The sequence below is a fragment of the Arthrobacter celericrescens genome, assembly GCF_003614925.1.
Lineage (GTDB): Bacteria > Actinomycetota > Actinomycetes > Actinomycetales > Micrococcaceae > Arthrobacter > Arthrobacter celericrescens.
Window position 1 is genome coordinate 57,672 of the sequence record NZ_QYLP01000023.1, and the last position, 54,208, is coordinate 111,879.

A 54,208-nucleotide genomic window follows, 5' to 3' on the forward strand; every position below is an offset into this window, starting at 1 on the left:
GCACTGGGCGTCCAGCCCGCCGGGCAGCTCGACATCGGGCGGATGCTCAAGAACCCCCGCAAGGCCCGCCTGAACGAGAACGTGGCGGCAAGCGGCTGGGTCGGCCAGATCCCGGCCGGAACCGGCTCCCCCGCCCTCGCCAACGGCCACGCCGTCCTGGATGTCGCCGTCGGCTCCGCGTACACGGGCATCTACGACCGGCCCGACCTCGGGCGCCGCGACCTCCGCCGCCTTTCGGCAGTACTGGCCGGCGCCGGTTCCTACCAGCTCGTCCTGGTGGACTGCCCGCCGTCGCTGAACGGACTCACCCGCATGGCCTGGAACGCGAGCAACCGCGTGGTCCTGGTGGCCGAACCAGGACTCTTCTCCGTCGCCGGCACGGAACGCACCATGCGTGCCATCCAGCTCTTCCGCCAGGAGTTCGCCCCGCAGCTGTCCCCGGCGGGCATCGTGGCGAACCGGGTGCGCAGCGGATCCTCCGAGCACGGCTTCCGCCTCGCCGAGATGGAATCGATGTTCGGCGAACTCCTGCTGACCCCGCACATCCCCGAGCAGGCAAACTGGCAGCAGATCCAGGGCGCCGCGCACGCCGTGCACCACTGGCCGGGCGATTCCGCCAAGGGCACCGCGAAGCTGTTCGACACGCTCCTGGAGAACCTGCTCGCCTCGAACGGCCATGCCCCTTCGAACGGCCAGCGCGAACGCCGCCGCTGACGCCGCGCCATTACGGCACGGACGACGCCGCCACTTTCCAAACGAAGAAAGCCGCCTTCCGGTGGAAGGCGGCTTTCTTGTTGTCAGTGGGGCTCCGGCTAGCCGGTGCGACGGGCCGAGCGGCGCTTGCTGAGTTCGTCGTCGGGGAAGGTCTGTTCGGCGGCGTGTTCGCTGGGGAGTTGGGCGAGGCTGCCTTCCACTTCGCGCCAGACGCGTCCGACGGCGATGCCGAAGACGCCCTGCCCGCCCTGGACGAGGTCGATCACCTCGTCGGCGGAGGTACATTCGTAGACGCTCGCGCCGTCGCTCATCAGGGTGATCTGCGCGAGGTCCTCGACGCCGCGCTCACGCAGGTGCTCGACGGCGGTGCGGATCTGCTGGAGGGAGACGCCGGTGTCCAGGAGGCGCTTGACCACCTTCAGGACCAGGATGTCGCGGAAACCGTAGAGTCGCTGCGATCCGGAACCGGCGGCGCCGCGCACGGCGGGCTCGACCAGGCCGGTGCGCGCCCAGTAGTCGAGCTGGCGGTAGGTGATGCCCGCAGCCTTGCACGCGGTGGGGCCACGATAGCCTGCGTCTTCGTCGAGGACCGGCAGGTCCTCGGTGAAAAGAAGACCCTGGGCACCGCTAGCGGGCGCAGCAACACCAATCGAGGCCTGCTTCAGCTCGCCTGCTTCGCCTTTGGGACTCACGTGACCCTCCTTGTCCGAAGTTCCCCTGGGGATGGCGCATGCACAACAGACACGCATGGAACGTCAAACGTGTAATTTCAGACGTGTCCGCACTCTCCAGTGTGAGCCACGCCCGCTGTGCATGCAACGGGAACTTGATACCTCCGACGTTAGGCGCGCAGAGGCCCAAGGTCAAAGACGCTTGGGGCAATTTCACGTCGTGTCGAAACTTTCACCTTCGGCTTTAACGTTAGGAAGCCGTCAGCCTTCGAAGTCTTCGGGTTCCACGTCGTCGAGGAACTCCCGGAAGCGGCGCATTTCGCGTTCCTCGTCCACACTCGGGCCCGGCTCGGCCTCTTCCCCTTCGTCGTGCTCGGTGATCCGGACGCCGGCTTCTTCCATCACGGCGTCGGCGCACCAGATGCGGCACTTCGCGCGCAATGCCAGGGCCAGCGCATCCGAAGCCCGCGAGCTGACCGTGGTGCCGTCGTCGAACTGGAGCTGGCCGTAGAAGATGTTGTCCTCGACGGCGACGATGTTCACGCTGACGATCGCGTGGCCGAGGGCCTCGACCACGTCCACGAGGAGGTCGTGGGTCATTGGCCGCGGCGGAACGACGCCCTGCTGGGCCAGGGCGATGGCGCTGGCCTCCGGTGTGCCGATCCAGATGGGCACGTGCCGTTCCCCCTGGATCTCCTTGAGGAGGACCAGCGGCTGGTTGGACGGGAGCTCGATCCTCACCCCGACAATCTCGACTTCGATCATGACGATTCCATGCGCGAGATCCGGTCCTGCACCAGGGCCCGGTGCAGGGTGAGGCAAAGTTCGCTGATTTCCCGGGCCGCTTCCGCGGCACGCGACTGCGAGGCCGCGTCCTTGCGGGACATCAGCGGCGCCACCGCGCGTTCCACCAGCCCGAACTCGCGGTCCGCGGCCGCCTGGAAGGGGCGCAGGTGCCGCGGCTCCAGGCCGTGGCTTTCAAGCTGCACGCAGGCGCGCGCCACCTGCAGGGAGTGCTCGTCGAACTTGCCGTTGACGTGGCTGATCAGACCGAAGTCCAGCAGGGACTGCAGGAGCGGAACGCTGGCGCCGGACTCGGTGCGGAGCTGTTCCTCGCTGAGGGCCCGTGCCCTGCCGTGAATTTCGGCCGCGAGTTCATCGGAGACGATCCGCGGGGAAACGGTCACGCCCGGCGGTAGGTTCTCCGGGCGTTCGCCGCGGTCGATCGCGTCGAGGTAGTCCTTGATGACCTTCAGCGGCAGGTACTGGTCGCGCTGCAGCGCCAGGACGAAGCGCAGGCGTTCCACGTCGCTTTCCGCGTACTGGCGGTACCCGGCGGGGGTCCGCTTGGGGTTGATCAGTCCCTTTTCTTCAAGGAAGCGGATCTTCGACGCCGTCATCGCGGGAAAGTCGTCGCTCAGCTGGGCGAGGACCTCGCCGATATTCAGGACCTGGGGTCCACGCCGTTCCGGCTGGGCAATTGCCACAGGCAGGTACTCCGGATTCAGGCCTGCCCTGCAGCGCGCGCAGGGCTCAGGTAGAAGGTGAGTCGGAACTTACCGATCTGGACTTCGCTGCCGTTCTTCAGCTGCACGCTGTCCACGCGGTCGTGGTTGACGTAGGTGCCGTTGAGGCTGCCGGTGTCCACCACTTCGAAGCCGCCGGCGGTGCGGTGGAATTCGACGTGCTTGCGCGAGACGGTGACGTCGTCGAGGAAGATGTCGGCATCCGGGTGGCGGCCCGCCGTCGTGCTGTCCGAGTCCAGCAGGAAACGGGCGCCGGCGTTCGGACCGCTGTGGGCGATCAGGAGCGCTGATCCCGGGGGCAGGGCGTCCACGGCCGCGCGCTCTTCGGCGAGCAGCCGCGGGGTGACACCGGGTTCGCTGCTGATGGGGGTGAGCTGGATCGAGGTGGTCTCCGACGTCGGCTGATCCAGTCCTTCGGACCGGCCCGGGACCGGGTTCTGTTCGCCGCCAACCATGGAAATCCTCCTCATCCGCCGGCGCCTCCCACAGACGCCGGTTCGCTTCTGCCCGGTTCCGCCGGGCCAAACGGGTTGCTGGTCCGGCCGGTTCTCCGTTGCGGGAGAACCGGCGTGTCGGACCAGATGTTTTTAGCCTACCTGCTGTTCGTACTCGGATGCACTGAGCAGCGACTCGACGGCGTCAGCTTCCGCGAGCTTGATCTCCAGGAGCCAGCCGTCACCGTAGGGATCGGAGTTGATCAGGGCCGGATCGCTGTCCAGCGCGTCGTTACGGGCGATGACTTCGCCGCTCACCGGGGCGTAAATGTCGCTGACGCTCTTGGTGGACTCAACCTCGCCCACCACCTCGTTGCCAGTGATGGTGGTGCCGGGTTCGGGCATCTGGACGTAGACAACGTCACCCAGGGCGTCCTGCGCGAAGTCGGTGATGCCGATGCGGACGACGCCATCGGAGTTGGGGGCAGCCACCCATTCGTGCTCGGCGGTGTAGGAGAGATCGGCAGGAATGTTGCTCATCGGTCGCCTTTCATCTGGACGTTGAGGACCACGACGGCGAAGCAGGCTTCCGCGCCGCCGCTGAAAGTATAGGCACATTCCTCCCGCCTCCCCAGAGGTCTCTGGAATGATGGGCGCAAGAGGGTCCGCCCTGCCAGAAGGTTCCCTTGGAGGAGCATCGCCATGCCTGAACTTCCAGAACTCACGGCCCTGGCCGCCTACCTCGATGCGCGCCTGGCGGGCGCCACGGTGGTGAGCCTGCAGTTCCCCACCCGCTTTGCGCTGAAGAGCAAGGGCTTCGATCCGGAAAGCCTTGCCGGCAGGACTGTCAGACGTGTGCATCGGCGTGGCAAGTTCCTGGTGTTCCAGACGTCAGCGGCCACCGATTCGGCCGAATACGCGGACGAAGGCGGCGCGTTGAGCATCGTGGTCAGTTTCGCCAAGGCCGGTTGGCTGCTTTTGTCCGGGAAGCTTTCCGGGCTCAAGGATGCTCCGGAGCCGGAGTCCGGGAGCATGGCCGCCGCGGGATACGTCTCCGCCCGTTTCCGCTTCAGCAACCACGGCACGGACTTCGGGGTGGACCTCACGGACGAGGGCAGGTGGAAGGGCCTGGCCGTCTTCATCGTGCATGACCCGGAAGAGGTTTCGGGTATCGCCGAGCTCGGACCCGAAGCCCTCGACCCGGAGTTCACGCTCGAGGAGTTCACGCACCTGTTCACGTCCCGTCAGCGGACCAAGGACATCATCAGGGACCAGAAGCGGATTGCCGGCATCGGCAACGGCTACAGCGACGAGATCCTGCACGCGGCCAAGTTGTCTCCGCTCGCCCCGGGCGCGTCCCTGGACGCCGAGGCCGTTGGCCGGCTCTACGCGACCATGCGCGGGCTCCTGGGAGATGCCACCGAAGCGCTGGACGGTCTGGCGCCGGATAAACTCAAGGCCGCCAAGAAGGAGTCCATGGCGGTCCACGGCCGCACCGGTGAAAGCTGCCCCGTCTGCGGCACCACCATCCAGGAACTGGCGTACGTGGGAACATCCTTCCAATACTGCCCCGGCTGCCAGAGCGGCGGGGAGATCCTCAAACGGCCCGCGGGACGCGGCACGGGAGAGGAGCCGGCAGACTGAGTGCCTCTGCCATGATGGGTGCCATGACAGAACAAGCGCCAGTACCCCCTAAGAAAAAAGGCAACTGGGGCGCCAAGATCATCCTGATCCTTGTCGCGTTGGTCTTCGCCGTCATCTCCTACTTCGCCCTCGCCGCCTTCCTCCCCCGCTGGTGGTCGCAGACCATTGGGCAGCAGGTCAACGGCAGCATTTCCGCCGGGATCCTGGCCGGCATGTTCTACGGCTTCGTCTTCACCTTCGCCGCGGCCCTCGTGGCGCTGATCGGGCTGAACAGGAAGGTGGGCTGGCCCTTCAAGATCGCGCTCGTGGTGCTCGGCGTCGCGATCTCGACCCCGAACCTGCTGACCCTCTCCATCGCGCTCGGCACCAGCAACGCTGCGCACGCCGGCGAGCGGGTCCTCGACGTCGACGCGCCCGGATTCCGCACGGCCTCACTCGTGGCGGCAATTGCCGGGTTCGTGGCGGCAGTGGTGTTGGTGGTCCTGGTCCAGATGTGGCGCAGCCGCGGAAAGAAGATGAAGACGCTACAGCAGGCCGAGAGGGACCGGCTCAAGGCGGAAAAGGAAGCGGGACAGGCGGGAGCCGGCCAAACCGACGTCGACGACGCGGAGCAGCAGTAAGGCGGCAGAACCTGCCCGGGCTGGATGTACGGCGCGCGTCGCCGTAGAATATTAGTTGCATGCGCTGCATATATGGTTGCGCGCACTATCGGCAGGAGTTACGGGAACATGGGCATCAAGGACGACGCCGTCGAAGTCCGGGCGCAGGGCTGGCGGACGCTTGCCGCACTGCACGGGACCATCGAGGCGGCGCTGGAGAAGGCACTGCAGTCGGCCGCCGGCCTCTCGGTGGTGGAGTACACCGTGCTCGACGCGCTCAGCCGCCAGGACGGTTGGCACATGCGCATGCAGCAGCTGGCCCGCGCCACCGCCCTGTCCAGCAGCGCCACCACGCGCCTGGTCAACCGCCTCGAAGACCGCGCGCTGCTCACCCGGATCCTCTGCGCGGACGACCGCCGCGGGATCTACACCGAACTGACCGACGCCGGGCAGAAGCTGCTGCTGGCCGCCCGGCCGGTGCATGACGAGGCGTTGGAGATGGCATTGGAAGAGGCCGGGGCGGTACCGGAACTGGAGCCGCTGGTGCGGGCGCTGGGCGCCCTGCAGGCGGTCTAGGCCTTACTAGGCCTTTTTCACGACGCTTGACTTGAGCTGCATCGGGCCGAAGCCGTCCACCTTGCAGTCGATGTCGTGGTCGCCGAAGCCGTCCACGAGGCGGATGTTGCGGACCTTGGTACCCACCTTGATGGGCGTCGAGCTGCCCTTGACCTTCAGGTCCTTGATGATGGTGACGGTGTCGCCGTCGGCGAGCACATTGCCCACGGCGTCCTTGATGAGCTTCTCCCCCGCGTCGTCGCCCTCGGCGACGGGCTCCCACTCGTGGCCGCATTCGGGGCAGACGAGCAGCGCGCCCATCTCGTAGGCGAATTCACTGGAACATTCGGGGCACGGCGGCAGGGATTCACTCACCATCCAAGGATACTAGGCCGCCCAGGGCATCCTTGCCGCCCTTGCCTCCCCGTCCGGGCGCGGCCGCAGCAGCCCCGTCCCTGAGCCCGAGCATAGTGTGCAGCGGGCCGGCGAGCGCACCGCCGTCCACCGGCAGCGTGGCACCCGTAATCCAGGCGGCGTCGTCCGACGCCAGGAAGGCGATGGCCGCGGCCACATCCTCCGGCTCGCCCACGCGCCCGAGGGGGTACATTGGGGCCAGCCTGTCGGGGCCGCCCTGGCCGTCCCACACCCTGGTGCGGATGGTTCCGGGCGCCACGAGGTTCAGGCGCATGCCGTCCGGACCGAGGGTGACGGCGAGGTTCTTCACCAGCAGGCCGAGCCCGGCCTTGGCGGCGGAGTAGGCCTCGCCGCCGAACGCCTGGACACCGTTGACCGAACCGACCAGGACCACCGCCCCGCCGCTGCTCCGCAGATGGGGCACCGCCGCCCGGATCAGGCGCATGGGTCCGCTGAGGTTGAGGTCGAGGTCCGCGTTCCAGTCGTCGTCGCTCATCCCCTCCGCCAGGCGCGGGTGCGGCAGCGCGCCGCCGGCGACGTTCACCAGGACGTCCAGCCTGCCGAAACGTCCGGCGACGGCGGCAACCGCCGCGTCCACGGACGTGCGGTCCGTGAGGTCGCAGGCGAGCACGAGGCTCCTGCCGCCGTCGGGGTCCAGTTCCGCCGCGAGATGCCGGGCGGCGTCGACGTCCAGTTCGGCGAGCGCGACGACGGCACCCTCGGCATGCAGGCGCCGCACCGCGGCGGCGCCGATCCCATGCCCGGCGCCGGTCACCAGGCAGACCTTGCGTTCGAAGCGGTTCATGATCCTCCTTGAGCCCGCAGGGCAGCGGTCCGGGACGCACCTCACAAAGTAGTTGCTTGCGCTTGTTATTTGCGTGTGCAACTATAGATTCATCGGGCGAAATAACCAGCGCCTGCAACTACTTTCCCAGTGTAACAGGAGACCCCTCATGCCTCTCGGCCTACTCGCGCTCGCCATCGGCGCGTTCGGCATCGGCCTTACCGAATTCGTCATCATGGGCCTGCTGCCCGAGGTGGCCGCGGACTTCGCGGTGACCGAGGCCGCAGCCGGATGGCTCATTTCCGGATACGCCCTGGGCGTCGTTGTCGGCGCCCTGCTGCTGACCGCTGCAACCACCCGGCTCCCCCGCAAGGCCGTGCTGCTGAGCCTGATCGTGCTCTTCATTGTGGGCAACGCGCTCACCGCCCTGGCCGGCGACTACGGCCTTGCCATGATCGGCCGCATCATCGCAGCCCTCTGCCACGGCGCCTTCTTCGGCATCGGTTCCGTGGTTGCCGCGAGCCTCGTCGCCCCGGCCAAGAAGGCCGGCGCCATCGCCATCATGTTCACCGGCCTCACCGCCGCGAACGTGCTCGGCGTCCCCTTCGGCACCTTCATCGGCCAGCAGTTCGGCTGGCGCGCCACCTTCTGGGCCATCTCCGGGATCGGCGTCCTGGCGTTCATCGGCATCGCGGTCCTCGTTCCCGTGCTGCGCCACTCCGGTGAACACATCAGCCTGCGCAGCGAACTGCGCGCTTTCCGCTCCGGACAGGTGTGGCTCTCCTTGCTCGTGACGGTCCTTGCCTACGGCGGCATGTTCGGCGCCTTCACCTACATCGCCTACACGCTCACCGAGGTCAGCGGCTTCGCATCCGGTTCCGTGCCGTGGCTGCTGGTGCTCTTCGGCGCCGGCCTGGTGGTGGGGAACTGGCTGGGCGGACGCCTCGCGGACCGCTCCATCGACGGGACCCTCATCTTCTTCATCGCCGCCCTGATCGTGATCCTCGGTCTGTTCGGCCTCTTCGCGGATTCGCAGCCGGCCACCATCGTTGCCCTTTTCCTCATGGGTGGCTTCGGCTTCGGCACGGTTCCGGGCCTCCAGAGCCGCATCATGATCTACGCGGGCCAGGCCCCCACCCTTGCCTCCGGTGCCAACATCGGCGCCTTCAACGTGGGCAACGCGCTCGGCGCCTGGACCGGCGGCCTCGGCATCGCGGCCGGCCTCGGCTACACGTCACCCATCTGGATCGGCACCGCCATCACCGCCGCCGCCCTCGTCGTCATGCTGATCGCGAAGGCGACCGCCAGGAACCTGCGACCCGCGGACGCCGAGGCGCCCGCCGTCAACGAGTCCGCCGTCGCCGTCCACTAACCACCACACCTATCCACAAGGAGAAAAACCATGGCTACACCCCACCTGACCGCAACGGACGCCGAACTGCTTCTCGGCACGGCCCGCGACGCTGCCGCGGCCGAGGGCGTCAACGTCAGCATCAGTGTGCTCGACGCCGGCGGCCACCTCCTGGCGTTCCGCCGGGACGACCAGGCGCTGCTGATCTCCGGCGAGACGAGCACCCGCAAGGCCTACACCGCGGTGCAGCTCAACGCGGCAACGGCCGACGTCGTTGATGCGGTCAAGCCCGACGGCCCGTTCCACACCCTCGCCACCGCCTTGGATCGCCCGCTGCTGTTCATCGCCGGCGGTATCCCGGTGCACCGGGACGGACGGCTGGTGGGCGCGATCGGCGTCGGCGGCGGCGCCCCGGAACAGGATCACTCCTTCGCGGCTGCTGCCGTGGCAAAGCTGGGCTAGCTGCTTCGACGACGGAACCCCCGGCGATTGCCGGGGGTTCCGTTTGTTCAGGGCTTGGTCAGGACCCGGTTACCGCCCCGGCGGGCCTTGGCGATTCTAGCCAGCCCGCTGGACACGGCAGCTCCCACGAGCGCGAGCGCGGCGAGGACGATGAACACGATGTGGTACCCGCCTGCTCCCGGGTTGGCATCGAGGATGGCCCCGTAGCCGATGAACGCGAACATGCCGGGCGCGTAGCCTACCAGGCACGCGATGCCGAAGGCCGTGCCGCTCATCTGTTCGGGGATTCCCACCTCGTCCATCGGAGCCCAGAACACACCGCGCATGGTGAACACGATCAGGGAGAACAGCAGGGTGACGATCATCGCCGGAACCTGGCTGCCGGGATCAGCCGGGAGGAGCAGCAGCACCGCGACTACCGGGATCAGGCACAGGAAGGCCAGGCGGATGTACCGGCTTGCGCTCTTGAACACCTTGTCCGAGAGGACGCCGCCGATGGGGCCGCCCAGGATTTTCAGGCCATACTGGTTGATGATGCCGTAGGCGCCTACCAGCGCGACGGGCAGTCCGTAGACATAGGTCAGGTACGGGATGAAGTAGGTCAGGCCGCAGTAGACGACATAGACCATGAAAACGGTGAAGCTCACCCACCACAGCTGCGGCAGCTTCGCCGCGTGCCAGATCTCCCCAAGGCCGGCCTTCTGCTTCTTCGGAGCGGACTGGCCGCTGTCCTGTGCGGCCGTGCGGGACCGGAGCAGGAGGAGGAGCAGCACGCCGACGGCGATGTCCACGATGGCGTAGAAGGCGATCGCCGCGCGGAAACCTCCGGTGCCTGAACCGAGCAGGACGAAGATGCCCAGCGCGGAGAACGCGACGGCAGTGTCCACGATGCCGCGGCCGCCTTCAAGGAGTCCGAAGAGCCGGCCTTGTTCCTTCGGGCCGCCGAGCTGGCGGATGCTCTTGAGCAAGGCGGGCCAGACCAGGCAGTCCGAGCACACTGCAAGAAGCGCGAACACGATCAGGAGGGGACTGAAGCCGGGGAAGGTGCTGAGGTACAGGCCGAGCGCGCCGGTGCCGATGAGGCCGAGCGGGATGAGGATCCTCGTGGAGAAGCGGTCGGCGAGGAAGCCGCCCACCACGAAGAGCGCCGTCGCGACGATCGAGTTCACGCTCAGCAGTGTCCCGATCTCGGTGTGGTTGAGGCCGAGGGCTTCCTGCATGGGGACGTAGAAGGCGTCCTTGAGGTTGGCCAGCTTGTAGATCGTCCCGCCAGCCATGACGAGCAGGGCGAAGCGGATCCATTTGCTCCAGTCGACGGGTTTGGCGGACGTTGCAGGGGTTTGGGTTGTTGCGGTCATCGTGCACCTGCCAGGGAGTTCGTCGGGTCGAGTTGGGCGACGGCGATGCCGCGCAGGGTGGCGAGCAGTTCCTTCACATGGGCCACCTGGTGGTCGGCCCAGCCAGGTTCTGCGGCGAGGAGGTCCTCCCGGGTCCAGCCGTCGGGGATGCCAGTGGTGCTCACCTCGCGGTACGGGATGAACGGGTCTTCGCCCTCGCCGGCATGGCGGAAGGCGGGGGCGTAGTAGAGGTTTTCCTGCTCCAGGGCCAAGGCGATCACCTGGGGCTTGTCCTCCCCGAGCATCAGCAGCTCGAACAGCATCCGGGCGCCAGGCAGGTCGTCCTCGGGGCTGCCCTGCAGCACACCGCGGTGGCCGAAGCCGTCCCCCTCAGGGAGGATGTGGACGCCTTTCAGGTGGGCCTGCAGGATGTACGGCGCGAGGGCGGTGAGGGCTTCCATCGGGCGCTCGCAGGCATTGATCATGTTCCCGAAGTCGAACATCGCATGGAGCCGCGGGTGGTTGACCCGGCACAGCAGTTCGGCGATCTCGGTGGAGCGGAGTTCCTCGTGCTGTTCGAAGGAGAAGGTCAGATCATGCTGATCGGCGAGGGTGGCGAGCCGGTGGAGGTCCTGCCCAATCCGCTCCTTGACCTCCGAAAGCTGCCCTTCGAAGCGGGAGTAGACGCGGATGTGCCGGACGCCGAGGATGCCCGCGATGCGGACCACCTGGTCCACGTCCGCACGCAGGGTGGTGCTGATTTCCAGGTGGATGGCCAGGCCCAGGTTACGTGCGCGTTCGGAGAATGCGCGCAGCTGCTCGTCGCTCATCCGGCCGAGGCTGCGCTCCTCGCCGTCGAGGAGGTGGATGCAGGCGCCGGCCAGGCCGTGCCGGTGCGCGAAGTCGAGGACATCGACCGGGCCGTACCCGCCGTAGGTCAGGTTGCCCAGGAGTGCATAGGCGTGGGCGAACAGCGGGGCGTTGTCGATCCGGTCAATGAGTTTCCGGGCAAGTTCATCGTTGAGGCGGGGCAGGGACGCGATTTCCTGCTCGTTGAGGCGGGGACTCAGGAGCGCCCGGAATCGCTCGTCGGATGGGGGCATCGGTGGCTCCTCGGGAGGCGTGTCAGGGATGGTGGCGAATGTCACGCATCATTTGTACGACGCCAATGGATGCCAATGAAGATCCATTATGGCCGCACCAGTTAAGTCCATTCAGGATCCTGCCTTGGCACGTTCCCAGCGGTCCCATGCCGCGGCCATCCTTCCGACCGCGTAGGGCATGTGTTCCTCCGCCGTTCCGGCGAAGCCAATCAGCAGCGCCGGGGGCAGCTGCCGCGTGACCCGGTACTCCCCCAGCGGATAGGTGTACACCCCGCCGGCGGCCAGCCCGCGGGCCACCGCGATGTCGTTGGCATCTTCGCGGAGCCAGCCGATGACGTGCAGGCCGGAGTCGACCGGGGCGGCGTCGATCCTGTGGCCCAGTTGTTCGTCGATCGCCTGGAGCAGGGCATCCTGCCGTGCCGAGTACAGGCGCCGGGTCCGGCGAAGGTGGGCGTGCAGGTGACCTTCTGTGAGGAAATCGGCGAGCGCCGCCTGGAGGACCATCGCGGGCGGGCGCCCGATGACCGAGGAGGCGGAGGCGAACGGTTCCACCAGGTCCTCGGGCAGCACGCAGTATCCGAGCCGGATCGACGGCGCGAGCACCTTGCTGAATGAGCCCACGGTGATCACGTGCCGGCTCAGGTCGAGTCCGAACAACGTCGGAAGGAGTTTCCCGCGGTACCTCAGCTCGCTGTCGCAGTCGTCCTCAACGATCCAGGCCCCGTTTCGCTGCGCCCAGGCGATCCATTCGGCGCGCCGCGCCGGGCTCATCGCGATCCCGAGCGGGTGCTGCCGTGCGGGCGTCAGGCAGGCCAGCCGGGCCGGGGACCCGCCGTCGTCGTACCCGGGCCCGGGTTCGCCAAGCATCTCCGGAGGAACCGCTCCCTCCTCGTCGACAGGTACGCCGCGGACCGGGCAGCCCAGCGACTGGAACGCGAGCCGGCCGGAAATGTGGCCGGGGTCCTCGACGATGACGGAATCCCCGACGTCGAGCAGGAGGACCGCCAGGACGTTGAAGGCCTGCTGTGCGCCGGAGGTGACGATCACTTGGTCCGCCGTGCAGCCCAGGCCCCGCACATCGTTGACGTAGTCCGCGATTGCCTCCCGCAGCGCACGGTGGCCGTGCGGGTCGCTGTATCCGATCAGGGTCGGATCGGTGCGCCCGGCATGGCGCGCCAGCAGGCGCTTCCAGGTGGCCGCCGGGAAGGCCGACGACGCCACCTGGCTGGCGACAAAGGACTCCGTTTCCGACGGCGCCCATGAGTGCGGTGCCTCGCTGAAGAGATCGGTGCCGCGCGAGGAGGTGGCTGCTCCGCGTTCGGACAGCGGTGGCCGCGGCATCGGCTGCTGTGGGATCGCCTCACTCCACAGCGTGTCCACGTACGTGCCGTCTCCTGCCCGCGAGCGCAGGAAACCTTCCGCAGTGAGCTGCTCGAAGGCCGACACGACGGTGATACGCGAAATCCCCAGCTCGGAGACCAATGTCCGGGTTGAGGGCAGCCGGGTTCCGCTCGGCAACGCACCCGTCAGGATCTGTGTGCGCAACTGCGCGTACAGCTGCCGGTGCAGGGGCTGGGGAGCCTTACGGTCGAGCTCGAGTCCGGCCAGCAAACGGCCGCCGGCACTCTTCATCGGGCTGCTCCAACCATGGCCACCATTTTACGGACCGTCACACATCGCCACGGCATCGGATCAGGGCAGGCAAGTCCTACCCTGACAGGTGACATCGTGTGCGCCGTTGGCGGTGAGGATGGGCAGGCCGGCGTTGGGCATGCAGGCGATCGGCACCGTGGACTGTTTGGAGAGGTGGCGCAGGTGCTCGCTCATCTCGTCCGGGCCGGTGGCGCAGTTCAGTCCGATGGCGTCGACGCCGAGCGGTTCCAGGGCGGTGAGCGCGGCGCCGATTTCGGAGCCCATGAGCATGGTTCCGGTGGTCTCGACCGTTACCTCGACGAAGATCGGGAGGCGGACGCCGCGGGACACAATGGCCTGCTTGCAGCCGTTGACGGCGGCCTTGGTCTGCAGGAGGTCCTGGCTGGTTTCGATGAGGAAGGCGTCCGCTCCGCCGTCGATCAGGCCCTCGGCCTGCAGGGCGAACGTCTGTTTGAGGTAGTCGTAGCTGGTGTGGCCGAGGCTGGGGAGCTTGGTGCCCGGGCCCATGGAACCCAGGACCCAGCGGGTGCGGCCGTCTTGTTCCGCCGCTGCCTCCGCGCGTTCCCGGGCGATTTTGGCACCCTTGAGGGCCAGTTCCGTGATGCGGTCATCGATGCCGTAGTCGGAGAGGTTGGACCAGTTGCCGCCGAAGGTGTTGGTTTCGACCGCGTCGACGCCGGTGGCGAAGTACGCGTCGTGGATGTCCGCGATGACGTCCGGGCGCATGGGACTAAGTTTCGGCCGGGTGTGCGGTAGGGGCGGGTTGGTTTCGGCTGGTGACGGGGTGGATGCCGGCGGAGCCATCAGAAGAGGGAACGACTGAATGACAATGTTCCTATGACACACAGCGCTGAGATGTATCGAGAGATGCCGTGGCCCTTTCCCAACAACCAGTTCCCCGACGGCCTTGGGGCTGTGGTGATGAGGACGGTCCTCTCCGGGGAACGTCCGGCGCTCCAAGTCCTGCATGACCCGGACAACGGTTGGGCGATTGCGGACGGAGTGGACGACCCCAACGTTCCTGGAGGATGCGTTGCCACGCATATCAGTCACGTGGTCAAGCTCGACCCAACGCTGGCAGCTCTGGCGGCCATGCCACCGGGAACACTTGCCGACCGCCTTGAAACTGGCGCCGAGTGGCAGTTCAGTGACTTCAAGTGGGAAGACGAATAGGCGACGTCGCCTTCACGACCGACTTCCATCAGAAACGACAAAGCCCTGGTGGAATCTCTTCCACCAGGGTTAGACGTCGGGCTGACAGGATTTGAACCTGCGACCCCCTGACCCCCAGACTAAGGCACCGTGTTCACGACTGTCCGCCACTGGGTCAAAAACCGCGGAATCTAGCGGAATTTGACGGTGGCGGACAGTCGTGAACATCCACGTTTGTTGATGCGTTGCTACACTCGTTGCTACATTTTTGCGCAGCGCGTGCGACTGAAAGGATGCCCGTAATCATCCGATGAATCCGCGCAACGACCTGGGGTCTTCCCCGATCCCGTTGCTACATTTTCTTCGCCCGCGTCCGAATCAATTCCCGGACAAGAACAGCATCGACAGGACCCCGGACGCCGTCGAGCAGGCCAGTCCGAAGGCCGCCCAGAGCGCGGGCCACTTCAGTGCCGCGCGGCGAGAACGGAACATTTCCGGAATGTCGTGCTTCATCCACCGGTCCACATCGTCATACGTGGTAACCGCACCCGGCGAAGGATCCGGCATGTGTGGGTAATACCGCCGGTAGGCCACCACCGCAGCAGAGATGGGCGTGACGAAGCCGATAACTTCCAAGGTGATGCACAAGACCAGCATGAGGCCAAAGTACACGGGGGCTCATACTGGATGGCCGGAACCCGCCCCAGCAGTATGTTCACGCCGCCCGCCGCATGGGGCTGCCTACCTGGAAGGTGCCCCTTGATAATTCTTCGTTCCCCGTCAGAATTGGACAGACCTGCATCGATGATGCCGCAGGGTACAGGAAGACATGGGGGGAACATGATGGATTCCAAGATTGTCAGGCTGCACAAGCTCTGGACCAACTTCGCGGCCGACCGCCGGACAGCGCAAGGCGCTCTCCAGGAACGTCTGGATAAGTACGACGCCGCGATAGGCCTGCTGCGCGAGGAGATTATCCGGGCGCAAACACAATTTGATGACCATTGGAAGAACCGCAAGCCGGACATCCAGAAACAACGTGATGACGCAGTGATGGAAGAGCTGGCTACGGGCCGGTCCGCACAGTCCATCCTGCGTGAACTGGGCTCCAACAACACGAAGTGGATTTATGACCTGCGCGCGAGAGTCGCTGACCGCATTCCGGAACAAACTAACGTCAATTCAAGACCTCAACCCCAGGATGACTAGGGCTAAAAGGCTCCGGAAGGGCCACAAAACAATCTTGGTGGACGAAGGCGGCATCCCACGGGACGCAACGGGCCATCGCACAGACAGGCCCCCTAGCTACTCCAGACGCGGGGAACAGCTCTGGCGGGCCGATGAACTCAGGTACGCCCTCGGGGAGAGAGTGCGGGCGACCAAAGCGTGGCATCGCATGGCTCTCGGCGAAACCGGGACCATCGTGATCGTGGAGGAATTCGTCAAGCGAGACTACCTAGTGCTGCCGGACAGACTGATGGAGAAGTTCCAGGAAACCAACAGCGGGCTTTACCTGTCCCGCATGCCCGAGCACTACCTTGAACCGGAGTGATCCAATGCCGGAGCGCGGCCAGCTCCGCGGCCGGTAACCGTCTATTTTGGGATTGCAAGCTCGATTAAGGCCCACGCGGCCGAGGCCGGTATGCCCGTTACGACGGCCCACAGAAAAGCGGTAAGGCCGTATTGCGTCGCCTTGCCGGCAGCGCTCTTTTCAGGGAACCCTGCCAGTTCACGGACTCGCCGGGGCCACCCTATGAACGCCGCGACGCGACCGGCGAGCGATCGTTCATCCCGTTTCGTCCGGACGGCCATGGAGCGAAGCCGGCCCTCTGCTAGCTGGCACGCCCCCAGCACGTCCTCCGGGAGGAGCATGGGTTTTGGCTGAGTGATCACGAGCCAAGAAGCAACAGGATTCAGAACTTGCTCCCGACCCCGTTCGTCCTCCGTTCTCACGAATGAGTTGGTGACAGCTATCCCTTCCTGCGCACTCCCTGCAAGGACCGAGACTTCACCGCGAAGCCGTTTGAATTCCGCCTCGCTGCCCTCTTTCGGAACCTGCCAGGACCCAGCGGGCCCCGCCCCGAATGCAGTTGTGTGGTCCAGCAGCTCCGCCAGCCTTTCGCGGAACTCGTGAAGTTCCCCGGCCATAAACTCAAGATCAGCAGAAGAATGTTTGGGCATGGGTTCATCATGCCAGTCGTCCATGAAATATAGACGCGCGGCAACTCATCCAGCGCCACGCGCGCGCGACCCCCGGTCGCTTCTCGGGGGGAGATGGATCACTGCCGGCAAACGCGGTCCCCGGGGGAAGCTGTCGCGATTGAGACGCCCCTCCCTCCTCAGTCCGAGGACCAGGGCGGGCCCGGTGCTTCCGGGTAGGCGGGAGCGCCGGGCCCGCCGTCGTCGGCGCTGGCAGTTCTGGAAGGGCCCGGCCCGAGGGATGGGGCCGGCCTGCCATCGGTCCCGGCGTGCGCGGCATGACACCGCACGCCGGGTGGCGTTGACGCCGACGCCGGACCGCTTACGCGGCCAGGTCCACCACGGCGAAGGACCCCGGCCGCTTGACCGCGAAACCGAACCGGCCCTCCACGCGCATCGTGACAAGGTTCTTCGTGAAGTTCTCCCCGGACCGGTCAAGGGCCAGGGTGGCGTCCTCCCGGATCACAATCTCCGCCTGCGTCCAGTCCGCCAGCAACGCCGTACCCGCGGCCACCGCGTTGGACGGCACCCTCGGCACCGACCAAATGTTCGCCGCAGAGTCCCCGGCCGGGTCCCCGAGCAGGAACATCCCGGTCGCCCCGTCGGCCCGGAGCAAGTCCAGCGCCTCAAGGTCCGTAGGGTTGAGCACCAGCGCCGTCGGCGTGACCCCGGTGGCCTGCAGCTGGGTCAGCGCCTTACGGATGGACGTGAGCCGGTCCGTTGCGAACGCCTGCCCGACCACGCCGGACGTGGACAGGATCCCGGTCAGGTTCTCCCCGGTGCCGTCACCGTTCACAATCTGGTTCTGCAAGGCGTCCTGGATACCGGCCTCCATCTCGGAACCGAGGAACTGTTCAAGCGCGGCATAGTCCGCAAGCCACCTCTCAGGGACCGGTTCCGAGAGGTGCGCAATGACCCGGACTTTATCCTCAACCTCTTCGACCGAGAACACAGACGTAGGCTTGAGTGCCCCGTCCGCGACGGGGGCCGCGTTGTTGGTGCGTACCGTCTGCCGGAGGAACGTGAAGCTGTTGCCGGTGGAAAAGCCGTCGCTGGTCAGCGGCCGCACCGGGAGCAGTTCGAGCAGGGACCGCGGCGCGGCGGACATGGTCACGACTTCCGTGGCGATGGGGACCGGCACCCCGATGGTGCCGGTCACCAGCGACTTCTGCCCGTCCACGTTCATGACCAGGGCCCGGGAAACCCGCGCGGCCGCGTCCTTGGCCCAGCCCGAGCTCCGGCCGCCGCGCCGGTAACCGGCCCCGGACTCCGCAGGTTCGCCTACTTCCGCCGCCAGGGTCCGGGCTTGCGCCAGAATGTCCTGGTCGGCCTTGGCGCTCTTGGCCTGCTCCAGGTAGTCCCGCGCCTTGGTCATGCGCGCGTCAAAGTCTGTCTTTTCCGCGGCGGTCAGGTCCCGGCCTTCGGCCGCGGCCCTCTCGGCAATGACCCGGGCGGCCTGCGCTTCGTCCGAAGCCTTGGTCCGGAACATTTCCAGACGGTTCGTGTTCATGGTGTGCCCTCCTTGGGCCAGGAATGCGCGCCGGCAAAGTTGGGCGCACGGAAAGTGGTTAGGGGGCCGGGCGGGCTCGCGGACGGATTCAGGGAGCCGGTTCTCCGGACTTGACGCCGTGCGCCCTCGTCCTTGACGTTTCCCCGTACCGCTGGCGGCACTCATTCCTCGGCGGGACCGTATAGGCGGGCGGATTGACCCGGAACGTATCCGGTGTGACCGTTGGCCGTGTCCCTCGCGCCTCGCGGCCCGGTTGAGCCGGGCCGCTTGCGCTTGGGACCAGAGTAGCGTGGCGGGACCGCCCGGCGGCATGGCTAGTGGTCCGCGTCGTCGGGCCCGCCGGCGTCGTCCCCGTCCAGTTGCCGGAGCGCCAGCTCGGCCCAGTCGCCCAGGTCCAGGTCCGTCCGGATGGTCCGGGACGCCTTCATCAGCCCGAGCAGGTAGACGGTCACGCCCAGGACTTCGTCCAGCTCCATCGGGGTCAGCATTGCCACCGCCCCGGCCGGGTCCGTCGCGTAGGCCCGGACCAGTCCCAGCGTGTCGCGCTGCAGTTGCTTGTCGTCCTGCTTGTCCATTGCTGTTCCCTTCGTTTGGTGCTTCCCTATTCGTTGCTTTTCCGTGGTGCCGGCCCAGACGCCGGCAGGTTCCGGATGGGCGGACACATAGGCCCGGCACGCGGCCAGGGCAGGACAACGGCGGCAGGAAGCGGCCGCGGCCCGCGCCGTCGCATCGTCGGCCGCCGTCCATTCCGCCCGGTGGCCGAGGCACGGGACCGTCAGCCCGGCCCGGACCAGGACACCGAGGCGGCCCATCAGGTCCGCGTGAGCTGCCAGCCGTGCCGTGTCGTCGTGCCGTGTGCCGCGCGCGGCCGCTCGAGGCGCATTGGGCCGGCGGTCCCCGGTCATGGCGCGCCCTCCGCCGTTGCCGCCGGGACGTGACCCGGCCGTGTTAATGACCCTGCTGCGCCAAATGCCAGCCCGTATCTGCCGGGCAGCGTTGCCGTACCGGAGGGACAAAGGGACATTCGGAATGTATCCCCTCCCACGAGAATGAGATTTGGGGAATGGGTGCTGAAAGTCCGTTTTGTCCCTCGCGCTGTGTTTCCGCAGGTCAGCACCGGTTTACCCCCACCCGCTCAAGGGCTCGTCCATATCGGTTTTCAGCCCAATCCGTTTCCAGGTCCGGCTCCCGCCGGACTTCCCCTGCACGAATCCGCGCGCTTCCATGGCCTTGGAGAACTCGCGCTTCGTGGCCGCCTGCCGGATGAACCCGGCCGCATTCGCCCACCGCTCCCACGCCCTCCACAGGGCATCCAGCGGAACGTTCGCCCCGTCGCCGGTAACGCAGTTGTCCATGATGAACAGGGCCAGGCCGTCCGAGTCGTCCCGATAGGCCGCCGTCCGCGCCCGGACCTTGTCCGGGTCCGCGAGCCCTAGCCGCCGGTATTCCTGCCAGCCCGCCACGATCCAGGCAAGGACCGCTTCCAGCTCCAGACCCAGCTTTTCGTCCAGCCGGGGGTCCTGCTCCGCGGCCGGGATCACCACCTCGAACGGCACGACTTTCAGCCGCTTCCAGACCGCCTCATCGTTGCCGCTCGTCTTGGGCAGGTGGTTCGCCACCATGGCCAGCGTGTGCGAGGGCTCAAACGCCACCGAGTCCTGCCGCATCCTCCGGGCCCGGATGGTGTCCCCGCCGGTGAGCCGCTTCATGGTCGCTTCGGCCAGGGCCCGGCCTTGCTCGATTTCGCTCATGGTGACCCACCGGACCCCCATCAGGTCCATTTCGTCCGTGGTGTGCGCCCCGTCGCGGGCAAGCAGCAGGTCGGGCCGGACACTCGTCGCGTAGCTGCCCAGCGCCTTGTTCACGGCCCCGCACCAAACACCCTTGCCGTTCCGCCCGGTGCCGGTCAGTATCGCCAGGGCGTGTTCCATGGTCCGGCCGGCCAGCGCCTGCCCGATATAGCGCTGCAGGAACGCCCGGACGTCCTCGTCGGGGAGGGACCGCCGCAGGAACGCGTCCCAGACCGGCCCGGCCGCTCCGGGATCGTAGGACGCCCGGCAAACCTTCGTGATCCGGTCCCGCGGATCATGCGCCCGCAGTTCCATGGTCCGCAGATCAAGGGTGCCGTTAGCCACGTTCAGCAGGTAGGCGTCCGCATCCAGGTCGTCATGGGTGAAAGCGAACGCCTCAAGTTTGGACGCCAGCCGCAGGACGCCGTCCACCCCGTTGGCGGACTGGCAGGCCCGAACGTCGGCGGCCAGCTTGTCGTCCCGGAATGCTTCGGCATGGGCGGCCCGAATGACCGAGTACACGCGCTGCGCCGCCCTCCCGGTATGGTCCTCGACCCACCTGTTCCCGTACCACCAGTGCCAGCCCAGGCCGTGAACGTACATCAGCTTGTCGGCGTGCTCCGCGGCGAGCCGGTACGCGATCCGCAGCTGCCCGCGGAACACCAGGTCCGGGGACTCGCCCGGCATGTCGTCCGTGAAAGCCTCCGCCCGGAACCACTCCGGAATCTCGGTTTCGGCAGCGTCGGTCATGGCCGGCCCCCGTCCCGCCAGCCCCGCCCGAGCCGGGCCGCCAGCTCCCAGGGCCGCCAGCCCGCCCGTTCCAGACGGCGGCCCTCCGCTACCAGCTCCCGCGGCCCCAGCCCGGCCACCGGCGGGGCCACCCGGAACCCTGCCGGCTCCGCCGGGTCCAGAGTGTCCCGGCGTCCGTCCACCAGGGGCGGGCACCGCAGCGACGCCAGCCGGCGACGATGTAGACCAGCCAGCACAGCTTCCGTAGACGCCCGTTTACTTTCCCTAGACGGCGGCGGCAAAAATGTAGGACGTAGCCGGAACGCGCCATTTTCCCGAGCCCTCACCGGCGAGCACCGCCGGCCACCAAGTCCGCCCCGCTGACTTTCGCCGCGAAGGCCCGGATGCTCGCCGCGGTAACCAGCGACCGCCTCCCGATCTTCGCCGGGATCAGCTCGCCTTCCTTGATGAGCTGGTAGATCATCGTGCGCCCAATGCCGAGCGCCTCCGCTGCATCGTCGATCGTCACCAGTACGCGTTCCATGATTCCCTCCAAGTTCATACGCAAGTTCTTATGTACATGGTTACGAACAACTGCGTATCGTTGCAGCGTAAGGAGCCCACCAAGAGAAATGCGTATCAGATGAGCAGAGCAACCCACCACGACACCTTCACCGCCAAGGACGGCCAACTCAGGCTTGAGCTCCGCCGCGAAACCTTCACCGCCAAGGACGGCACCGAACTCATGATTGAGCTCCGCGGCGAAGACGCAGACCCCGACACATGGCACCAAGTGGGAGACTGCCGCGTGCCAGCCGCCCTTGAGGTAATGGAACGCCTCTGGGACGGCGGCACGGAGACCGGCGACCCCCTCCAGGAGTTCCTATACGTCAGATACGGTTTCGGAATGATCGGCGGGGCCCACCGCCTCCTTCACATCGAAATGGACTCAGTAAGCGGAACACGCGAGATACAAGCCGCAGACCTCCGCCGTCCACGGATTGAGTACGTACTCGAAGCATCGCTACTCCACCTATGCCGGACGCCGTGGCCAGCCGGGTCCATAGCGCGCCGCCGTGACGTTGCCACCGTCATGAAGCGCCGCCGCCGCCTCAGCGACGACGTCCTCCAAGAAGTCGCCCGCGTCTACGAAGCCAACATTGACGACGCCCCCACACAAGCCGTAGCCAATCACTTCGACCTCCAACTCCGGACCGCGTCCCTACGGGTCAAGCGTGCCCGCGAAGCCGGATACATCACCAAGCCAGCCAAGACCGGAAGGAAACCACAGCAATGAGCAAGAGCAAGCGAGCGAACGGGGAAGGGTCCATCTACAAGCGCGAGTCAGACGGCCGCTACGTCGGAGCACTCACCCACCCCGACCCGGAAACGGGAAAGAACCAACGCAAGGTGTTCTACGGCAAGACCCGCGCCGAAGTCCGGGCAAAGATGCGCGCAGCCGCAGACCGGCTCGAGGAAGGCCAGCCGGTGGCCGACTCGAAAGCCACCGTTGCGCAATGGGTCACGCAGTGGGCAGCCACCACACTCGCAGCGAGCGACCGCAAGGAGTCCACCCGTTCCCTGTACCGGACGCTGGCGACCAAGCACCTAATGCCGGAGCCCTTCGGCGCACTGCCCTTGGACAAGCTCAAGCCCTCCCACGTCGAAGCGCTGGTCCTCCGCCTCCGGGCACGGACGCGACAGGTCCGGGCCGAGGACGGCAGCGAGGAAGAAATCCGGGCCCTCTCCGACTCCACCATCCGGACCACGTACACCGTCCTGCGCGCCGCCCTTGACGGAGCGGTCCGGGACGGGCTTCTCGCCCGCAATCCGGCCGCAGTCGTACGCCGCCCCGGAGTCGAACGCACCGAAGCCCGGCACCTGTCCCCCGCCGAGGTCCGCGACCTAACTAGCGCCGCCAAATCCTCCCGCTACCACGACGCCCTCAAGTTGATAGCCGCCACCGGGATCCGCCGCGGCGAATGCCTCGCGTTGCGCTGGGAAGATATCGACCACGACGCCGGCGTGCTGAGGATCAGGGGAACACTTTCCCGCGTCGCCGGCAAGCTCATCGTGACCGAGCCCAAGACGGAGAAATCCCGGCGGGTGCTGCCGCTCTCTCCGGTCACGGCCGCACTGCTGACGGCGCAGCGGAAGGCCCAGGTTGCCGAGCGGTTGCATGCCGGCAGCGCGTGGACGGACACCGGGTTCGTCTTCACCACGGAGAGCGGGAAGCCGGTGGACCCGCGCAACCTCTACCGCGTCGCGCAGACGGCCGCGAAGCGTGCCGGGATCAAGGGCGTCGGCGTTCATTCCCTCCGGCACTCCGCGGCCACGGCCATGCTCGAAGCCGGCGTGAACATCAAAGCGGTTTCGGACCTGTTAGGCCACTCGTCCGTCAGCATCACCGGCGACATTTACGGGCATACATCCGATGACAGCGCACGCGCCGCCGTCGCCAAGCTGTCCGATGCTATGGGCTTCTGAGCGGGGCTTTTCCACGTTGCTACACCCGTTGCTACACCCGTTGCTACATTTGGCCGATTAAGCAGCAGAGGCCGCCTCCGGATTTCTCCGGAAACGGCCTCTGACCTGCGGTTTTATTGGTCGGGCTGACAGGATTTGAACCTGCGACCCCCTGACCCCCAGTCAGGTGCGCTACCAAGCTGCGCTACAGCCCGCCATGCCTGCCCGTTATCGCTGTTCGCGGCCGTTCAAGCAACGCGTATCAGCCTATACGAAAGCGGCCCGGATGAGAAATCGGAAGCCCTCCGACACGCCGTGTCGTCGCGCTCATAAATCCGAGTCCACGAACCCGCCAGCAACCCCCAGTTCAAACCTCGTTCAGTCGGGATAGTTACGGTTCCGGAGCACCCCCAACGCCACCCTGTTCCGAAAGGCTCCCCCATGGACCGCCGTCGTTTCTTCACCGCCGCTGCCGCCACCACGGCAGCGGCCTCGCTCCCCCTCCTCACCGCCGGCGCCGCCGAGGCAAGTCTCGCGGCCGACGCAGCCCAGGAACAGAAGCTCACCCGCCTCATGATCGACGCTCTCAGCCGCGAGCTGGAGGACCCGGCGACGGCCGCCGTCGTCGAACCTCACATCCAGGACGTCGGCTTCAGCTGGCACCCGCCGGTCATTGCCGTGGACAACATCGACTACATCGTGGCCTACGCCTTCGGCAACCGCGCCCCGGCCGGCGGCGGCGATCCCGCCAAGGTCCTCTACGAACCCGGGCCCGTCAACGAAGCCCTCGCTGACACCATCGCGGCGATGCGCAAGCAGAAGAACGTTCCCGTCTTCGCCCAGTGGGAGATCGCACGCTTCCTCGAAAACAAGTACGGCATGGACCGCGTGACGTCGATCGAACCGGTCATAGCCGCGGACGGCACCATCACCTACCTGAGCACCGACGGCGTCGCCGCCCAGGTGGTTGCCCTTCGCGGAACCTCGGGCACCGCCGGTGTGGTGGGCTTCCGCGACCACGTGAAGCGCTGCGTCCAGACCACGCGCGACCGCGGCATGACTGCTTTCGCGCCGGCCGGGGCCGAGATGCCGGGCGACTACGATCTCCAGTCCGGCCAGCCGTGGACGCGCCGCCGTGACCTCTACCTACTGCATGACATGTATGCGCAGTTCGCGGTCCTGCGACAGAAGGCGATCATGGCTGCGTACCCGCACGGGTAATCTCGGCGAGTTCAGGGCAGCTCAGAATGGCGGCGGCTTTTTGGCGGCGTCATTGGTGTGGGTCGCCGGTATGGGTGGGTGATCCGTGTGGCGACGTCCGGCGGGGCTGGTCCATTCGAGGACTCCTGCCCCGGTCTGTCGGAGCTTCCACCGGGAGTGATGCTTGAGCACGTGGTGGCGCCGGCAGAGTCCGGCAAGGTTGTCGGTTTCCGTGGCCCCGCCGAGGGCGGCGTCGTGAGTGTGGTCCAGATCCAGTTTGCGGGCCTTGATCCCGCAGCCCGGGAAGCGGCATCTGGTGTCCCGGGCTGTAAGAAGCCGTTTGAGGTCTTCGCCGGGCCGGTACCTGTCCACGGCCAGCACGGCTCCCGTGATCGGATCGGTGAGGACCCTGTTCCACGCGGCGGCTTGGCCGGCGAGGATCCTGGCGGTAGCGGGGTCGATGGGGTGGCGGCCGTCAAGCTCCGCCGGGACCTGGGCAGTGTTATCCGCGCCCGGCGTGCCTGCGGCTCGGTCAGCTTCTCCATCAATCAAGGTCAGCACAGGCACAGTGACATCCACTCGGGCGGTGATTGCTGCGAGAAGACCGTCCGGGGTGTCGTGCGCGGCCGGGGCGCCGCGGAGCAGCAGCTCTGAGAGGAGATCCGCGCGGAGTTGATCGGTAGTGCGCTGATCAGTAGTGCGCTGATCAAGACCACCGGAGGCCTGGTTTGCGCTGGCTTCGGCGTGCGCTTTGGCCATCTGGGTGAGGCGGTCGTGGATACCGTAGGCCACGGCTGCGGGCAGGACCGCGGCGAGTTCGGCCATGCCGTCGGGCAGGGGCGTGACCCAGACACGGCGGTCCTCGCAGGCGCGTTCGTGTCGCGTTTCCAATAGTTCGGGCTGGGCTTTTTCTGCTTCCCGGACGGCCAGGCGCCGCACACGGCTGGGAGCCTGCTGCTCGGCGCAGGGGACCACGATGGACTCGTACCGGGCCAAGGATTCGGGGTCTTCCAGCGCCGTACCGGCGTCTTGGATCACCCGGGCGTGCGCCAGGCTGATCCGACCGGCCGCGAGAGCACCGAACGTGGTCGGGAAACGGTCCAGCAGCTCCACGGCCTGGCCCATCTGCCGCTGGATGGTGCGGTCGTTCGCGCGGGTTGCCGTGGCGATCTCGGCCGCCACCGCCCGCTGCGCGAGCTCTGCCGCATCCCACCGCAGCGAGCCCGCGCCTGGTGAGGTGGCGTCGTCGTCGTTCATCGCCTCCGCGAGCCGGGACGCCAGGGCGAGCGTGTACTCCCGCATAGCCTGCATACTTGCGATGGATTGCTCGAGGGACTCGAGCGTGGAGACCAGACCGTCGAGCACCAGCAAAGGATCAACCGCGGCTGGCTGCGCCCTTCCGTTCAGACTGCTGGTGATCTCCATGAATCCATCACATCATCGACCACTGACATTCTTGGCTACAACCCCGCCAACACCGCCGCCGCTGCCTCGCGGTACTGCCGCCTCGCGGCGTCGTCCGAGAAGACGCTCTGCACCATGTACCCCTGGACCAGCCCGACGGCGGCCGGCGCCACCCGCGCTCCCTCCGCCAGGGCCTCCTTCTCCCCTAGCCCGCGGGACTGCCGGAACCAGGCCGCGAAGTAGGCAGCGAAATGCCCGCTGACCTCGGAGATCAGACCACGGGCGGTCTCCTTGAGCTCTGATGAATGGATCGCCTCGCCCCACACCTGCACGGCAATGTCGGGGAAGAAGCCATCGCGCGGCATCTGCGCCAGGAACTCCGGAATGGCAACACTCGGAGCCGGCACTTTGTCGAGCGCCAGGAAGCCGTCCAGTACCGCGATCTTCGCGTTCAGCACCCGCCGCCCGACGTCGACCGTGAGCTGTTCCTTGCTGCGGTAGTACACGTACACGGCGCCTGCGGACAGGCCGGCCTCCGCGATGATGTCCGCCATCGACGTCGATGCGAACCCCTTGCGCGCCACGCAGCTGAGCGCGGCGTCGAGGATCCGCTGCCGCTGCTTTTCGCGGTGCGCCTCACTGACCTTCGGCATGGCACTCCTTCGTCCCGTCCGCCGGGCATTAAAAACGAATAATCGTTCTTGACAGTCTACCTGCCTCGAGGAAAATAGAGAACGAACATTCTTTTTATTGAAGGAGCCCGTCATGGCTACCGCCGCCCCAGCGCACAAGGCACCCCGCACCGGCTGGCCGCAGGCGCTCCGCATCGCTGTCCTCGCCGCCGTCGCCGTGTGCATCATCCTGCTCGCCTTCTCCTGGCCGAGCGTAACGGCCAAGCCGCAACACCTGCCGGTCGCCGTCGTCGGTTCCGCCGAACAGGTCGAGCAGCTCACGGCCAGGGCACCGGAGGGCATGCTGGATGTCCGGACGGTCGGCAGCCGGGACGAGGCCGTCACCGCCATCAAGGACCGGGACGTGTACGGCGCCGTGGTGCTTCCCGCGAGCCAAGGAGCAGGCGCGCCCGAAATCCTGACGGCCAGCGCCGCAAGCCCGGCCGCCAGCGCGGCGTTGAGCCAGCTGGGGATCGGGCTGCAGCAGCAGATCGACAAGCAGGCCATCGCGGCATTGACCGACGCAGTCACGCAGATGCAGGCAAAGATCGCCGCCGCCCAACGGGCCGCCCAGGGCGGCGCCCAGCAAGGTACCGGAGCCAAACCGCCAGCGAACCAGGCGCCGCCTACCCAACAAGCAGCAGCGAGTGTCCCCACCGTGTTGGTGACCGACGTCGTGCCTCTCTCCGCCGATGACCCGCGCGGCACCGGGCTCGCCGTCGCCGGTCTTCCGCTCACCATGGGCGGCATGGTGGGCGGCATCCTGATCTCGCTGCTGATCTCCGGCGCGTGGCAGCGGCTGGGTGCGGTGGTCGCCTACGGCGTGACCGGCGGCCTGGGCCTGGTGGGCATCCTGCAGGGCTGGTTCCACATCCTCCAGGGCGACTTCTGGGCGAACAGCGCCGCCGTCGGGCTGGGCATCGCCGCGACGGCCGCGATCATCACGGGCCTGTCCTCGCTCATCGGCCGCGCCGGCATCGCGGTGGGCGCCGTAGTCACCATGTTCATCGGCAACCCTCTGGCCTCGCTCACCCAGCCGAGGGAATTCCTCCCGGCCCCATGGGGTGACGTAGGCCAGTGGTTCGTGCCCGGCGCCTCCGGCACGCTCCTGCGGGACCTGTCCTACTTCCCGGATGCCGCCGCGCTCTTCCCCTGGCTGGTCCTCGGTGGGTGGGCCGTGGCTGGAGTGCTGCTCATCGTCACCGGGCACTTCCGCGACCAGGCAGCGGTCGCGGAGGCATAGCGGCCCGGAGACAAAACAAACGGCGCGCCTCCCCTAAAGGGGAGGCGCGCCGTCGTGCGCTAAGCGACGAAGCTAGCGCTTCTTTCCGCGCTTCTCGCGCACGCGCATGCTGACCTCGATGGGCGTGCCCTCGAAGCCGAACGTCTCGCGCAGGCGGCGGGTGATGAAGCGGCGGTATCCGGGGTCCAGGAAGCCGGTGGTGAACAGCACGAACTTCGGCGGGCGGCTGGAGGCCTGGGTGCCGAAGAGGATGCGCGGCTGCTTGCCGCCGCGGACCGGGTGCGGGTGCGCGGCCACGAGCTCGCCGAGGAAGGCGTTCAGGCGGCCGGTGGGAATGCGGCGGTCCCAGCTCTCCAGCGCCTTGTCCAGCGCGGGCACCAGGCGGTCCTTGTGCCAGCCGGTCTTGGCGGAGATGTTGACGCGCGGCGCCCACTCCACGTGCGCCAGGTCCTGCTCGATTTCGCGCTCCAGGTAGCGGCGGCGTTCGTCGTCCAGCAGGTCCCACTTGTTGAACGCGAGGACCAGCGCGCGGCCGGACTCGATGGCCAGCTGCAGGATGCGGACGTCCTGCTCGCTGAGCACCTCGTCCACGGCGAGGAGCACGACGGCGACCTCCGCCTTTTCGAGCGCGGCCTGCGTGCGCAGGGAGGCGTAGAAGTCCGCGCCCTGTGCCATGTGCTGGCGGCGGCGGATGCCTGCCGTGTCCACGAAGCGCCAGGTGCGGTCGCCGAGTTCGATGAATTCGTCCACGGGGTCGCGGGTGGTGCCGGCGAGGTTGTCGACGACGACGCGTTCGGTGCCCGCGAGCTTGTTCAGCAGGGAGGACTTGCCCACGTTCGGGCGGCCGATCAGCGCGATGCGGCGGGGTCCGCCGGAGCGGTCGATGCTTTCCACCTGGGAGAACTCGGGAAGGGTGTCGATGACCTTGTCCAGGAGGTCGGCCACGCCGCGTCCGTGCAGTGCGGACACCGGGTACGGTTCGCCGAAGCCCAAGGCCCACAGCACGGCCGAGTCGGCTTCCTGGACGAAGTCGTCCACCTTGTTCGCCACCAGGATGACCGGCTTCTTGGACTTGCGCAGCATCTTCATGACGCCTTCGTCCGTGGCCGTGGCGCCCACGGCGGAGTCCACTACGAACAGCACGGCGTCAGCCAGCTCCACGGCCATTTCGGCCTGCTCGGCCACGCGGGCGTGGATGCCTTTGGCGTCGTGCTCCCAGCCGCCGGTGTCCACGAGGGTGAAGTTCTTGCCGTTCCAGCGCGCCGAGTACATGACGCGGTCGCGGGTAACGCCGGGGACGTCTTCGACGACGGCCTCGCGGCGGCCGAGGATGCGGTTCACGAGGGTGGACTTGCCGACGTTCGGGCGGCCGATGATGGCCAGGACCGGGTCCAGCTGGAGCGGGCCTTCCTCGCCTTCGTCACCGTAGAGGCCGTCAAGGAGGGCGGCGTCGTCCTCATCGAGCTCGTAGTCTTCCAGGCCGGCCCGGAGGGAGGCGGCGCGGAGGTCTGCTTCCTCGTCGTCCAGGGCGGCGAGGTTCTCAGCCACCTGGTCGGTGCCGGTGGGCGTGTATTCGTCGTCGCCGGCTCCGTGGAGTCCGGATTTATGAGTCGTATCGCTCATTGCACTTTCCTTAGTGGTGGTATGTGGGGCAATGCCTGTCCTGTGATTGCCACGCTCTCCCGGACATGTCCGGCCAGCGCGGCCTGGATTTCGGCGGCCGCCCTGTCCATTGAAACACGCCCGGACTCGCCGGCCCGGCGGCTCACGCACAGCGGAGCACCGAAGCTGACGGACAGGCGGCGGCGCAGCCGCGGGATCGAATCGAGGTGTTCCCCGCCGCGCCGGGTGCCGAGGATCGCGACCGGCACCACGGTGGCTCCGGTGGCCAGCGCGAGCCAGGCGACGCCGCTGGCGATGCTTTCGGCGGAGCCGCTCCCCCGGGTTCCTTCAGGCAGGATCCCGACGCAACGGCCGGCGTCGAGCAGTCCCTTGCCGGCCTGCAGGGCGGCGCGGTCGCCGGAGCGGTCCACCGGGATCTGCCCGGAGGCCCGCAGCACGCGGCCCAGGAAACCCGCGAACATCTCCTTCTTGACCAGGATGTGCATGGGCCGCGGGGCCGCGCCGAACATCACCGGCCCGTCCAGGAAGCTGAGGTGGTTTCCGGCGAAGATCACGGGACCTGCCTTGGGGACGTTGGAATGTCCGCGCACGCTGGTCTTGTACAACACGTGGTCCAGCAGGAATCCGACCGGCCGGCTCCACAGCATGGTCCAGCGAGCCGGGACGCCCGCCGGGACGCGCTGCCCGGTAAGCTCAGTCACCGTAAATGACCTTGGCCACGATCTCCAGCGCCGTGTCTACCGTCTGCTCGAAGTCCAGGTCCGAGGAGTCCAGGGTGACCACGCCGTCGGCGGCGCGGGTGAAGTTCACCACGGCGGAGTCCTTCGCGTCCCGGTGGATCACCTGGGCGGCGAGCTCTTCCTTGCTCTGCGTGCCGCCGAGCTGGATGCCGCGGCGGCGGAGCCTGGCTTCCTCGCTGGCGGTCAGCAGCATGCGGATTTCGGCGTTGGGCGCGACGACGGTGGTGATGTCCCGGCCTTCGACCACCATGCGGTGGTGGTGCTGGTCGATCAGCTCGCGCTGGCGGCGGATCAGTTCGTTGCGGGCGCCGAGAGTGGTGGCGACGGCGCTGACCGAGGAGGAGATCCGCGGTTCGCGGATGTCCTCTGTGATGTCGACGCCGGCCACCACCACGTACTCGTGGTTGGGGCTGGTGCTCTGCTCGAGCGGCAGGTCCTCCGCGGCCTGCTCGACGGCGGCACCGTCGTTCAGGTCCACGCCGGTCTTCAGGCAGTACCAGGTAAGCGCCCGGTACATCGCGCCGGTGTCCAGGTAGGCGAGCTTGAGGCGGCGCGCCACTTCCTTGCTCACGCTGGACTTGCCGGAGCCGGAGGGGCCGTCGATGGCGACCACCAGCGGCTTGCCGGGGCGGACAACGGTTTCGGGGCCAAAGAGTTCACGTGTCATTACTGCAGTACCCGCCATCCACGGTCGCTGAGGGCTTCAATAAGGAGGTCATGCTTGTTCGGCAACACCGATAGTTCCACCATGCCGACGTTCTGCCCGGACGAGTGGTCCAGCCGGAGGTCTTCGACGTTGACGCCGATCTCGCCGATTTCGGTCAGCAGCTGCGCGATCTGTCCGGGCTTGTCATCCACCAGGACGGTCAGCCAAGAATAGGCCTGAGGCGGTCCGCCGTGCTTGCCCGGAACGCGGGCCTGCCCGGCATTGCCTTCACTCATCAGCTGGGCCAGGTCCAGGCGGGCGCCCGGGGCCAGCGGATCCTCGAGGGTGCCGATCAGCCTGTTCAGGTCCTCGCGGACGCCGTAGAGGATCTCCACGATCTTGCCGGCGTTGCTGCCCAGGATCTGCACCCAAAGGGTGGGGTCGCTGGCGGCGATGCGGGTGGTGTCGCGCAGCCCGTTGCCCGCCAGGGACAAGGCGTGCAGCGGGGTTCCCTGCAGGCGGCTGGCCAGCAGCGAGGACATCACCTGGGGCAGGTGCGAAACCAGGGCCACGGCTTCGTCGTGCTCCTCGGCGCTGAACTGGGTGACGATCGCGCCCAGGTCACCCGCCAGGGAACGCGCCGTCTGCAAGGCGTCGCCGCTGCTTTCGGCGGACGGGCACAGGACCCACGGCATCGAGGTGAACAGCTCGCCGCGGGCGGCCACCGGGCCGGACTTTTCGCGGCCGGCCATCGGGTGCGTGCCCACGTAGCGGGACAGGTCCACGCCGCGGCTGCGCAGCTCGGCCTGGATGCCTGCCTTCACGCTGGCGATGTCCACCACCACGGCGCCGGGGTACTCGCCCAAGGCGCGTTCGACGACGTCGGCCGTCACGTCAGGCGGCGCGGCCACCACCACGAGCTGGGGGCCGCCGTCGTGCGCTGCCAGTTCACCCAGGGGCCGGCCGGCCCCGATGTCTACCGCAACAGCCTGGTTGGTGGGCGACGGGTCGGAAAGGAACACCGGCACGCCGCGGCCGCGAAGGCCCAGGCCGATGCTGGCGCCGAGCAGCCCGGTGCCGAAGATGACCACCGGCCCGTCCAGGTGCCCGCGGCCGTGCGTATGGAATGCCGACATGCCTTAGAGCCCCACCGAGGACAGGAGGTGGCCGATTTCCTGCCTGCCGAGGTTGCGGATGCTGCCCTGGCGCTGGTCGCCCAGGCCGATGGGACCGATCTTGACGCGCACCAGGCGCTGCACGGGGAAGCCGACGGCGTCGAACATGCGGCGCACGATGCGGTTCTTGCCCGAATGCAGCACGACCTCGATCAGCACGTAGCCGGGGGTGGAGTCCACCAGGCGGAAGGAGTCGACGGCGGCGATGCCGTCCTCGAGCTCCACGCCGGCCTTCAGCTTGGCGCCGACGCCATGCGGGAACGGTGCGCGCACCTGCACCAGGTAGGTCTTGGGCACCTCGTAGGAGGGGTGGGTCAGGCGGTTGGCGAGTTCGCCGTCGTTGGTCAGCAGAAGCAGGCCCTCGGTGGCGACGTCGAGGCGTCCCACGTGGAACAGGCGTTCGCCGCGGGTCTTGCTGCTCTTGAGGAAGTCGCTGATGCAGGGGCGGCCTTCGGGGTCTTCCATGGTGGACACGACGCCCTTGGGCTTGTTGAAGACCATGTAGAGCAGGTTCTCGTCCAGCTGGATGCGGATCCCGTCAACGTGGATCACGGCGGTCTTGGGGTCCACGCGCATGCCGAGCTCGGTGGTGACCTGGCCGTTGACCTCGACGCGGCCTTCGAGGATCAGTTCCTCGCACACGCGGCGAGATGCCACGCCGGCCTGGGCCATGACCTTCTGCAGGCGCACGCCGTCGGCGTCGTGCTGCTCGGACTGCGGGACGTTGCTCCGGGCGCCGCGCGGCTTGCGTACGGGGCCGAGGTTCTGGCCGAAGCGTTCGCCGCCGAAGGCGCGTGCGCCGGACTGCTTGGCGGGCTTCGGCTTGGGCTTCAGCGCACCGGGGGTGCCAGGGGCCTTGCCGTAACCGGGCTTGTTGGAGCCGGGCTTGCGGGGTGCCTTGCCGGCGGGGTTCTTGCCTGCGGGCGCACCGGCGGCGTTGGCGGCCTTGCGCTTGCCGAAATCGGCCGCCGTGGTGGGATTGTCCGGGTCGAACGGGCGGTCCTCGCGGGGACGGGACGGCCTGGACGGGCCGCCCTGGAAGCTGCGCTTGCCGGCTCCCGCCTGGCTTCCGCCGAAGCCTGCTCCGCCGCGGCCTGCGTTGCCGCGGCTGCTGCCGAAACCGCTGTTGCGTCCCGAACTGTTACGTGGTGAACCCTGGCGTCCCGCCTGTGTCATGACCCGTCCTTTTGTTATGGGCCGGCTTTTCTGGTGCCGGCCGGGCAGATTGGCTCTGCCCACTGTGTTTAATTCTGCCTTGCGTGTGTTTGGTCCCGCCAGCGCACTTACATGCGCTCGGCGTCGAAGAATTCCTCGATGCCTTCGAGACCCGGGAGGTGCGGCGAGATGGGCGGCAGCTCCTCAAGGGAGGCAATGCCCATCCGTTCCAGGAAATAGGAGGTACTCCGGTAGAGGAGCGCCCCCGATTCGGGATCGGTGCCGGCTTCCTCGACCAGGCCGCGCTGGACCAAGGTCCGCACCACCGAGTCGACGTTTACGCCGCGGATGGCCGACACCCTGGCGCGGGAGACCGGCTGCCGGTACGCGATGACCGCCATGGTTTCCAGTGCCGCCTGGGTCAGCCGCGCCGTCTGCCCGTCAAGGACGAACTTCCCCACGACATCGGAAAATTCGGGCCGTGAGTAGATCCGCCACCCGCCGGCGACGTTCCGCAACTCAAAACCCCGGGGTGCTCTGCTGGCGCCTGCGTCAGCAGGTGAACCGCCAGCATCCGTGCCCGGGGCCTTAACAGTATAGCCGTTGTAGTCCTGCTGCAGTTCCGCCAGCAGTTCGTCGACGACGGCGGTGCCAAGTCCCAGCCCCGCGGCCAGTTCCTCGGTGGTGGCGGGCTGGTCGATCACCATGAGCACCGCTTCCAGGGCTGCGCGCGCCCCGCCGGGGCGTTCGCCGAGGGCGGCGAGCCCGGCGACGGCGTCCTCGTAGTCACTCATTGTTCTTCCTCCGGTTCTGGTTCCGGCGCGGTGCCTGTTTCGTACTCTTCGCTGAGGTTCTCGCTGCTCCAACCCTCGGGCCGGCCGGTCCAGCGGACGGTCAGTTCGGACAGCGGGGCAGGCTGCTCGAAGGCGACCACGCGGTCCCGGAACATCTCCAGCAGGACCAGGAAGCGGACCACCACCACGAGGGTGGATTCGGCGTCGGCCACAAGGGCACGGAAGGACAGCGGGCGCCCGTGCTGCAGGCGGAAACCGAGGATCTCGGCCTGTTCCTTGATGCTGACAGGTGCCCCGTGGAGGTGGTCGACGCCGACTTCCGGCGGCGTGGTGTCCTTGGGTTCCAGTGCCTTGGCGGCGATGCCGGCGAACTGCTCGGGGCTGTGCCGCCAGATGAGTTCGGGCAGCAGGGCCGCGAAGTGCGGCTCGAGGGCCACCTGCCGCGGGAAGCGCCGGGCTTCATTCTCCAGGGTCTCCCCCAGGTGGGCGGCAAGTTGCTTGAAGGCCTTGTACTGCAGCAGGCGGGCGAAGAGCAGGTCCCGGGCCTCGAGCAGTGCGACGTCCTCTTCGTCTTCGACTTCGCCGGCGGGCAGCAGGCGCGCGGCCTTCAGGTCCAGCAGCGTCGCGGCGATCACCAGGAACTCGCTGGCCTCGTCCAGGGCCCAGCCTTCGCCGATCTCCTGCAGCCGGCGGATGTACTTGATGAACTCGTCCGTGACGGTGGCCAGGGCCAGTTCGGTGACGTCCAGCTTGTGCTTGGCGATCAGGCCGAGCAACAGGTCGAAAGGACCGGTGAAATTGGCCAGCCGGACCTCAAAGCCGCCCTTGCGGGCGGTGGCTGTTTCGGCGTCGGGCACGTTCTCCGCCAGCGTGAGCGGCTCTGCCATGGTGTCTTAGGGCGCGCCGCCGCGCAGGATCAGTTCCCTGGCCAGGCTGCGGTAGGCGTCGGCGCCGGTGTGGTTGCCCGCGTAGCTGGTGATCGGCTCCGCGGCGACGGTGGCGTCGGCGAACTTGATGGAGCGCTTGATGACCGTTTCGAAGACCTTGTCCCCGAAGGCTTCCACGAGGCGGGCGATGACTTCGCGGCTGTGCAGGGTGCGGGCGTCGAACATCGTGGCCAGCACGCCGTCCACCTGCAGGCGCGGGTTGAGGCGGTCCTGGACCTTTTCGATGGTTTCCACCAGCAGCGCCACGGCTCGCAGGGCGAAGAACTCGCAGATCAGCGGGATGATGACGCCGTGTGCCGCGGTGAGCGCGTTGACGGTCAGCAGGCCGAGCGACGGCTGGCAGTCGATGAGGACCACGTCGTAGTCGTCTTCGATGCTCTTCAGCGCGCGGTCCAGGACCTGCTCGCGGGCCACCTCGTTGACGAGCTGGACTTCAGCGGCGGAGAGATCGATGTTGGCGGGCAGCAGATCAACGCCGTCGACGCCGGTCTGCTGGATGGCCTCGCGGATGTCAACCTTGCGGTCCATCAGGACGTTGTAGACGGTGAGGTCGAGCTCGTGCGGGTTCGCGCCGAGGCCGGCGGACAGGGCACCCTGGGGGTCGAAGTCGACCAGCAGCACGCGGCGGCCGTATTCGGCGAGCGCGGCGGCGAGGTTGATGGTGGACGTGGTCTTGCCGACGCCGCCCTTCTGGTTGACCATCGCGATGACCCGGGCAGGGCCATGGGAGTCCAGCGGCGCGGGTTCGGGGAACTCGCGGTACGGACGGCCGGTGGGTCCCATGACGGCATCGTCCAGATCGAAATCCGTGCCTTCCAGCGTAGTTGTGCCCCGTTCGCTGCTCACGTCTTTATCCACTCTCTCCACGACGGTCAATGACTGCTCCCAAGCAAGGTTACAGTCCCCGACACGGCATTCCATGAACCTTGACATTGCGCGCAATTTGAGCCTTTACCTTCTGGTTGAGGTCGAAGGTTGGGATCTGCACCCGGGAAATCACCCTCGGCGGGAAGACCTCACGCTTCGGCTTCCCGGGCCCACACAGCTTTCCCGATGGCCTCACCGGCCGGGGTTGCGTCCAACCAAAAGAGTTCTCCAGGCATGACAAACGGGTCCTCACGCAGGGCCCACTCCTGAGCCACGCGCAGAACGGCCTCCTCCGGCCTGCAGTTCCAAGGCACGTGGGTGCCGCGGACATCCCCGATGACAACCAGGCCATCAGCGACCAAACGCGCCAACAGCCCGACGGCCATGTCCCGAAGCGCGTGCGGATCTTTGACGCCGCAAGCATCCCGCACGACAGTCAGCAGCAGAGCCGGAACAACCCAGTCCTCAGCCGCATGCGCCAAAACATCCTCCACCAGGGATCGCTCCGGCCATTCCTCAGTCATCAAGGTGAACCCTCTGCCACGTACCTCTGGCCTCTGAATACCCATGGCAGGGCTTCCTGGAACCGTCACGCATTTCCTACGCCCAAGAGCGAATTGCCTCTTCACCGGCCGGCGTTGCACTAAACCGGATTGATATGGACTCAGGTCCAGGCTCGTTCCAGTTCGCAGGTTCGGCCAGGACTTCGGGAACTTGCCCGTTATCAATGACCGAAAGTTCTCCGTAGGGTTCCTGGCAACGATACAAACGCACAAAACCGCGTTCAAGGAGCTCATTCACTACGGACTTGGCTCTCTTCGCGGTTTGAGTCGAGTCGAAGTCCGGGTGGTCAGCCTGGAGCTGCCAAGCTGCTTCCCACAGGCCCGAGTAATCCTCGATCGCCAACCAAAGAATCGCCTTCGCATCGTTCACAGTCAGTCTCCTAGGACGGGATTTCCCCGCAAGGGGATACGCTCAATGGTGCCATCTCGGCTGATCTTGAGATACGGACCAGAATGCAACGGGTCAGCTGTCCCGGCCATCCGTTTTCAATCGCAATAGACTCGCCGGGACGTTTAGGATTCAAGAACCTCACGCCGTCCCCCTTCTTCAACGCCCTCTCGACCCATCCTTCAGGAATGAGGTCGCGAATCTCTCCTGCAGTAGCTCCGCGTAGCGAAGCAACATCGTCCAAACTTTTAACAAGACCGGAACTGGCCGACGCGGCGTCGTCAGCCAGCGCTCCGGCTTTCGCGCCGAGGCTGCCGCCCTTCACAACCGCGCCGCCACCAACGAGCAGCGAACCAACATCAAAGCCGACTGAACCCGCCGAGAACGCGAAGTCGTTCTCCCACTTGCCAATGCGCAACGCGGACTTGCCGGCCTCAGCGACGGTCATGATGGCGCTCAGGTCATCGACCGAAACATTGCGCAACCCCCGCTGGACCGCCAACGACGTCCTGACCCCGGCAAACCCCAATGCACCCAGTCCTTGCCAGGCCTGCCGCTGCTCGTCCACATCACTCGTGCCAAGCAACGTGTACGAACCCTGGACCGAACCAAGAACTGCCGACACGCGCCCTGTCCAACCGCCCAGCCGCCCGGCAACCGCATCGACGGCGTCGGCGGCCCCCAAGACTGATCAGGATGTTCCTCGTCACCGCCAAAGAAATGCCGGACATGGCTGAGCACGTTCGAGAACGGGTCCTTGGACGCCCCGATCTCCAACTCACGGACCACCGGGGCAGAAACCTTCCCGCCACCAATAAGCCCACGGAGCTCATTCGCGCAGTCCGCATCCGAATTGAAGATCTCCTGGGCGAGCGCACTGACCTGGTTGTAGGTATCACGGTGCTGGTTCAGGATCGAGTGTTTGGATTGCCAGTCGTCATTGCCCAGGATCAACGCGTCGAGGGCTGCCACCGACCCCCGAAGCTCAGCCAGCCTGTCCCGCAAGCCGCGGGAACGCCCGGCGTAACGGTTCAGCGCAGCGGCCACGGAAGCAAGCAAAGCGGCCGCCCCGTCCGCCCGCGCAACCACCGGCCCGAACCCGGAGAGGACAACGTCCGCTTCGGGTGCCTGATACGAGCCTGCCAGTCCGGCCCATCGCCTGGCCGCATCACCTGCACCGCTTGAAAGCCGGGTCCCCATCGAGGACAAGGTCCGTGCCTGGCGCTCCAACGCCTCGACGTCGGGAAGCGGCGGAAGACCGTCAAGGTTGATCCCGGACGCACCGCCTGCGGCTTCGCACGTCCCGATCACCGGCGCAATCGCCCCACCACCGGTCTCACTCATCCGGGTTCACCGGTTCCCGGTGGCCACGCGACGGCACCACCCACGCCGCACTCCGCATCGCCGTCGCAGCCATCGCAAGATCACCCGCTTCGTAGTGCGAAAGAGCTTCGGACGCGCCGCGCAACGCCGCATTACTGCCCGAAAACATCCCCCGCACGTCCGGTTCCACGCCCTGCGTCATGACCTCGGCAAATGACTCCTGCACCACGGCAGCAGGCACCGACTGGAAGATCCCCTGCACCGCTTGGTCCAAGGCTGTCAGCTCATCGTCGAGGCCCGCCATCGACGCCCTCGCCGCGGCAATCACAGCCCTGCTCGATGGAACGTCGATACTCCACGCGCTATTCACGATGACGCTGCTCCCCCGGACGGTCGTCAACCCAGCGCGTGCGCCAGGCCGTGCCGCCGCGGCTTGCGGCCGGCACAACAACCACCCTGCCGGAGCTGCCGGAACGTTGCCAGCCGATACTCCGAAGCTGTGGATAACTTCGGTGAGCGAACCGTCGATACGGCTTTACTCGCGGTCCCGCCACTTGACGTCGAACTTCCATCGGAAATTTCAAGGCGGCATCAAACAAATGGATGCGGAAGCCTCTTCTGCGCTTCGAATCCGCGGTGACGCACGCGCCGGAGCTGGGGACATCTGTGCCGGCCGCTCCCCGGCCGTCACTTCTGTGGATAACTCAGACACGGTGTGACAACTTCTGTAAAATCGGGCGGGAACGGGCCTCAGCGCCACAGCCACACCGACTCGGGGGATGTCCACGTGACTCTCAAACTGCACCGTCCTGCGCCCATTGCGGCTGTTTCCATCGCCTTGCTGCTTGCGCTGACCGGGTGCCAGGGGCCTTCGACTCCCTCGTCGTCGCCAAGCCCGACGGCCTCTAAAGCATCCCCGACCCCGGACGCCTCGAAGCCGACCCCGGCGTCATCCGCTGGCCCCGCACGGAACATCCCCGTGCCGGAGTTGCCGGAGGCGGCGACGAAGGAGACCAAGGAAGGCCTCCGGGTATTCGCTGACTACTGGCTGAGCCTGATGAATTATGGTTTCACCACCGGCGACTACGGCCCCGTCAACAAGCTCACCGCTTCAGGGTGCGAAACGTGCGCAAACATTCAAAAGGGCGTCCCGGAAACTTACAAGTCGGGCGGCTGGTTTGTCGGCGGAGAACTCGCCATCAAATCCTATTCCGACTCCTTTCGCCCGGACATCAACGATACCTATGGTCCCCTGATGCGAATCTCGCAAAGCTCCAGGGCGAAGTATGACAAAACCGGAAAGGTGTTGGAATCCCACACTGCGGATGCAGGAGAAAAGAACATCTACGTCCTGTACTCACGCTTCCAGAACGGTGCTTGGCGAGTAGCAGACTTCGGCCTTCCTGGGGGTTCCTGATGAAACTCCCGGGCGTCATTTCCGGTGTATTCGGAATCGCCTTGCTCCTGCTCGCCTTGGCTACGCCAGCACATGCCGCTGACGAAGGTGGGCTGGTTGGGGGTGCCGCCACAGCCGATGCCACCAAGGACGTCCCGCAAAACAAGGCGACCGATGTAGTAAATCAAATCAATGTCGGGGATCCGGAGTTCATATTCAGAAGCCAACGAATCTGCACGTCCGGTGACACTAACCCGCTTGGTATCCACTGTGGTTGGCTCAATAGTCGGTGCACCGAGAAGCCTGGCGGATACGTCGTCAGCTGGGAGTATAGGCGCAGGGACTCACCAACCTGGCAGCTTTTCCAAGACAATGCATGTGTCTACCCAGGTGATCCCACTGACCGCCCTGCAGGTCCAGCCCGCCCGGCGTTCAGCATCACTGAATTCCGCTCCCTGCCCCTGAAACCCGCGAAGATTGTCACCCAGCCCGGACGCCACACGCTCAAGGGCGCCTATACGAACGTCTATGCTGAAGTCGACGATCAGGGATTCTCTCCCCGCCTCGCAGGCAAGGTCATCAGCGTCCGCGCCCACCCGTCGTCGTTCGCTTGGAACTACGGCGACGGCACCGCAAAAACGCTCACCATCCAGGGCGGGCCGCTCCGCCCGGACCAGGCCGAACTCGACTCCGAAACCCGCACCAGCCACGTCTACGCCGGGACCGGCGACTACAACATCTCGGTCACCACCACCTATACAGGCGAATACTCGGTCGACGGCGGGCCCTGGATCCCGATAATCGGAACCGCCCAGGTCAACAGCCCTCCCGTTCCCATGAGTGTGTGGCGCACCGAAACCCACCTTGCCGCCGAAAACTGCCTTGAGAACCCACAGGGATGGGCCTGCGCCGGGACCGAAGAGACGGACACCAACGGCAAATAAGGACAGGCTTCCGGTGGTCGAATCCCCTGGTTCGTCCCGCTCCGCCCCCGGAGATGTTGTCAACCCCCTCAAATTTGGGCGGGTCGCCAACATCTCGGGGGCGGAATATGGCTCATCCCCAATACCACGCCACCGCAAAAGGCAAAGCTGTGGATAACTTCACGGACACACCAGTGGTCCGTGCCGCCGTCGGGGATTTCAGTCCACAAGCAAAAGGCAGGCTCCCCACCCGGGGAGCCTGCCTTATGCGCCGTTGGCCTGCGGAAACGTCAGGCAGGCACTGCTTCCTTCGCCGCCGCTTCCCTCACCTCAGGCTCAGCGTGGTGGCTGATCATCGTGGTCTCGTCGAAGGGAACAGCGCCGGAGAGGACGCTGCTGACCTGCTGCCGGTCGATCTCCTTGACCCAGGTACCGATCAGCACGGTGGCCACGGCGTTGCCGGTGAAGTTGGTCAGGGCACGGGCCTCGGACATGAAGCGGTCGATGCCGACGATCATGCCGACGCCGCCGAGCAGTTCCGGCTTGTGGGCCTGCAGGCCGGCGGCCAGGGTGGCCAGGCCGGCGCCGGTGACACCGGCAGCACCCTTGGAGGCGATGATCATGAAGACCAGCAGGGAAATCTGGGCGCCGAGGTCCAGCGGGGTGCCCATCGCGTTGGCCACGAACAGGGAGGCCATGGTCAGGTAGATCGCGGTGCCATCGAGGTTGAAGGAGTAGCCGGTGGGAACGGTGACGCCGACGACCGGCTTGGAGACACCCAGGTGCTCCATCTTCGCAATGAGGCGCGGGAGGGCGGCCTCCGAGGAGGAGGTGGAGAAGATGAGCAGGTATTCGCGGGCCAGGTACTTCATGAGCTGGAAGATGCTGACGCCGGCAACGATGCGTAGGAGCCCGCCGAGGATGACCACGATGAAGAGTGCGCAGGTGATGTAGAACGCCGCCATGAGGGTGAACATGCTCAGGATCGCCTGGACACCGGTGGCGCCGACGACTGCGGCGATCGCACCGAAGGCGCCCACCGGGGCCAGCCACATGATCATGATGAGGATGCGGAACACGAGGGCCTGGCCATGCTGGACGGCCTTGAGGATCGGGGCGCCCTGGGCACCCATCTTCTGCAGGGCGAAACCGACGAGGATCGCGGCGAGCAGCGTGGGCAGCACGGGGATGTCGCCCGGAATGATGCCCAGCAGGAACGCGACGGTGCTGTCCACCTCGGCTTTCTTGGTGGGGTCATAGGCCGTGAGCTTGAGGCCCTCCCCCGGGTGGATCAGGTTGCCGACCACCAGGCCGATGCCGAGCGCGAAGGTGGACATGAGCACGAAGTAGCCCAGCGCGAGACCGCCGACCTTTCCGACGGTGGCCGCCTTGGCGATCGAGCCGATGCCGAGGACGATGGTGCAGAAGATGACCGGGGCGATCATCATCTTGATGAGCTTGATGAAGCCCTCGCCCAGGGGCTTCAGCGACTTGCCCACCTCGGGGAACAGCAGGCCGACAACGGCGCCGAGCACGACGGCCGCGATGACGGCGATGTACAGGTAGTGGGACTTGTCCAGGCCCTTGCGCCCGGTCTTCCCGCTGGCAATCTCTCCTCGTTGAGAGGTCATGGCATGCTCCTTTGGATACTCTGGAGGCGCTGCGGCATCTGTACTGCATTCCTGCGCCGGTGGTGTGACATCCATCATGGAGCCGGGGGTGACGCGGATCACCGTTGTGGTCATATTGGTCATTGGAGGTGCGCATGATCCGGCGCTGGAGCATTGCCCGCCGCTTGTTCGTGGCCAACGTGCTGTTCGTCCTGGTGCTCAGCGTTGTGCTGGGAACGGCGGCCATCATCGACGCCCGGCAGCGGACGTACGACGACGCCGGGCGCCGCATGCAGACCGTCGCGGCCGCCGTCGCCGCAAATCCCCTGGTGCTTTCCGCGGCTGGGTCGCCGGAGCCCCCGACTACCTTGCAGCCGTACGCGGCGAAGGTCATGGCGGATGCCGGCGTCGACTTCATCACGATCATGGCGCCGGACCGCACGCGCTGGACGCACGCCAATCCGGCGGAGATCGGCAGGCCGTACATCGGCACCATAGAACCGGCGCTGCGCGGCGAAACCTTCACGGAAGTCACCGCCGGAACCCTTGGCCCGTCCGTGCGGACGATCGTCCCGGTCAGGGACAGCGCCGGCACGGTCCGCGCGCTGGTGGCCGCCGGCGTGACGGTGCGCAACGTGGACATCGCGGCGTCGGGCCGCTTCGGGGCGATCATCGCGCTCTGCCTCGCGCTGCTCGCCGCGGGCTCGCTGGCGTCTTGGTTCCTGGGCCGCTACCTGCGTTCGGTCACCCGGGGCTGGGGGCCGGAGCAGCTCGCGCAGTTGTTCGCCTACTACGAGTCCGTGCTGCATTCGGTCCGCGAAGGCGTGGTGCTCATCGACACCCGGGGCACTGTGGTCATGTACAACGACCAGGCGGCGGAGCTGCTGGGACTGGAACCGTCCGACGTCGGCCCGTCAGCTGGTGCCGCGCCGCGCCTTGCGGAGCTGCCCCTGGACGCCAGCCTGCGCGCACTGTTCGAATCCGGCCGCACCGCCCATGACGAAATCCACCTCAGCGACTCCCGGATCCTGGTGGTCAACCAGGCCCCCGCCGTCGGGCCTGGCCGTCCTGGCGGCCGCAACCCTGTCTTCGGCACGGTGGCCACCCTGCGGGACCGCACCGAAATCGAATCGCTCGGCAGCGAACTGGAAACCATGCGGACTCTCTCCGGGGCGCTGCGGGCACAGACCCACGAGCACGCCAACCGGCTGCACACCATCGTGTCCCTCATGGAGTTGGGCCGCACGGACGACGCCCTCGATTTCGCCACCAAGGACCTCGAGCTGAGCCAGCGGCTGACCGACGACATCGTGGCCTCGGTGGACGAGCCGGTGCTCAGCGCGCTCATCATGGGCAAGTCCGCGGAAGCCCACGAACGCGGGGCAGAGCTCACCGTGCACGTTTCCGGCGCCGACGGCCTGCACGGCCTGGCGGTGCAGGACCTGGTAACCATCCTGGGGAACCTGCTGGACAACGCGCTCGACGCCGCCGCTGCCGCTCCCCCGCCGCGGAAGGTTTCGCTCACGATCGCCACGACTCCGGACGCCGTCACCTTCACGGTGGCCGATTCCGGCCCCGGGATCGACCCGGCCATCGCCGGGGACATCCTCGAGTACGGCTTCAGCACGAAAGCATCCGGCGTGCACGACGGCGGTCCCGGCGGTGGCGCTCCCGCGCCGGGCGGCCGCGGCGTCGGGCTCGCGCTGGTGCGGCAGGCCGTGAAGCGCCTGGACGGTACGCTGTCCATCGGCGCTGCCGACGCTCCGGACGACTCCGGCGGAGCGGCCCTGGGCGGTGCCGCATTGAAGGGCGCACTGTTCCGCGTGGTGCTGCCGGCACCGGACCCGGCCGCCCCGGACCCCACAAAGGAAACCGAATGAACGACATCCGTGTGCTCGTCGTCGAGGACGAGCCCATCGCTGCCGATGCCCATGCCGTCTACGTGGGCAGGCTGGAGGGTTTCACCGTCGCGGGCACCGCACCGGACGGCCAGTCGGCGCTGCGCCTGCTCAACGATTTTGCCGCCGCCGGGCATCCGGTGGACCTGGTGTTGCTGGACATGAACCTGCCGGACCTGCACGGACTGGACGTGGCGCGCAGGATGCACGGCGCCGGGCTGCTGGCGGACATCATCGCCATCACCGCGGTACGCGAGGTCAACATCGTGCGCAGCGCCGTGTCCATCGGCGTGGTCCAGTACCTCATCAAGCCCTTCACCTTCGCCACCTTCGCGGACAAGCTGCGCAGCTACCGGGCGTTCCGGGAGCAGCTGGCCGCCACCGCCCCGGGGACCCGGAGTGCCGCGTCCCAGAGCGACGTCGACCAGGCCTTCGCCAGCCTCCGCGCGCCCACCGAGGTGCCGTTGCCCAAGGGGCTGTCCACCGGCACGCTCGAATCCGTGAAGGAGTACCTGGCCGGGCTCGGCCGGGCCGTCTCGGCGAACGAGGCCACCGAGGCCCTGGGCATGTCCCGGGTCACGGCCCGCCGCTACCTCGAATACCTGGCCGACGCCGGAGTGGTGGTCCGCAGCCCCCGTTACGGAACGCCGGGACGGCCGGAGAACGAATACCGCTGGGCCCGCGGCTGAGCTCCAGTACGCGCAGCAGGCGTGAAGGGCTCCTCCCCGGTCCGCTCCAGACGTAAGCTGATTCCGAGCTTGGGAGGGCACATGTCGCAGCCGGGAAGCACGGAGCTGGCAGAGCTCGCCCGGTCCCGGTGGTGGCTGGGCGAACTCCAGCAATCCATGGCCCTGTCCGAACAGCTCTTCGCCCGGCTCGAACGCGAGCGGAAACCGCACGAAGCCGCCCGGACGGCCCTGACCCTGGCCCTCCAATGGGGCACCCGCGGCGACCTCGCGGTGTCCGCTGCCTGGCTGGGCAGGGCACGGCGGCTCCTGGACACACTGCCCGAATCCGTGGAGCACGGCTACCTGCTGTGCGTCGAAGGCAATGACGCGATGAACCTCGACGGCGATCCCGGCCCGGCGCTCGCCGGCTCCGTCCGCCTGCGGGAACTCGCCGGACGGCTGGAGGCCCCCGAGCTGGCAAGCTTCGCCGGGGTGTTGTCGGGACTCGGGTCCATCCGGACGGGCGACGCCGCCACCGGGTTCCGGGAACTGGACGAGGCGATGCTCCCCGTCCTGGCCGGCCAGGTGCCGGCGGAATGGGGCGGCGATATCTACTGCTCAGTGATCCACCTCTGCCACGAGACCGCGGATTACGCGCGCATGCGGGCCTGGACCGACGCCTTGGCCCGCTGGTGCGCCGAACTCTCCCGGACCTTCATGTTCTCCGCGATTGTCCGCGTCCACCAGCTCCAGTTCCTCAGTGCCGAAGGGGCGTGGGACGCCGTGGAACAGGACATGGCCGCGCTCGGCGAACGGTTGCGGTACGCCCACGCGTGGATCGCCGGCGACGCCTACTACGAACTCGGCGAAGTCCGGCGCAGGCAGGGTGACCGCGAGGGCGCCGGCCGGGCGTTCGGCTTCGCCCGCGCGCTGGGCGGGGACGCCGAACCCGGTTCGGCGCTGCTTCTTGCGGACACCGGACGGAGCGACGAGGCGCTTGCCGCGCTGCGGGCGGCGATGGCCGAACGCGGCCCCTTGGGCCGGGTCCGGCTGCTGCTGCCCGCCGTCGAACTCCTGGCTGAGCGGTCACCCGCCGCGGCGGCGGTGTATTGCGACGAACTGGAGGCCGCGGCCGCCTTCTACGGCACGGCCGGTTTCAAGGCCTGGGCACGCCACGCGCGCGGCATCGTCCTGGCGGCCGAGGGGCATCCGGCGACGGCGGCGGAGGAGTTCGAGGCCGCGGCCGCGCTGTACCGGTCCCAGCGGCTGCGCTACGAGCTCGCCGCGGTCCACCAGCGGCTGGCGGCCGTCCGGGCGGCCTTGGGAGACCTCGGGACCGCCGACGCCGAGCGGGCCACCGCGGCGGCCATCCGCGCCCGGCTCGGGACCGGAACGGCGAGCGCCGGAAGCGGCAGCCAGGCTCCGGGTCCCGGCGGGCTGACGCCGCGCGAACTGGAGGTGATCGGCTGCGTGCTGGCCGGGGCGAGCAACCGCCGGATCGCCGAGGCCCTCTCGATCAGCGAAAAGACCGTCGGACGCCATTTGGCCAACATCTTCGCCAAGATCGACGTCGAATCCCGCACCGCGGCAGCCGCCTGGGCACGCAGGCACGGCGTACCCGAAGTCCACGCCGGCTGACTGCACGCTTCGCACCAGAGGCGGCCGGCAGGCCCGCCAAAGATGCCTGAAATTCCCGATGCCGCCGCCACCTCCCCCGCCATACCGTGAATCCACGGACACCTGGACCGGGCGGTCCAGCCGGGAGGCAAAGGACGGGATTCGAAATGGACACCACGGACATCCTGCAGGGCGGCGCACCGGCTGCTGCCGCCGTCGCGCGGGCAACCGACAGGCTGCTGGACATCCTGAATGACGGCGCCATCGCGCTGCTGACCGGGGTGGGATACCAGACGGGACTCTTCGACACGCTCGCCCGGCTTCCCGCCGCCACCAGCACCCTCATCGCCGACGCCGCCGGACTCAACGAACGCTATGTCCGCGAATGGCTCGGCGGGATGGTGACGGCCGGTTTCGTCCAGTACAAGCCCGACGGCGGCACGTACCTCCTGCGCGAAGAGTACCGGCAGGTCCTCAGCGGCCAGGGCCCGGAAAACCTCGCCCCGACCGTCCAGTACATCCCGCTGCTGGGCCAGGTGGCCCCGAAGATCGAACGCGCCTTCCGCGAAGGCGGCGGCACTGGCTACGACGACTACCCCGGGTTCCACCACATCACGGCCGCCAACAGTGCCGTGGTGAACGACGCCGCGCTCCTGGACGCCATCATTCCGCTGAGCGGCCAGGACGGGCCGCTGCGCACCGGGATTTCCGTGGCCGACATCGGCTGCGGGGAAGGCCACGCCTTGAACCTCCTCGCCGCGGCTAACCCGGCCAGCACGTTCACCGGCTACGACTTTTCCGCCGACGCCCTGGCGGCGGCCACGGCCGAGGCGGACGGACTCGGCCTCTCCAACGTCCGCTTCGAGCTGCTGGATGTGGCCACCCTCGACGTAGAAGAACGCTTCGACTCATCACGGCCTTCGACGCCATCCATGACCAGGCCGAGCCGGCACGCGTCCTGCGCAACATCCGCGCGGCCCTCACTCCGGGCGGCACCTTCCTCATGGTCGACATCAACGCCTCCAGCCGCTTGGAAGACAACATTGCCCTCCCCTGGGGAAGCTTCCTGTACGCGATATCCACCTTCCACTGCATGGCCGTATCCCTGGGCCAGGGCGGCGCCGGGCTCGGAACAGTCTGGGGCCGGCAACTGGCAGTCAGCATGCTGCAGGACGCCGGATTCGGGGACATCGCGGTGCAGGACCTGGACGACGATCCGTTCAACGCGTACTACATCGCAAGGCGCTAAACCTGAGTCATGTATACATAGAAGGCCAGATAGGCCGACTACTAGCGGATATGCACCGCCTGTGTATACACTGGCGCCATGCGAGCCAGCGACAAGGCCTACGCGGCCCTCCGCGAGGACATCCTCGAATGGCGCCTCGCTCCCGGAACCGTCCTGGGCGAGGTGGAACAGTCCGAACGCCTGGGCGTCTCGCGCACCCCGGTCCGGGAGGCGCTCGGCCGGCTCACCGCGGAAGGCCTGACGACGGCGGCAGGCGGCCGCGGCGTCGTCGTCACCGCGATCTCGCTCGAGGACATCGACGAGCTGTTCGAGCTGCGCGAAACCCTTGAGGCGCGGGCAGCGGCGCTGGCGGCCGAACGCGGCGAGCGCCGCGTCTTCGAGCAGCTGCACGCCGAACTCCTTGAGGCTCCCGCGCTCCTCGAAGGCGACGATCCCGCCCGCCACGACTACTACGCACTGGTGGCGAGGCTGGACGACGCCATCGACGCCGCCATCTCCAATTCCTACCTGGCCCAGGCCATGCGCAGCCTGCGCGTCCACCTGGTCCGGGTCCGGCGCCTCGCCGCCGACGACGCCGCCCGGCTGGCTGCCGCGGCGGCCGAACACGCGGCGATCGCCGAAGCCATTGCCGGCGGGAACGCGAAACTCGCCGAAGCCGCCACCGTCCTGCACCTGCACCGAAGCCTGTCCCACGTCAAGAACAGCAACGTCAAAAACAGCAACGTCCAGGCCAGCCACACATCCTGAAGGAGCCACCTTGGTCAAGAGCCATCACGTCCGTGTCTACAAGAGCGAAGAGAACCTCCCCCGCGAGGAACAGCTTGCCCACAAGATCGCCGTCGTCGCCGCCGACCCCGTCGAGGTGGCCCCCGAGGTCACGGAGATGATCATCAACCGTGTCATCGACAACGCCTCGGTGGCGGTCGCCTCGTTGAACCGTGCCCCGATCGTCGCTGCCCGGGCCCAGGCACTCACGCACGCCCCGAGCAGCGGCGGCAAGGGCGCGGGCGTGTTCGGCATCGAAGAGAACGTCTCCCCCGAATGGGCCGCCTGGGCCAACGGCGTGGCCGTGCGTGAGCTGGACTACCATGACACCTTCCTCGCCGCGGACTACTCGCACCCGGGCGACAACATCCCGCCGATCCTGGCCGTGGCCCAGCACGTGGGCGCCTCCGGCGCGGACCTGGTGCGGGGCATCGCCACCGGCTACGAAATCCAGGTGAACCTGGTCAAGGCCATTTGCCTCCACAAGCACAAGATCGACCACGTGGCCCACCTGGGCCCGTCCGCCGCCGCGGGCATCGGCACCCTGCTGGGCCTGGACGTGGAGACCATCTTCCAGTCCGTGGGCCAGGCCCTGCACACCACCACCGCCACCCGGCAGTCCCGCAAGGGCGAAATCTCCACGTGGAAGGCCCACGCCCCCGCGTTCGCCGGCAAGATGGCCGTGGAAGCGGCGGACCGTGCGATGCGCGGCCAGACCTCCCCTGTGCCGATCTATGAAGGCGAGGACGGAGTGATCGCCTGGATGCTGGATGGCCCGGACGCCTCCTACGAAGTGCCCCTGCCGGAGAAGGGCGAGGCCAAGCGCGCCATCCTGGACACCTACACCAAAGAGCACTCCGCCGAGTACCAGGCGCAGGCCTGGATCGATCTGGCCCGCAAGCTGAACAAGGAACACCCCGAAGCCACGGACCCGGCCAACGTGGCCTCGGTGCTGATCAAGACCAGCCACCATACCCACTACGTGATCGGCTCCGGCGCCAACGACCCCCAGAAGTACGATCCCACGGCCTCGCGTGAGACCTTGGACCACTCCATCCCGTACATCTTCACCGTGGCCCTGCAGGACGGCGCCTGGCACCACGTGGACTCCTACACTCCCGAGCGGGCCGGCCGTCCGGACACCGTGGAGCTGTGGCACAAGGTCTCCACGGTGGAGGACCCGGAATGGACCCGCCGCTACCACTCGCTGGACATCGCCGAGAAGGCGTTCGGCGGCACCGTGGAAATCACCCTCAATGACGGAACGGTGATTACGGATGAGATCGCGGTCGCCGACGCCCATCCGCTCGGCGCCCGGCCCTTTGCCCGGGAGCAGTACGTCAACAAGTTCCGCACCCTGGCCGCCGGGCTGGTGGAGGACGCCGAAATCGAACGGTTCCTGGCCGCCGTCGAACGCCTCCCGGAACTGGCCGCGGGCGAACTGGACCAGCTCAACATCACTGCCGCCCCCGGCGTGATCGACCCCGCCAACGCACCCAAGGGACTGTTCTAGATGCTGTACTCAACCACCACTCCGGGGCAGAAGCGGCGCCGGCTGCGGGACATGCTCGCGTCCGAGGAGATCCTGCAGTTCCCCGGAGCCTTCAACCCGCTCTCGGCCCGGCTGATCGAGGAGAAGGGGTTCCCCGGCGTCTACATCTCCGGGGCGGTCCTGGCCAACGACCTCGGCCTGCCGGACATCGGCCTGACTACACTCACCGAAGTCGCCCAGCGGGCCGGGCAGATTGCCCGGATGACCGACCTGCCCTGCCTGGTGGACGCGGACACCGGTTTCGGCGAGCCCATGAACGTGGCCCGCACCGTGCAGGAACTGGAAAACGCCGGCCTGGCCGGCTGCCACATCGAGGACCAGTTCAACCCGAAGCGCTGCGGCCACCTGGACGGCAAGAACGTGGTGGACATCGACACCGCGGCCAAGCGCATCCGCGCCGCCGCGGACGCACGCCGGGACCCGGACTTCCTCATCATGGCCCGCACCGACATCCGCGCGGTGGAAGGACTGGAGGCGGCGAAGGAACGCGCCCAGGCCCTTGTGGAAGCCGGCGCCGACGCCATCTTCCCTGAAGCGATGGCCACCCTGGAGGAGTTCCAGGCCATCCGCGACGCCGTGGAGGTTCCGATCCTGGCCAACATGACCGAGTTCGGCAAAAGCGAGCTGTTCACGGTGGAACAGCTCCAGGACGTCGGCGTGAACATGGTGATCTACCCCGTCACGCTGCTGCGCATTGCGATGGGGGCTGCAGAGCGTACGCTGGAAACGATCAAGGCAACAGGGACGCAGCAGGCAGAGGTGGAAAACATGCTCACCCGCGCCCGGCTCTACGAGCTGGTGGACTACGAAGCCTACAACCACTTCGACACCGGCGTATTCAACTTCCAGGTTCCCGGCACCCGCCGGTAACCGGATCCATGAAGGGCACGCAGGGACCGCGCACCAGCCGGTGCCCTGCCAGAGATGAACGAAGGAGTTCGGCATGGCTGCTGAAGACATCAAGAAAGGGCTGGCCGGAGTCGTCGTGGACTACACCGCGATTTCCAAGGTCAACCCGGACACCAACTCGTTGCTGTACCGCGGCTACCCCGTTCAGGAGCTCGCCGCCCGATGCAGCTTCGAGGAAGTCGCCTACCTGCTGTGGAACGGCGAACTTCCGACGCCGGACCAGCTCGCGGAGTTCAGCGCCCGCGAGCGCGCCGGCCGCGCACTGGATCCCGTGGTGAAGCAGGTGGTCGATGTCCTGCCGCTGGAATCGCACCCGATGGATGTGTGCCGCACCGCCGCCTCCGTGATGGGCGCCCGGCACCCGTTGGCCGAGGACTCCTCGCCCGAGGCCAACCTGAAGAAGGCCATCGACCTGTGGGCCGCGATGCCGGCGATCGTCGCCTACGACCAACGCCGCCGCCGCGGCCAGGACGTGGTGGAACCGCGCGATGACCTGGGTTACTCGGCGAACTTCCTCTGGATGGCCTTCGGCGAAGACCCAGTGGACGAGGTGGTGGAGGCCTTCAACGTCTCGATGATCCTGTACGCCGAGCACTCCTTCAACGCCTCCACCTTCACCGCCCGCGTGGTCACGTCCACCCTGTCCGATTTGCACTCGGCCGTCACGGCCGCCATCGGGGCCCTCAAGGGCCCGCTGCACGGCGGCGCCAACGAGGCCGTGATGCACACCTTCGACGAAATCGGCATCCGCACCGAAGAGTCCATGGAGGAAGCCGCGGCCCGGGCAAGGGCCTGGATGGAAGACGCGCTGGCCCACAAGAAGAAGGTGATGGGCTTCGGGCACCGGGTCTACAAGCACGGCGATTCCCGGGTGCCCACCATGAAGGCCGCCCTGGACAAGATGATCGCCCACTACGGCCGGCCCGAACTGCTGGGGCTCTACAACGGCCTGGAGCAGGCCATGGACGAGGCCAAGGGCATCAAGCCGAACCTTGACTACCCGGCCGGGCCCACGTACCACCTGATGGGCTTCGACACCCCCACGTTCACGCCCCTGTTCGTGGCCAGCCGCATCACCGGCTGGACCGCCCACGTCATGGAACAGCTCACGGCCAACTCGCTGATCCGCCCGCTGAGCGAATACAACGGCATGGACGAGCGGCACCTTCCCTGACGGGAACGTCTCCGGAACCGACGACGGCGGGCCGGTCACCTGAGGGTGGCCGGCCCGCCGTCGTATTCAACTCGCCGTCGCAGTCAATTCGGTCAGCGGTGCGTCACGTGGCTAACCGTGGTGTTGTCGTCGTTGAGGACGACGTCGATGTCCAGGACCGTGCCGCCCAGGGCCATTGGCAGCCAGTGTTCGGCGTCCTGCCACATGCGCTCGACCGGCAGGTTATCCACCGCGAACCACTCCGGCGCGATTTCCAGGCTTTCCTGCGGTTCGCCGTCCCAGCGCGTGGCCACGAAGAGCCGGGTGCGCATGTTCCATTCGGGACGGGCGGGGAACACGAACCGGACCGTGCCGGCGTCCGCCAGGTCCGCTTCGCGGACCGTCACTCCGGACTCTTCGAAGACCTCGCGGCAGGCGGCTTCCGCGTCGCTCTCCCCCGGCTCGACGTGCCCGCCCAGGCCCACCACCTTGCCGGCCCCGAATCCTGTCTTCTTCTGCCCGAGCAGGACGACGCGGCCGCCGTCGGGCAGGTCCCGGACCAGGAAGCAAAGGGTGACGGGCGTGAAATGCATGCCCCTACCCTATCGCCGCGGCCGCTCCAGCTAATCGACGTTCCTTTCCGCCACCGTCAACGAGGTAATCATGGCCTTGACCAGCCGGTATTCCTCGGTGTTCCGGTACTCGATGGCCTCGGCCATGCTGTCGAAGACCAGCACGCCTTGGTCCGCGGCCTCGGCGTCCGTGAGGTCCGGGCGCATTTGGGCACCGCTGGCAAACATGTATATGGGAGACAGCTCCGGGCCGTTGACGACGTTATAAATCAGGCAGGCTTTGCCGTCCGCCCCTCCAATGGTGCTGGTCAACCCGTAGGACGCCAGGACCTTACCGTTGCCGGTTTCCATCACCCGGTAGGCGAAACGCGGAGTCACGCTGTTGGTGAACTCCTTGTTGTATGGCAGCTGGACCTCGGCGTAGTCGAGCACTGTGTACGGCACCGGAGTTGTGCACGAACCGCCGAGACCACCCCCTTGGTTTCCGAACGCCAGTTCTGCGACTTTCTTGCCGGACGCATCATGCACTGTCAAGTTCACGGCGTTCGGGGCGGCATCCGGCTTGGGCTGCACAGTCCACTGTGCCGGGTAGCTGAAGCTCACGCGGCCGTCCGGGCTGACGTACCCGTTGGGCAAAGGCACGCCGTCGGGTGTCGCTGCCATCGGCCCCTTGCCCACCAATTGTTCCCGCAGGTTCACCGGGATGCCCTTCTCCGCGAATTCCTTGTCCATGGCCTGCTGCGGCGTCATGGCCTGGCCGTTCTGCGAGACATCGTTGTTCAGGGAGTGGAACTTCCAGGTGAATACGGCGGCCCATTCCTGCTGGAAGTCCGTGAGGAAGCGCTTGTTCCCTTGCAGCCTGGCCAGGTTGTACCAGGCGTTGCCGCCGTCGAGGCCCATCGCCCGGGCACCCTCATCGGAGGTTTCGTACGCGATCCAGCCTTCGGCGCAGCCGAGCACGGTGTAGTACTTCTGCTCCGCTGCAGGAATCGCTTCCGTCACCGGGTTCTGGGTGCTGCGGCGCAGATCGATATTGGCAGGCGTGCACGCAACGCCGTTGGTGCTCAGGCCGGCCGGCTGGGTTGCCGTGGGACTGGGCGTGGCGGTCGGCGTCGGGCTGGCCGAAACCGAGGGAGTTCCGGTGGTGGCCGGATCAGGAGCCGGCTGCTGTACCAAGGTCCCGCCGACCACGACGGCGGCCGCAACGGCTGCCGCGGCCGCCAGTCCGGCTGCGGCAGTACGCAGGGCGGTGCGCCGCACGGGCTTGCGCCCGGCCAGCGAGACGACATTCGGGTCGGTGGAGAACACGATTGAACGGGCCGAGTCGATTCCCGGCGTGGTGTCCGGTTCAGCGACGCGCGGCTTGGCGTCCTTCATGAGTTGCTCGATGCGGTCCATGGCTAGCCCTTCCGTTCGGTCATGAGGTGGGTGGGGGCGGCCTTCGCGAAGGCCTTCCGGGCGCGGTGCAGCCGGACGGCCGCGGCGGAGGGTGAACATTCGAGGCTTTCTGCCAGTTCGGCGGTGCTCAGGTCGTCCCAGTAGCTGAGCATGAGCACTTCCCGGTCGCGGTCGTTCAGCCGCGTCAGGACATCGGCGACGGCGGCGCGCTGGCCATCCTCTACTGCTTCGCCCTGGGTGCGGGCTTCCTCCGCCAGCCGTTCGATGAGCTGTTCCCGGCGGCGCCTGCCTTTGTACTCGTTGCCCAGCACGTTCCGGGCGGTGGCGATCAGCCAGCCGATGCCCGGCGGCTCCTCGAGCCGTTTCTCCCAGACAATGCGGAAGACGTCCGCGGCGAGCTCCTCCGCCCGTGCCCGGTCGTTGATGCGGTACGCGATGTAGTGGTACACGCGGGTGAAGTGCTGAGAATGCAGAGCGATGAACTCGTGCTCCCTGGCAGCCAACATTTTTGCTGATCCCCCGGATTCGATGGCTTGACTTTAATGACTTAGTGTCCCGGGAACAGCAGTTTCTTACATCGCTTGGAGGAATTTTTCAGCGGGGAGTTTTCTAGCCCAGCGCGCGGGGGTGCGCCGCTGCGTACACTTCGCGGAGAGTGTCGGCCGT

Annotated in this window: 60 protein-coding genes, 1 tRNA gene and 3 pseudogenes (2 of these 64 only partly in view); 26 read left to right on the forward strand and 38 right to left on the reverse strand. The window is 67.1% G+C overall.

Annotated features, from left to right (window positions below; translation table 11 throughout):
* Positions 1-714 carry the 3' portion of a ParA family protein gene (locus D3654_RS05310; RefSeq protein WP_120520484.1) on the forward strand. Its footprint begins 138 nt before the window's first position, so 714 of the gene's 852 nt are visible here — the last part of the coding sequence; its start codon lies beyond the left edge, outside the window; the stop codon is at positions 712-714.
* Positions 715-812: 98 nt separating this feature from the next.
* On the opposite strand, the gene D3654_RS05315 is transcribed toward D3654_RS05310, so the two are convergent.
* The 5 genes from D3654_RS05315 to gcvH all read right to left on the reverse strand — a co-directional run bounded on the left by D3654_RS05315 (position 813) and on the right by gcvH (position 3,885).
* The gene (locus tag D3654_RS05315; RefSeq protein WP_120520485.1) at positions 813-1,406 is read right to left on the reverse strand and encodes a MerR family transcriptional regulator; all 594 of its coding nucleotides are present in this window, start codon (positions 1,404-1,406) and stop codon (positions 813-815) included.
* Between the two features lie 240 nt (positions 1,407-1,646).
* Positions 1,647-2,150, reverse strand: coding sequence for a bifunctional nuclease family protein (locus D3654_RS05320; RefSeq protein ID WP_120520486.1), 504 nt, complete (start codon positions 2,148-2,150; stop codon positions 1,647-1,649).
* Complete coding sequence (gene ftsR, locus D3654_RS05325; protein WP_120520551.1) at positions 2,147-2,866, reverse strand: transcriptional regulator FtsR; 720 nt, start codon at positions 2,864-2,866, stop codon at positions 2,147-2,149. Before ftsR ends, D3654_RS05320 begins: the two co-directional genes overlap by 4 nt.
* 23 nt (positions 2,867-2,889) lie before the next feature.
* The gene (locus tag D3654_RS05330; protein ID WP_120520487.1) at positions 2,890-3,366 is read right to left on the reverse strand and encodes an FHA domain-containing protein; all 477 of its coding nucleotides are present in this window, start codon (positions 3,364-3,366) and stop codon (positions 2,890-2,892) included.
* A 132-nt stretch (positions 3,367-3,498) separates the two neighbouring features.
* Positions 3,499-3,885, reverse strand: coding sequence for a glycine cleavage system protein GcvH (gcvH, locus tag D3654_RS05335; protein WP_120520488.1), 387 nt, complete (start codon positions 3,883-3,885; stop codon positions 3,499-3,501).
* A gap of 162 nt (positions 3,886-4,047) precedes the next feature.
* Between gcvH and D3654_RS05340 the strand changes: the two genes are divergently transcribed.
* The 3 genes from D3654_RS05340 to D3654_RS05350 all read left to right on the forward strand — a co-directional run bounded on the left by D3654_RS05340 (position 4,048) and on the right by D3654_RS05350 (position 6,164).
* Entirely contained in the window at positions 4,048-4,989 is a 942-nt protein-coding gene (locus D3654_RS05340; protein ID WP_120520489.1) for a DNA-formamidopyrimidine glycosylase family protein, read from the forward strand.
* 23 nt (positions 4,990-5,012) lie between these two features.
* Positions 5,013-5,609 carry a hypothetical protein gene (locus D3654_RS05345; RefSeq protein WP_120520552.1) on the forward strand — a complete coding sequence of 199 codons (597 nt, stop codon included), beginning with the start codon at positions 5,013-5,015 and terminating at the stop codon, positions 5,607-5,609.
* Positions 5,610-5,717: 108 nt separating this feature from the next.
* On the forward strand, positions 5,718-6,164 hold the full coding sequence (locus D3654_RS05350; protein WP_120520490.1) for a MarR family winged helix-turn-helix transcriptional regulator: 447 nt from the start codon (positions 5,718-5,720) through the stop codon (positions 6,162-6,164).
* Positions 6,165-6,170: 6 nt separating this feature from the next.
* Here D3654_RS05350 and D3654_RS05355 read toward each other — a convergent pair whose 3' ends face one another.
* Complete coding sequence (locus D3654_RS05355; protein WP_120520553.1) at positions 6,171-6,518, reverse strand: zinc ribbon domain-containing protein YjdM; 348 nt, start codon at positions 6,516-6,518, stop codon at positions 6,171-6,173.
* The gene (locus D3654_RS05360; protein ID WP_120520491.1) at positions 6,511-7,362 is read right to left on the reverse strand and encodes an SDR family NAD(P)-dependent oxidoreductase; all 852 of its coding nucleotides are present in this window, start codon (positions 7,360-7,362) and stop codon (positions 6,511-6,513) included. Before D3654_RS05360 ends, D3654_RS05355 begins: the two co-directional genes overlap by 8 nt.
* Before the next feature lie 148 nt (positions 7,363-7,510).
* Here D3654_RS05360 and D3654_RS05365 point away from each other — a divergent pair, with 148 nt between their 5' ends.
* Together D3654_RS05365 and D3654_RS05370 are read left to right on the forward strand one after the other, a co-directional pair.
* Positions 7,511-8,713, forward strand: a complete 1,203-nt coding sequence (locus tag D3654_RS05365; protein ID WP_120520492.1) for an MFS transporter — start codon at positions 7,511-7,513, stop codon at positions 8,711-8,713.
* A gap of 30 nt (positions 8,714-8,743) precedes the next feature.
* Positions 8,744-9,154, forward strand: coding sequence for a GlcG/HbpS family heme-binding protein (locus D3654_RS05370; RefSeq protein ID WP_120520493.1), 411 nt, complete (start codon positions 8,744-8,746; stop codon positions 9,152-9,154).
* 47 nt (positions 9,155-9,201) lie between these two features.
* On the opposite strand, the gene D3654_RS05375 is transcribed toward D3654_RS05370, so the two are convergent.
* The 4 genes and pseudogenes from D3654_RS05375 to D3654_RS05390 form a co-directional block, all read right to left on the reverse strand.
* Positions 9,202-10,512, reverse strand: coding sequence for an MFS transporter (locus tag D3654_RS05375; RefSeq protein ID WP_120520494.1), 1,311 nt, complete (start codon positions 10,510-10,512; stop codon positions 9,202-9,204).
* A complete protein-coding gene (locus D3654_RS05380; protein WP_120520495.1) occupies positions 10,509-11,594 on the reverse strand; it encodes a sugar phosphate isomerase/epimerase family protein in 1,086 nt (361 codons plus the stop codon). Before D3654_RS05380 ends, D3654_RS05375 begins: the two co-directional genes overlap by 4 nt.
* A 111-nt stretch (positions 11,595-11,705) precedes the next feature.
* Positions 11,706-13,226, reverse strand: a complete 1,521-nt coding sequence (gene pdxR, locus D3654_RS05385; RefSeq protein WP_120520496.1) for a MocR-like pyridoxine biosynthesis transcription factor PdxR — start codon at positions 13,224-13,226, stop codon at positions 11,706-11,708.
* 96 nt (positions 13,227-13,322) lie between these two features.
* Positions 13,323-13,982, reverse strand: a pseudogene (locus tag D3654_RS05390) (homocysteine S-methyltransferase family protein); the annotation flags it as partial.
* Between the two features lie 102 nt (positions 13,983-14,084).
* On the opposite strand from D3654_RS05390, the gene D3654_RS05395 reads away from it, so the two are divergent.
* Positions 14,085-14,420, forward strand: coding sequence for a hypothetical protein (locus D3654_RS05395; RefSeq protein ID WP_120520497.1), 336 nt, complete (start codon positions 14,085-14,087; stop codon positions 14,418-14,420).
* Between the two features lie 357 nt (positions 14,421-14,777).
* On the opposite strand, the gene D3654_RS05400 is transcribed toward D3654_RS05395, so the two are convergent.
* On the reverse strand, positions 14,778-15,056 hold the full coding sequence (locus D3654_RS05400; protein WP_162943626.1) for a hypothetical protein: 279 nt from the start codon (positions 15,054-15,056) through the stop codon (positions 14,778-14,780).
* A gap of 183 nt (positions 15,057-15,239) precedes the next feature.
* Between D3654_RS05400 and D3654_RS05405 the strand changes: the two genes are divergently transcribed.
* On the forward strand, positions 15,240-15,608 hold the full coding sequence (locus D3654_RS05405; RefSeq protein ID WP_120520499.1) for a hypothetical protein: 369 nt from the start codon (positions 15,240-15,242) through the stop codon (positions 15,606-15,608).
* A gap of 187 nt (positions 15,609-15,795) precedes the next feature.
* On the forward strand, positions 15,796-15,951 hold the full coding sequence (locus tag D3654_RS20380; RefSeq protein WP_162943627.1) for a hypothetical protein: 156 nt from the start codon (positions 15,796-15,798) through the stop codon (positions 15,949-15,951).
* A gap of 41 nt (positions 15,952-15,992) precedes the next feature.
* On the opposite strand, the gene D3654_RS05415 is transcribed toward D3654_RS20380, so the two are convergent.
* From D3654_RS05415 to D3654_RS05435, 5 genes are all read right to left on the reverse strand, one after another.
* Complete coding sequence (locus D3654_RS05415; protein WP_120520501.1) at positions 15,993-16,604, reverse strand: hypothetical protein; 612 nt, start codon at positions 16,602-16,604, stop codon at positions 15,993-15,995.
* Between the two features lie 316 nt (positions 16,605-16,920).
* Positions 16,921-18,108, reverse strand: a complete 1,188-nt coding sequence (locus D3654_RS05420; protein WP_162943628.1) for a phage major capsid protein — start codon at positions 18,106-18,108, stop codon at positions 16,921-16,923.
* Between the two features lie 314 nt (positions 18,109-18,422).
* Positions 18,423-19,013, reverse strand: coding sequence for a WhiB family transcriptional regulator (locus D3654_RS05425; protein WP_120520503.1), 591 nt, complete (start codon positions 19,011-19,013; stop codon positions 18,423-18,425).
* Between the two features lie 216 nt (positions 19,014-19,229).
* Positions 19,230-20,648: a DNA primase family protein gene (locus tag D3654_RS05430; protein WP_120520504.1), complete on the reverse strand. Its 1,419-nt coding sequence runs from the start codon at positions 20,646-20,648 to the stop codon at positions 19,230-19,232.
* 322 nt (positions 20,649-20,970) lie between these two features.
* Positions 20,971-21,189, reverse strand: a complete 219-nt coding sequence (locus D3654_RS05435; RefSeq protein ID WP_205571738.1) for a helix-turn-helix domain-containing protein — start codon at positions 21,187-21,189, stop codon at positions 20,971-20,973.
* Positions 21,190-21,270: 81 nt separating this feature from the next.
* Between D3654_RS05435 and D3654_RS05440 the strand changes: the two genes are divergently transcribed.
* Both D3654_RS05440 and D3654_RS05445 read left to right on the forward strand, forming a co-directional pair.
* Positions 21,271-21,924: a hypothetical protein gene (locus D3654_RS05440; protein WP_162943629.1), complete on the forward strand. Its 654-nt coding sequence runs from the start codon at positions 21,271-21,273 to the stop codon at positions 21,922-21,924.
* Positions 21,921-23,114, forward strand: a complete 1,194-nt coding sequence (locus D3654_RS05445) for a tyrosine-type recombinase/integrase (protein ID WP_120520506.1) — start codon at positions 21,921-21,923, stop codon at positions 23,112-23,114. Before D3654_RS05440 ends, D3654_RS05445 begins: the two co-directional genes overlap by 4 nt.
* 117 nt (positions 23,115-23,231) lie before the next feature.
* On the opposite strand, the gene D3654_RS05450 is transcribed toward D3654_RS05445, so the two are convergent.
* A tRNA-Pro gene (locus D3654_RS05450) sits at positions 23,232-23,308 on the reverse strand.
* A gap of 226 nt (positions 23,309-23,534) precedes the next feature.
* Here D3654_RS05450 and D3654_RS05455 point away from each other — a divergent pair.
* Entirely contained in the window at positions 23,535-24,314 is a 780-nt protein-coding gene (locus D3654_RS05455) for a hypothetical protein (RefSeq protein WP_120520507.1), read from the forward strand.
* A 21-nt stretch (positions 24,315-24,335) separates the two neighbouring features.
* Here the strand turns inward: D3654_RS05455 and D3654_RS05460 are convergent, their stop codons facing one another.
* Entirely contained in the window at positions 24,336-25,718 is a 1,383-nt protein-coding gene (locus tag D3654_RS05460) for an HNH endonuclease signature motif containing protein (protein ID WP_120520508.1), read from the reverse strand.
* A 35-nt stretch (positions 25,719-25,753) separates the two neighbouring features.
* Positions 25,754-26,350, reverse strand: coding sequence for a TetR/AcrR family transcriptional regulator (locus D3654_RS05465; RefSeq protein WP_162943630.1), 597 nt, complete (start codon positions 26,348-26,350; stop codon positions 25,754-25,756).
* Between the two features lie 112 nt (positions 26,351-26,462).
* On the opposite strand from D3654_RS05465, the gene D3654_RS05470 reads away from it, so the two are divergent.
* A complete protein-coding gene (locus tag D3654_RS05470) occupies positions 26,463-27,611 on the forward strand; it encodes a YhgE/Pip domain-containing protein (RefSeq protein WP_120520510.1) in 1,149 nt (382 codons plus the stop codon).
* Between the two features lie 72 nt (positions 27,612-27,683).
* On the opposite strand, the gene der is transcribed toward D3654_RS05470, so the two are convergent.
* The 11 genes from der to D3654_RS05520 all read right to left on the reverse strand — a co-directional run bounded on the left by der (position 27,684) and on the right by D3654_RS05520 (position 37,194).
* Positions 27,684-29,234, reverse strand: coding sequence for a ribosome biogenesis GTPase Der (der, locus tag D3654_RS05475; RefSeq protein WP_120520511.1), 1,551 nt, complete (start codon positions 29,232-29,234; stop codon positions 27,684-27,686).
* On the reverse strand, positions 29,231-29,881 hold the full coding sequence (locus tag D3654_RS05480; protein WP_120520512.1) for a lysophospholipid acyltransferase family protein: 651 nt from the start codon (positions 29,879-29,881) through the stop codon (positions 29,231-29,233). Before D3654_RS05480 ends, der begins: the two co-directional genes overlap by 4 nt.
* A gap of 46 nt (positions 29,882-29,927) precedes the next feature.
* Positions 29,928-30,641: a (d)CMP kinase gene (gene cmk, locus D3654_RS05485; RefSeq protein ID WP_120520513.1), complete on the reverse strand. Its 714-nt coding sequence runs from the start codon at positions 30,639-30,641 to the stop codon at positions 29,928-29,930.
* Positions 30,641-31,756, reverse strand: coding sequence for a prephenate dehydrogenase (locus D3654_RS05490; RefSeq protein ID WP_120520514.1), 1,116 nt, complete (start codon positions 31,754-31,756; stop codon positions 30,641-30,643). The genes cmk and D3654_RS05490 overlap by 1 nt, the downstream gene beginning before the upstream one ends.
* Positions 31,757-31,759: 3 nt before the next feature.
* The gene (locus D3654_RS05495) at positions 31,760-32,971 is read right to left on the reverse strand and encodes a pseudouridine synthase (RefSeq protein WP_120520515.1); all 1,212 of its coding nucleotides are present in this window, start codon (positions 32,969-32,971) and stop codon (positions 31,760-31,762) included.
* A gap of 107 nt (positions 32,972-33,078) precedes the next feature.
* Positions 33,079-33,744 (reverse strand): SMC-Scp complex subunit ScpB, encoded by a 666-nt coding sequence (scpB, locus tag D3654_RS05500; RefSeq protein WP_120520516.1) that lies wholly within the window; start codon positions 33,742-33,744, stop codon positions 33,079-33,081.
* Entirely contained in the window at positions 33,741-34,631 is an 891-nt protein-coding gene (locus D3654_RS05505) for a segregation and condensation protein A (protein WP_120520517.1), read from the reverse strand. Before D3654_RS05505 ends, scpB begins: the two co-directional genes overlap by 4 nt.
* A gap of 6 nt (positions 34,632-34,637) precedes the next feature.
* Positions 34,638-35,537: a ParA family protein gene (locus tag D3654_RS05510; RefSeq protein WP_120520518.1), complete on the reverse strand. Its 900-nt coding sequence runs from the start codon at positions 35,535-35,537 to the stop codon at positions 34,638-34,640.
* A gap of 170 nt (positions 35,538-35,707) precedes the next feature.
* Positions 35,708-36,085 (reverse strand): hypothetical protein, encoded by a 378-nt coding sequence (locus tag D3654_RS05515; RefSeq protein ID WP_162943631.1) that lies wholly within the window; start codon positions 36,083-36,085, stop codon positions 35,708-35,710.
* Between the two features lie 73 nt (positions 36,086-36,158).
* The gene (locus tag D3654_RS20385) at positions 36,159-36,491 is read right to left on the reverse strand and encodes a hypothetical protein (RefSeq protein ID WP_162943632.1); all 333 of its coding nucleotides are present in this window, start codon (positions 36,489-36,491) and stop codon (positions 36,159-36,161) included.
* A gap of 10 nt (positions 36,492-36,501) precedes the next feature.
* Positions 36,502-37,194, reverse strand: a complete 693-nt coding sequence (locus tag D3654_RS05520; protein ID WP_120520520.1) for a hypothetical protein — start codon at positions 37,192-37,194, stop codon at positions 36,502-36,504.
* An 11-nt stretch (positions 37,195-37,205) separates the two neighbouring features.
* On the opposite strand from D3654_RS05520, the gene D3654_RS20390 reads away from it, so the two are divergent.
* On the forward strand, positions 37,206-37,694 hold the full coding sequence (locus D3654_RS20390) for a hypothetical protein (protein WP_162943633.1): 489 nt from the start codon (positions 37,206-37,208) through the stop codon (positions 37,692-37,694).
* 151 nt (positions 37,695-37,845) lie between these two features.
* On the opposite strand, the gene D3654_RS05525 is transcribed toward D3654_RS20390, so the two are convergent.
* On the reverse strand, positions 37,846-38,202 hold the full coding sequence (locus D3654_RS05525; RefSeq protein WP_162943634.1) for a DUF6507 family protein: 357 nt from the start codon (positions 38,200-38,202) through the stop codon (positions 37,846-37,848).
* 417 nt (positions 38,203-38,619) lie between these two features.
* On the opposite strand from D3654_RS05525, the gene D3654_RS05535 reads away from it, so the two are divergent.
* Both D3654_RS05535 and D3654_RS05540 read left to right on the forward strand, forming a co-directional pair.
* Positions 38,620-39,249, forward strand: a complete 630-nt coding sequence (locus tag D3654_RS05535) for a DUF6318 family protein (protein WP_162943635.1) — start codon at positions 38,620-38,622, stop codon at positions 39,247-39,249.
* On the forward strand, positions 39,249-40,172 hold the full coding sequence (locus tag D3654_RS05540) for a hypothetical protein (RefSeq protein ID WP_120520524.1): 924 nt from the start codon (positions 39,249-39,251) through the stop codon (positions 40,170-40,172). The genes D3654_RS05535 and D3654_RS05540 overlap by 1 nt, the downstream gene beginning before the upstream one ends.
* 269 nt (positions 40,173-40,441) lie before the next feature.
* Here the strand turns inward: D3654_RS05540 and D3654_RS05545 are convergent, their stop codons facing one another.
* A complete protein-coding gene (locus tag D3654_RS05545) occupies positions 40,442-41,782 on the reverse strand; it encodes a cation:dicarboxylate symporter family transporter (RefSeq protein WP_120520525.1) in 1,341 nt (446 codons plus the stop codon).
* Positions 41,783-41,916: 134 nt separating this feature from the next.
* Between D3654_RS05545 and D3654_RS05550 the strand changes: the two genes are divergently transcribed.
* From D3654_RS05550 to D3654_RS20975, 4 genes and pseudogenes are all read left to right on the forward strand, one after another.
* Positions 41,917-43,641 (forward strand): sensor histidine kinase, encoded by a 1,725-nt coding sequence (locus D3654_RS05550; RefSeq protein WP_120520526.1) that lies wholly within the window; start codon positions 41,917-41,919, stop codon positions 43,639-43,641.
* Positions 43,638-44,348 carry a response regulator gene (locus D3654_RS05555; RefSeq protein WP_120520527.1) on the forward strand — a complete coding sequence of 237 codons (711 nt, stop codon included), beginning with the start codon at positions 43,638-43,640 and terminating at the stop codon, positions 44,346-44,348. Before D3654_RS05550 ends, D3654_RS05555 begins: the two co-directional genes overlap by 4 nt.
* A gap of 81 nt (positions 44,349-44,429) precedes the next feature.
* Positions 44,430-45,965, forward strand: a complete 1,536-nt coding sequence (locus D3654_RS05560) for a helix-turn-helix domain-containing protein (protein WP_120520528.1) — start codon at positions 44,430-44,432, stop codon at positions 45,963-45,965.
* 146 nt (positions 45,966-46,111) lie between these two features.
* Positions 46,112-46,360 (forward strand): annotated as a pseudogene (locus D3654_RS20975) (transcriptional regulator); the annotation flags it as partial.
* A gap of 176 nt (positions 46,361-46,536) precedes the next feature.
* Here D3654_RS20975 and D3654_RS20915 read toward each other — a convergent pair.
* Positions 46,537-46,665, reverse strand: a complete 129-nt coding sequence (locus tag D3654_RS20915) for a hypothetical protein (RefSeq protein ID WP_280960090.1) — start codon at positions 46,663-46,665, stop codon at positions 46,537-46,539.
* Here D3654_RS20915 and D3654_RS20735 point away from each other — a divergent pair.
* The 6 genes and pseudogenes from D3654_RS20735 to D3654_RS05585 form a co-directional block, all read left to right on the forward strand.
* A pseudogene (locus D3654_RS20735) lies at positions 46,655-46,795 on the forward strand (methyltransferase); the annotation flags it as partial. The gene D3654_RS20915 and the pseudogene D3654_RS20735 sit on opposite strands and share 11 nt — an antisense overlap.
* Positions 46,796-46,947: 152 nt before the next feature.
* A complete protein-coding gene (locus tag D3654_RS20740; RefSeq protein WP_245413097.1) occupies positions 46,948-47,193 on the forward strand; it encodes a hypothetical protein in 246 nt (81 codons plus the stop codon).
* 78 nt (positions 47,194-47,271) lie between these two features.
* Entirely contained in the window at positions 47,272-47,940 is a 669-nt protein-coding gene (locus D3654_RS05570; protein ID WP_120520529.1) for a GntR family transcriptional regulator, read from the forward strand.
* Positions 47,941-47,950: 10 nt separating this feature from the next.
* Positions 47,951-49,471: an MmgE/PrpD family protein gene (locus D3654_RS05575; RefSeq protein ID WP_120520530.1), complete on the forward strand. Its 1,521-nt coding sequence runs from the start codon at positions 47,951-47,953 to the stop codon at positions 49,469-49,471.
* Complete coding sequence (prpB, locus tag D3654_RS05580; RefSeq protein WP_120520531.1) at positions 49,472-50,380, forward strand: methylisocitrate lyase; 909 nt, start codon at positions 49,472-49,474, stop codon at positions 50,378-50,380.
* Positions 50,381-50,453: 73 nt separating this feature from the next.
* Positions 50,454-51,593, forward strand: a complete 1,140-nt coding sequence (locus D3654_RS05585; RefSeq protein ID WP_120520532.1) for a bifunctional 2-methylcitrate synthase/citrate synthase — start codon at positions 50,454-50,456, stop codon at positions 51,591-51,593.
* A gap of 92 nt (positions 51,594-51,685) precedes the next feature.
* On the opposite strand, the gene D3654_RS05590 is transcribed toward D3654_RS05585, so the two are convergent.
* The 4 genes from D3654_RS05590 to xerD all read right to left on the reverse strand — a co-directional run.
* Positions 51,686-52,165 (reverse strand): 8-oxo-dGTP diphosphatase, encoded by a 480-nt coding sequence (locus tag D3654_RS05590; RefSeq protein ID WP_120520533.1) that lies wholly within the window; start codon positions 52,163-52,165, stop codon positions 51,686-51,688.
* A 30-nt stretch (positions 52,166-52,195) separates the two neighbouring features.
* A complete protein-coding gene (locus tag D3654_RS05595) occupies positions 52,196-53,542 on the reverse strand; it encodes a hypothetical protein (RefSeq protein WP_120520534.1) in 1,347 nt (448 codons plus the stop codon).
* Between the two features lie 2 nt (positions 53,543-53,544).
* Positions 53,545-54,048, reverse strand: a complete 504-nt coding sequence (locus D3654_RS05600; RefSeq protein WP_120520535.1) for an RNA polymerase sigma factor — start codon at positions 54,046-54,048, stop codon at positions 53,545-53,547.
* Positions 54,049-54,151: 103 nt separating this feature from the next.
* Positions 54,152-54,208 carry the 3' portion of a site-specific tyrosine recombinase XerD gene (gene xerD / locus D3654_RS05605; RefSeq protein WP_245413098.1) on the reverse strand. The gene runs 906 nt beyond the window's last position, so only the last 57 of its 963 coding nucleotides appear in the window; its start codon lies beyond the right edge, outside the window; its stop codon occupies positions 54,152-54,154.

Bases quoted from the DNA above. Each gene is read 5' to 3' on its own strand.
- D3654_RS05320 (WP_120520486.1), bottom strand. From the start codon at position 2,150: ATGATCGAAGTCGAGATTGTCGGGGTGAGGATCGAGCTCCCGTCCAAC.
- D3654_RS05330 (WP_120520487.1), bottom strand. From the start codon at position 3,366: ATGGTTGGCGGCGAACAGAACCCGGTCCCGGGCCGGTCCGAAGGACTG.
- gcvH (WP_120520488.1), bottom strand. From the start codon at position 3,885: ATGAGCAACATTCCTGCCGATCTCTCCTACACCGCCGAGCACGAATGG.
- D3654_RS05340 (WP_120520489.1), top strand. From the start codon at position 4,048: ATGCCTGAACTTCCAGAACTCACGGCCCTGGCCGCCTACCTCGATGCG.
- D3654_RS05345 (WP_120520552.1), top strand. From the start codon at position 5,013: ATGACAGAACAAGCGCCAGTACCCCCTAAGAAAAAAGGCAACTGGGGC.
- D3654_RS05350 (WP_120520490.1), top strand. From the start codon at position 5,718: ATGGGCATCAAGGACGACGCCGTCGAAGTCCGGGCGCAGGGCTGGCGG.
- D3654_RS05360 (WP_120520491.1), bottom strand. From the start codon at position 7,362: ATGAACCGCTTCGAACGCAAGGTCTGCCTGGTGACCGGCGCCGGGCAT.
- D3654_RS05365 (WP_120520492.1), top strand. From the start codon at position 7,511: ATGCCTCTCGGCCTACTCGCGCTCGCCATCGGCGCGTTCGGCATCGGC.
- D3654_RS05370 (WP_120520493.1), top strand. From the start codon at position 8,744: ATGGCTACACCCCACCTGACCGCAACGGACGCCGAACTGCTTCTCGGC.
- D3654_RS05375 (WP_120520494.1), bottom strand. From the start codon at position 10,512: ATGACCGCAACAACCCAAACCCCTGCAACGTCCGCCAAACCCGTCGAC.
- D3654_RS05380 (WP_120520495.1), bottom strand. From the start codon at position 11,594: ATGCCCCCATCCGACGAGCGATTCCGGGCGCTCCTGAGTCCCCGCCTC.
- pdxR (WP_120520496.1), bottom strand. From the start codon at position 13,226: ATGAAGAGTGCCGGCGGCCGTTTGCTGGCCGGACTCGAGCTCGACCGT.
- D3654_RS05395 (WP_120520497.1), top strand. From the start codon at position 14,085: ATGACACACAGCGCTGAGATGTATCGAGAGATGCCGTGGCCCTTTCCC.
- D3654_RS05400 (WP_162943626.1), bottom strand. From the start codon at position 15,056: ATGCTGGTCTTGTGCATCACCTTGGAAGTTATCGGCTTCGTCACGCCC.
- D3654_RS05405 (WP_120520499.1), top strand. From the start codon at position 15,240: ATGATGGATTCCAAGATTGTCAGGCTGCACAAGCTCTGGACCAACTTC.
- D3654_RS20380 (WP_162943627.1), top strand. From the start codon at position 15,796: ATGGCTCTCGGCGAAACCGGGACCATCGTGATCGTGGAGGAATTCGTC.
- D3654_RS05415 (WP_120520501.1), bottom strand. From the start codon at position 16,604: ATGGACGACTGGCATGATGAACCCATGCCCAAACATTCTTCTGCTGAT.
- D3654_RS05420 (WP_162943628.1), bottom strand. From the start codon at position 18,108: ATGAACACGAACCGTCTGGAAATGTTCCGGACCAAGGCTTCGGACGAA.
- D3654_RS05425 (WP_120520503.1), bottom strand. From the start codon at position 19,013: ATGACCGGGGACCGCCGGCCCAATGCGCCTCGAGCGGCCGCGCGCGGC.
- D3654_RS05430 (WP_120520504.1), bottom strand. From the start codon at position 20,648: ATGACCGACGCTGCCGAAACCGAGATTCCGGAGTGGTTCCGGGCGGAG.
- D3654_RS05435 (WP_205571738.1), bottom strand. From the start codon at position 21,189: ATGAACTTGGAGGGAATCATGGAACGCGTACTGGTGACGATCGACGAT.
- D3654_RS05440 (WP_162943629.1), top strand. From the start codon at position 21,271: ATGAGCAGAGCAACCCACCACGACACCTTCACCGCCAAGGACGGCCAA.
- D3654_RS05445 (WP_120520506.1), top strand. From the start codon at position 21,921: ATGAGCAAGAGCAAGCGAGCGAACGGGGAAGGGTCCATCTACAAGCGC.
- D3654_RS05455 (WP_120520507.1), top strand. From the start codon at position 23,535: ATGGACCGCCGTCGTTTCTTCACCGCCGCTGCCGCCACCACGGCAGCG.
- D3654_RS05460 (WP_120520508.1), bottom strand. From the start codon at position 25,718: ATGGAGATCACCAGCAGTCTGAACGGAAGGGCGCAGCCAGCCGCGGTT.
- D3654_RS05465 (WP_162943630.1), bottom strand. From the start codon at position 26,350: ATGCCGAAGGTCAGTGAGGCGCACCGCGAAAAGCAGCGGCAGCGGATC.
- D3654_RS05470 (WP_120520510.1), top strand. From the start codon at position 26,463: ATGGCTACCGCCGCCCCAGCGCACAAGGCACCCCGCACCGGCTGGCCG.
- der (WP_120520511.1), bottom strand. From the start codon at position 29,234: ATGAGCGATACGACTCATAAATCCGGACTCCACGGAGCCGGCGACGAC.
- D3654_RS05480 (WP_120520512.1), bottom strand. From the start codon at position 29,881: ATGCTGTGGAGCCGGCCGGTCGGATTCCTGCTGGACCACGTGTTGTAC.
- cmk (WP_120520513.1), bottom strand. From the start codon at position 30,641: ATGACACGTGAACTCTTTGGCCCCGAAACCGTTGTCCGCCCCGGCAAG.
- D3654_RS05490 (WP_120520514.1), bottom strand. From the start codon at position 31,756: ATGTCGGCATTCCATACGCACGGCCGCGGGCACCTGGACGGGCCGGTG.
- D3654_RS05495 (WP_120520515.1), bottom strand. From the start codon at position 32,971: ATGACACAGGCGGGACGCCAGGGTTCACCACGTAACAGTTCGGGACGC.
- scpB (WP_120520516.1), bottom strand. From the start codon at position 33,744: ATGAGTGACTACGAGGACGCCGTCGCCGGGCTCGCCGCCCTCGGCGAA.
- D3654_RS05505 (WP_120520517.1), bottom strand. From the start codon at position 34,631: ATGGCAGAGCCGCTCACGCTGGCGGAGAACGTGCCCGACGCCGAAACA.
- D3654_RS20390 (WP_162943633.1), top strand. From the start codon at position 37,206: ATGTTCCTCGTCACCGCCAAAGAAATGCCGGACATGGCTGAGCACGTT.
- D3654_RS05540 (WP_120520524.1), top strand. From the start codon at position 39,249: ATGAAACTCCCGGGCGTCATTTCCGGTGTATTCGGAATCGCCTTGCTC.
- D3654_RS05545 (WP_120520525.1), bottom strand. From the start codon at position 41,782: ATGACCTCTCAACGAGGAGAGATTGCCAGCGGGAAGACCGGGCGCAAG.
- D3654_RS05550 (WP_120520526.1), top strand. From the start codon at position 41,917: ATGATCCGGCGCTGGAGCATTGCCCGCCGCTTGTTCGTGGCCAACGTG.
- D3654_RS05555 (WP_120520527.1), top strand. From the start codon at position 43,638: ATGAACGACATCCGTGTGCTCGTCGTCGAGGACGAGCCCATCGCTGCC.
- D3654_RS05560 (WP_120520528.1), top strand. From the start codon at position 44,430: ATGTCGCAGCCGGGAAGCACGGAGCTGGCAGAGCTCGCCCGGTCCCGG.
- D3654_RS20915 (WP_280960090.1), bottom strand. From the start codon at position 46,665: ATGTCGGCCACGGAAATCCCGGTGCGCAGCGGCCCGTCCTGGCCGCTC.
- D3654_RS20740 (WP_245413097.1), top strand. From the start codon at position 46,948: ATGGTCGACATCAACGCCTCCAGCCGCTTGGAAGACAACATTGCCCTC.
- D3654_RS05570 (WP_120520529.1), top strand. From the start codon at position 47,272: ATGCGAGCCAGCGACAAGGCCTACGCGGCCCTCCGCGAGGACATCCTC.
- prpB (WP_120520531.1), top strand. From the start codon at position 49,472: ATGCTGTACTCAACCACCACTCCGGGGCAGAAGCGGCGCCGGCTGCGG.
- D3654_RS05585 (WP_120520532.1), top strand. From the start codon at position 50,454: ATGGCTGCTGAAGACATCAAGAAAGGGCTGGCCGGAGTCGTCGTGGAC.
- D3654_RS05590 (WP_120520533.1), bottom strand. From the start codon at position 52,165: ATGCATTTCACGCCCGTCACCCTTTGCTTCCTGGTCCGGGACCTGCCC.
- D3654_RS05595 (WP_120520534.1), bottom strand. From the start codon at position 53,542: ATGGACCGCATCGAGCAACTCATGAAGGACGCCAAGCCGCGCGTCGCT.
- D3654_RS05600 (WP_120520535.1), bottom strand. From the start codon at position 54,048: ATGTTGGCTGCCAGGGAGCACGAGTTCATCGCTCTGCATTCTCAGCAC.